The sequence below is a fragment of the Streptomyces sp. NPDC005898 genome, assembly GCF_040629635.1.
Taxonomy (GTDB): Bacteria; Actinomycetota; Actinomycetes; order Streptomycetales; family Streptomycetaceae; genus Streptomyces.
This window is the reverse complement of the sequence record NZ_JBEXWC010000012.1, coordinates 1-57671: the sequence shown is the minus strand read 5'-3', so window position 1 is coordinate 57671 and position 57671 is coordinate 1. Positions and strand designations below refer to the sequence as shown.

Annotated in this window: 45 protein-coding genes and 1 tRNA gene (1 of these 46 running past the window's edge); 25 read left to right on the top strand and 21 right to left on the bottom strand. The window is 72.6% G+C overall.

Translation table 11 applies throughout. The annotated features are described in order from the left end of the window. The 5 genes from ABZ385_RS18145 to ABZ385_RS18125 all read right to left on the bottom strand — a co-directional run. A protein-coding gene (locus ABZ385_RS18145; protein ID WP_358579610.1) for a DMT family transporter crosses the window boundary here: on the bottom strand, positions 1 to 135 show its beginning. Its footprint begins 717 nt before the window's first position; only the first 135 of its 852 coding nucleotides appear in the window; the start codon lies at positions 133 to 135; its stop codon lies beyond the left edge, outside the window. Beyond that, entirely contained in the window at positions 132 to 698 is a 567-nt protein-coding gene (locus tag ABZ385_RS18140; protein WP_358912147.1) for a YbaK/EbsC family protein, read from the bottom strand. The genes ABZ385_RS18145 and ABZ385_RS18140 overlap by 4 nt, the downstream gene beginning before the upstream one ends. Positions 699 to 854: 156 nt before the next feature. Then, positions 855 to 2615, bottom strand: a complete 1761-nt coding sequence (locus tag ABZ385_RS18135) for a penicillin-binding transpeptidase domain-containing protein (RefSeq protein WP_358912145.1) — start codon at positions 2613 to 2615, stop codon at positions 855 to 857. A 212-nt stretch (positions 2616 to 2827) separates the two neighbouring features. Next, complete coding sequence (locus ABZ385_RS18130; protein WP_358912143.1) at positions 2828 to 4459, bottom strand: penicillin-binding transpeptidase domain-containing protein; 1632 nt, start codon at positions 4457 to 4459, stop codon at positions 2828 to 2830. 120 nt (positions 4460 to 4579) lie between these two features. Then, on the bottom strand, positions 4580 to 6319 hold the full coding sequence (locus ABZ385_RS18125) for a phospholipid carrier-dependent glycosyltransferase (protein ID WP_358912141.1): 1740 nt from the start codon (positions 6317 to 6319) through the stop codon (positions 4580 to 4582). 62 nt (positions 6320 to 6381) lie between these two features. Here ABZ385_RS18125 and rsmI point away from each other — a divergent pair, with 62 nt between their 5' ends. The 7 genes from rsmI (at position 6382) to ABZ385_RS18090 (ending at position 13503) form a co-directional block, all read left to right on the top strand. Further along, positions 6382 to 7278: a 16S rRNA (cytidine(1402)-2'-O)-methyltransferase gene (gene rsmI / locus ABZ385_RS18120; protein ID WP_358579601.1), complete on the top strand. Its 897-nt coding sequence runs from the start codon at positions 6382 to 6384 to the stop codon at positions 7276 to 7278. A gap of 171 nt (positions 7279 to 7449) precedes the next feature. Beyond that, positions 7450 to 7857, top strand: coding sequence for a hypothetical protein (locus ABZ385_RS18115; RefSeq protein ID WP_358912139.1), 408 nt, complete (start codon positions 7450 to 7452; stop codon positions 7855 to 7857). Between the two features lie 38 nt (positions 7858 to 7895). Next, complete coding sequence (locus ABZ385_RS18110) at positions 7896 to 8771, top strand: TatD family hydrolase (protein ID WP_358579596.1); 876 nt, start codon at positions 7896 to 7898, stop codon at positions 8769 to 8771. A gap of 98 nt (positions 8772 to 8869) precedes the next feature. Beyond that, the gene (locus tag ABZ385_RS18105) at positions 8870 to 10207 is read left to right on the top strand and encodes a ubiquitin-like domain-containing protein (RefSeq protein WP_358912137.1); all 1338 of its coding nucleotides are present in this window, start codon (positions 8870 to 8872) and stop codon (positions 10205 to 10207) included. Between the two features lie 74 nt (positions 10208 to 10281). Next, positions 10282 to 11148 (top strand): 16S rRNA (adenine(1518)-N(6)/adenine(1519)-N(6))-dimethyltransferase RsmA, encoded by an 867-nt coding sequence (rsmA, locus tag ABZ385_RS18100; protein ID WP_358579590.1) that lies wholly within the window; start codon positions 10282 to 10284, stop codon positions 11146 to 11148. Continuing rightward, the gene (locus tag ABZ385_RS18095) at positions 11145 to 12038 is read left to right on the top strand and encodes a 4-(cytidine 5'-diphospho)-2-C-methyl-D-erythritol kinase (protein WP_358912135.1); all 894 of its coding nucleotides are present in this window, start codon (positions 11145 to 11147) and stop codon (positions 12036 to 12038) included. Before rsmA ends, ABZ385_RS18095 begins: the two co-directional genes overlap by 4 nt. A 109-nt stretch (positions 12039 to 12147) precedes the next feature. Continuing rightward, on the top strand, positions 12148 to 13503 hold the full coding sequence (locus tag ABZ385_RS18090; RefSeq protein ID WP_358912133.1) for an acyltransferase: 1356 nt from the start codon (positions 12148 to 12150) through the stop codon (positions 13501 to 13503). Here ABZ385_RS18090 and ABZ385_RS18085 read toward each other — a convergent pair. Further along, positions 13481 to 14074, bottom strand: a complete 594-nt coding sequence (locus ABZ385_RS18085) for a Uma2 family endonuclease (RefSeq protein WP_358912131.1) — start codon at positions 14072 to 14074, stop codon at positions 13481 to 13483. The genes ABZ385_RS18090 and ABZ385_RS18085 overlap by 23 nt on opposite strands. A gap of 169 nt (positions 14075 to 14243) precedes the next feature. On the opposite strand from ABZ385_RS18085, the gene ABZ385_RS18080 reads away from it, so the two are divergent. The 4 genes from ABZ385_RS18080 to ABZ385_RS18065 all read left to right on the top strand — a co-directional run bounded on the left by ABZ385_RS18080 (position 14244) and on the right by ABZ385_RS18065 (position 20859). Beyond that, positions 14244 to 16055, top strand: coding sequence for an ABC-F family ATP-binding cassette domain-containing protein (locus ABZ385_RS18080; RefSeq protein ID WP_358579581.1), 1812 nt, complete (start codon positions 14244 to 14246; stop codon positions 16053 to 16055). Between the two features lie 156 nt (positions 16056 to 16211). Beyond that, entirely contained in the window at positions 16212 to 17957 is a 1746-nt protein-coding gene (locus ABZ385_RS18075) for a PQQ-binding-like beta-propeller repeat protein (RefSeq protein WP_358912129.1), read from the top strand. 61 nt (positions 17958 to 18018) lie between these two features. Continuing rightward, the gene (locus tag ABZ385_RS18070) at positions 18019 to 19905 is read left to right on the top strand and encodes a PQQ-binding-like beta-propeller repeat protein (protein ID WP_358579577.1); all 1887 of its coding nucleotides are present in this window, start codon (positions 18019 to 18021) and stop codon (positions 19903 to 19905) included. Positions 19906 to 20127: 222 nt separating this feature from the next. Further along, on the top strand, positions 20128 to 20859 hold the full coding sequence (locus ABZ385_RS18065; RefSeq protein ID WP_358912127.1) for a LuxR C-terminal-related transcriptional regulator: 732 nt from the start codon (positions 20128 to 20130) through the stop codon (positions 20857 to 20859). 22 nt (positions 20860 to 20881) lie between these two features. Here ABZ385_RS18065 and ABZ385_RS18060 read toward each other — a convergent pair whose 3' ends face one another. Beyond that, the gene (locus tag ABZ385_RS18060; RefSeq protein ID WP_358579572.1) at positions 20882 to 21166 is read right to left on the bottom strand and encodes a hypothetical protein; all 285 of its coding nucleotides are present in this window, start codon (positions 21164 to 21166) and stop codon (positions 20882 to 20884) included. A gap of 12 nt (positions 21167 to 21178) precedes the next feature. Beyond that, positions 21179 to 22864 (bottom strand): sodium:solute symporter family protein, encoded by a 1686-nt coding sequence (locus ABZ385_RS18055; RefSeq protein ID WP_358579569.1) that lies wholly within the window; start codon positions 22862 to 22864, stop codon positions 21179 to 21181. Between the two features lie 228 nt (positions 22865 to 23092). Between ABZ385_RS18055 and galT the strand changes: the two genes are divergently transcribed. The 4 genes from galT to ABZ385_RS18035 all read left to right on the top strand — a co-directional run bounded on the left by galT (position 23093) and on the right by ABZ385_RS18035 (position 26770). Next, positions 23093 to 24184, top strand: coding sequence for a galactose-1-phosphate uridylyltransferase (galT, locus tag ABZ385_RS18050; RefSeq protein ID WP_358579567.1), 1092 nt, complete (start codon positions 23093 to 23095; stop codon positions 24182 to 24184). Continuing rightward, the gene (galE, locus tag ABZ385_RS18045; protein ID WP_358912125.1) at positions 24181 to 25140 is read left to right on the top strand and encodes a UDP-glucose 4-epimerase GalE; all 960 of its coding nucleotides are present in this window, start codon (positions 24181 to 24183) and stop codon (positions 25138 to 25140) included. The genes galT and galE overlap by 4 nt, the downstream gene beginning before the upstream one ends. Before the next feature lie 3 nt (positions 25141 to 25143). After that, positions 25144 to 26298 carry a galactokinase gene (galK, locus tag ABZ385_RS18040; protein ID WP_358912123.1) on the top strand — a complete coding sequence of 385 codons (1155 nt, stop codon included), beginning with the start codon at positions 25144 to 25146 and terminating at the stop codon, positions 26296 to 26298. Positions 26299 to 26419: 121 nt separating this feature from the next. Next, positions 26420 to 26770: a DoxX family protein gene (locus ABZ385_RS18035; protein ID WP_358579560.1), complete on the top strand. Its 351-nt coding sequence runs from the start codon at positions 26420 to 26422 to the stop codon at positions 26768 to 26770. Here ABZ385_RS18035 and ABZ385_RS18030 read toward each other — a convergent pair. Next, positions 26751 to 27206, bottom strand: a complete 456-nt coding sequence (locus tag ABZ385_RS18030; protein ID WP_358579558.1) for a GNAT family N-acetyltransferase — start codon at positions 27204 to 27206, stop codon at positions 26751 to 26753. The two genes, ABZ385_RS18035 and ABZ385_RS18030, sit on opposite strands and share 20 nt — an antisense overlap. Before the next feature lie 270 nt (positions 27207 to 27476). Between ABZ385_RS18030 and ABZ385_RS18025 the strand changes: the two genes are divergently transcribed. Further along, positions 27477 to 28253, top strand: coding sequence for a response regulator transcription factor (locus ABZ385_RS18025; protein ID WP_358579556.1), 777 nt, complete (start codon positions 27477 to 27479; stop codon positions 28251 to 28253). On the opposite strand, the gene tamR is transcribed toward ABZ385_RS18025, so the two are convergent. Continuing rightward, positions 28212 to 28709 carry a MarR family transcriptional regulator TamR gene (gene tamR / locus ABZ385_RS18020; RefSeq protein ID WP_358579554.1) on the bottom strand — a complete coding sequence of 166 codons (498 nt, stop codon included), beginning with the start codon at positions 28707 to 28709 and terminating at the stop codon, positions 28212 to 28214. The two genes, ABZ385_RS18025 and tamR, sit on opposite strands and share 42 nt — an antisense overlap. A 118-nt stretch (positions 28710 to 28827) precedes the next feature. Between tamR and ABZ385_RS18015 the strand changes: the two genes are divergently transcribed. After that, on the top strand, positions 28828 to 29664 hold the full coding sequence (locus tag ABZ385_RS18015) for a trans-aconitate 2-methyltransferase (RefSeq protein WP_358912122.1): 837 nt from the start codon (positions 28828 to 28830) through the stop codon (positions 29662 to 29664). Positions 29665 to 29683: 19 nt separating this feature from the next. Here ABZ385_RS18015 and ABZ385_RS18010 read toward each other — a convergent pair whose 3' ends face one another. Both ABZ385_RS18010 and ABZ385_RS18005 read right to left on the bottom strand, forming a co-directional pair. After that, positions 29684 to 30370, bottom strand: a complete 687-nt coding sequence (locus ABZ385_RS18010) for a TetR/AcrR family transcriptional regulator (RefSeq protein WP_358912120.1) — start codon at positions 30368 to 30370, stop codon at positions 29684 to 29686. Next, positions 30367 to 31377, bottom strand: coding sequence for a fatty acid desaturase (locus tag ABZ385_RS18005; protein WP_358912118.1), 1011 nt, complete (start codon positions 31375 to 31377; stop codon positions 30367 to 30369). The genes ABZ385_RS18010 and ABZ385_RS18005 overlap by 4 nt, the downstream gene beginning before the upstream one ends. A gap of 251 nt (positions 31378 to 31628) precedes the next feature. Here ABZ385_RS18005 and ppc point away from each other — a divergent pair, with 251 nt between their 5' ends. Beyond that, on the top strand, positions 31629 to 34373 hold the full coding sequence (ppc, locus tag ABZ385_RS18000) for a phosphoenolpyruvate carboxylase (protein ID WP_358697382.1): 2745 nt from the start codon (positions 31629 to 31631) through the stop codon (positions 34371 to 34373). Positions 34374 to 34419: 46 nt separating this feature from the next. On the opposite strand, the gene pth is transcribed toward ppc, so the two are convergent. From pth to ABZ385_RS17975, 5 genes are all read right to left on the bottom strand, one after another. Continuing rightward, complete coding sequence (pth, locus tag ABZ385_RS17995; protein ID WP_358579542.1) at positions 34420 to 35016, bottom strand: aminoacyl-tRNA hydrolase; 597 nt, start codon at positions 35014 to 35016, stop codon at positions 34420 to 34422. Between the two features lie 91 nt (positions 35017 to 35107). Next, on the bottom strand, positions 35108 to 35701 hold the full coding sequence (locus ABZ385_RS17990) for a 50S ribosomal protein L25/general stress protein Ctc (protein ID WP_358697380.1): 594 nt from the start codon (positions 35699 to 35701) through the stop codon (positions 35108 to 35110). A 164-nt stretch (positions 35702 to 35865) separates the two neighbouring features. Further along, positions 35866 to 36840, bottom strand: coding sequence for a ribose-phosphate diphosphokinase (locus ABZ385_RS17985; RefSeq protein ID WP_127909859.1), 975 nt, complete (start codon positions 36838 to 36840; stop codon positions 35866 to 35868). 116 nt (positions 36841 to 36956) lie between these two features. Then, a complete protein-coding gene (gene glmU, locus ABZ385_RS17980) occupies positions 36957 to 38399 on the bottom strand; it encodes a bifunctional UDP-N-acetylglucosamine diphosphorylase/glucosamine-1-phosphate N-acetyltransferase GlmU (protein WP_358579537.1) in 1443 nt (480 codons plus the stop codon). Between the two features lie 126 nt (positions 38400 to 38525). Beyond that, positions 38526 to 38597, bottom strand: a tRNA-Gln gene (locus tag ABZ385_RS17975). 142 nt (positions 38598 to 38739) lie between these two features. Between ABZ385_RS17975 and ABZ385_RS17970 the strand changes: the two genes are divergently transcribed. Continuing rightward, on the top strand, positions 38740 to 40062 hold the full coding sequence (locus tag ABZ385_RS17970) for a histidine kinase (RefSeq protein WP_358912116.1): 1323 nt from the start codon (positions 38740 to 38742) through the stop codon (positions 40060 to 40062). Between the two features lie 74 nt (positions 40063 to 40136). On the opposite strand, the gene ABZ385_RS17965 is transcribed toward ABZ385_RS17970, so the two are convergent. Next, entirely contained in the window at positions 40137 to 40649 is a 513-nt protein-coding gene (locus ABZ385_RS17965; protein WP_358579532.1) for an SUKH-3 domain-containing protein, read from the bottom strand. Between the two features lie 70 nt (positions 40650 to 40719). Continuing rightward, complete coding sequence (locus ABZ385_RS17960; RefSeq protein ID WP_358579670.1) at positions 40720 to 41283, bottom strand: YwqJ-related putative deaminase; 564 nt, start codon at positions 41281 to 41283, stop codon at positions 40720 to 40722. Positions 41284 to 41599: 316 nt separating this feature from the next. Here ABZ385_RS17960 and ABZ385_RS17955 point away from each other — a divergent pair, with 316 nt between their 5' ends. The 3 genes from ABZ385_RS17955 to ABZ385_RS17945 all read left to right on the top strand — a co-directional run bounded on the left by ABZ385_RS17955 (position 41600) and on the right by ABZ385_RS17945 (position 46795). Then, a complete protein-coding gene (locus ABZ385_RS17955) occupies positions 41600 to 42595 on the top strand; it encodes an SMI1/KNR4 family protein (RefSeq protein ID WP_358912114.1) in 996 nt (331 codons plus the stop codon). A 7-nt stretch (positions 42596 to 42602) separates the two neighbouring features. Next, on the top strand, positions 42603 to 45677 hold the full coding sequence (locus ABZ385_RS17950) for an SUKH-4 family immunity protein (protein WP_358912112.1): 3075 nt from the start codon (positions 42603 to 42605) through the stop codon (positions 45675 to 45677). Positions 45678 to 45892: 215 nt separating this feature from the next. Next, on the top strand, positions 45893 to 46795 hold the full coding sequence (locus ABZ385_RS17945) for a cellulose-binding protein (RefSeq protein ID WP_358912111.1): 903 nt from the start codon (positions 45893 to 45895) through the stop codon (positions 46793 to 46795). A gap of 276 nt (positions 46796 to 47071) precedes the next feature. Here ABZ385_RS17945 and ABZ385_RS17940 read toward each other — a convergent pair whose 3' ends face one another. Continuing rightward, the gene (locus ABZ385_RS17940) at positions 47072 to 48607 is read right to left on the bottom strand and encodes an MDR family MFS transporter (RefSeq protein WP_358586865.1); all 1536 of its coding nucleotides are present in this window, start codon (positions 48605 to 48607) and stop codon (positions 47072 to 47074) included. Between the two features lie 330 nt (positions 48608 to 48937). Between ABZ385_RS17940 and ABZ385_RS17935 the strand changes: the two genes are divergently transcribed. After that, positions 48938 to 49726 (top strand): ABC transporter ATP-binding protein, encoded by a 789-nt coding sequence (locus tag ABZ385_RS17935; protein ID WP_358586852.1) that lies wholly within the window; start codon positions 48938 to 48940, stop codon positions 49724 to 49726. Further along, the gene (locus tag ABZ385_RS17930; protein WP_358912109.1) at positions 49723 to 52305 is read left to right on the top strand and encodes an FtsX-like permease family protein; all 2583 of its coding nucleotides are present in this window, start codon (positions 49723 to 49725) and stop codon (positions 52303 to 52305) included. Before ABZ385_RS17935 ends, ABZ385_RS17930 begins: the two co-directional genes overlap by 4 nt. A 111-nt stretch (positions 52306 to 52416) precedes the next feature. Here ABZ385_RS17930 and ABZ385_RS17925 read toward each other — a convergent pair whose 3' ends face one another. Then, positions 52417 to 53691: a DUF2079 domain-containing protein gene (locus ABZ385_RS17925; protein WP_358912256.1), complete on the bottom strand. Its 1275-nt coding sequence runs from the start codon at positions 53689 to 53691 to the stop codon at positions 52417 to 52419. Positions 53692 to 54084: 393 nt separating this feature from the next. Here ABZ385_RS17925 and mfd point away from each other — a divergent pair, with 393 nt between their 5' ends. Further along, positions 54085 to 57621, top strand: a complete 3537-nt coding sequence (mfd, locus tag ABZ385_RS17920; protein ID WP_358912107.1) for a transcription-repair coupling factor — start codon at positions 54085 to 54087, stop codon at positions 57619 to 57621. The last annotated feature ends 50 nt before the right edge of the window (positions 57622 to 57671 follow it).

Below are 57671 nucleotides of genomic sequence, written 5' to 3'. Positions count from 1 at the left end.
CAGGCCGATCAGCGTGCCGCCGCCGGCGATGAGCGTGAAGCCGACCAGCTTGTCCGTGATGTGGTGGGCGATCGCGTTCCAGGCGGCGTGCGTGACGGCGGCGAGCAGGACCGCCGCCGCGACCAGCGGGGTCACCGCGCGGTCTCGCGCACGTCCACCGGGGTGCCGCCCGCGTGGGCGATCAGCGACTCGGGGTCCATGGGGAAGACGGCGTAGGGGGTGCCCGCCGCCGCCCACACCACGTCGTGGGCGAGGAGCGAGCGGTCGGCGAGGACGCGGGTCCTGGTGGCGTGGCCGAAGGGCGGCACCCCGCCGATCGCGTAACCGGTGGTCTCCCGGACCACGTCCGCCTTGGCCCGCGTGACCTTCTCCGCGCCCAACTCCCGCCGCACCAGCTCCACGTCGACCCGGGACGCGCCGTCCATCAGGACCAGGACCGGCACGCCGTCCGCCGCGAAGATCAGCGACTTGCAGATCTGGCTCAGTTCGCAGCCGATCGCGTCCGCCGCCTCCTGCGCGGTACGGGTCTGCTCCGGGAAGCGGCGGGCCCGGCCGACCACCTCGGCCAGGCCCAGCTCACGCAGGGCGGCGGCGAAACGGGGGTGGGCGGCGGACTCGGCCGGCTCCACGGACCCGGCCGGGGCGGCGCCCCCGGTGCCGTCGGGCTCTGCGGACGCGGCGCGTTCAGAAGTGCTCATGCGCGGCACGCTAGCGGTCCGTGTACGGGACATGCGACCGCGTATCCGCATGGCGGACACCGGACAGGGGCCCGGTACGGCACCCGGCGGAGCTTCCCCTGGGACCCGCCGCTCCGGTACGGCAGCCCCCGGGGCCCTGGGGCCTCGGCCCCCGGCTCAGCCCCCGGCCAGCAGCATCGCCCGAACCAGCGGGCCCGCCGAATCCCCGCCGTGGCCGCCCTGTTGCACGACCGCCGCCGAGGCCAGGTCGCCCCGGTACGCCGTGAACCAGCCGTTCGGCTTCTTCTGGCCGTCGACCTCCGCCGAGCCCGTCTTCGCGCCGGCGTCGGAGCCAAGGCCCCGCATCGGCTCCGCCGCGGTGCCGGCCACCGCCGTGTAGCGCATGAGGTCCCGCAGCGCCGAGGCCGTCGCCCCCGACATCCTGCGCGGCGCCGTCGCGAGCGTGCGGTCGTCGAGGTCGGGCGAGACCAGGTAGGGCTGGCGGAACCTGCCGGACTTCACCGTCGCCGCGACCGACGCCATGTTCAGGGGGTTCATCCGCACCCCGCCCTGCCCGATCAGCGAGGCCGCCATCTGGGCGTCCGACTGGACCGGGACCGCGCCGTCGAAGGACGGCACGCCGATCGACCAGTCGTCGCGGCCGAGGCCGAAGACGTCCTGCGCCTGCCGGGTCAGCGAGTCGTTCTCCAGCTTCTTGGCGCGGCTGATGAAGGCCGTGTTGCAGGAGCGCGCGAAACTCGCCCGGAACGTGCCGTTCTTGATCTGGAACTTGTCGTCGTTCTGGAACTTCCAGCCGCCGTACGTCACGTACTTGGGGCACGGATGCTTCTTGTCCACCCCGGCCAGCTTCTTCTCCAGGAGCATGGAGGAGCTGATGACCTTCATCGTGGAGCCGGGCGCCAGGGAGCCCTGGAAGGCCATGTTGAAGCCGGTGGGGTTGGAGTTGGCGGCGGCCAGGATCTCACCGGTGCTCGGCTTGACGACGACCACGGAGGCCCGCTGCCGCTTGGCGGTCTCCCGTTCCGCCGCGGCCTGCAACCGACCGCTGAACGTCGTCCGCAGCGTCCCCGGGGTGCCCGACGAGAGCGTCAGGAGCGTCTTGTCGGGCGTCGAGTCCGCGTCGTCCTTCTTCGGCCTCGCGCCGTCCTTCTTGGCCGGGGCCCCGTTCGCGGCAGCGCCCTTGCGCGCGGAGCCGGCCGGTCCGTCGTCCGCCCGCACCACCCGAAGTTCCACGCCCGCCCGGCCGCCGGCCTTCTTGCCGTACTTCTCGCGCAGGCTGTCCAGCACCGTCCCGAGCGAGGGGTACTTCGCCGCCGTCAGCTCCTTGCCGTCCCGGTCCACCGCCTTGATCGGCGGGTCGCCCGCCTCCCCGGTGACCAGCCGGTCGCCCGCCCGCAGTTCGGGGTGCGGGACCGAGGGGCGCCAGGCGACCAGCGTCCTGCCGTCGCTCTTCCGGCGCACCACCGTCAGCTCGGACGCGTAGGCGAAGGGCTTGCTCTGCCCCTTGTACGCCACCACGGTGGCCGCCTTGAAGGGCACATCTGTACCGGAGCGCCTGCCCGGCGTCAGTCGTATCTCCCGGAAGCGGCCCTCCTCGCGGTAGGACGTGAGGGCCTCGCGCGCCGCGTCTCGGTCGTCCGTCAGCGCGGCGGCCCGGGACACGTCGCCCTTGGACCACGCCGTGAGGAACGCCCGCGCGGTGTCCCGCACCTCGGCCGGCGTCGGCGGCCCCGAGGCCACCCGCTTCCCGTCGGCCGAGTCGCCCGACCCGGAACCGGGGCCACCGGAGAGCGCGTACGCGGCGGCCCCCACCCCGCACAGGACGACGGCCGCCGCCCCCACGAGCACTCCCGGACGCATCCGCGTGTCCCGTGATCCGCCGTCCTTGCGCCCGGCGGCGCGCCTTCGCTTGCCCACAAAACCTCCGCAGTCTCCCCGGGGAGCCCCCAAGCTCCGCACCGGAAGGCCACCTTAGAGGCGTACGGCGAGGCCCTTGACCACTTTTTCGTCCGGCCGTACGACGTTCGGGGCCGCCCTCTGCCCTGCGCGTGCCCCGCCGGCCGGGCCCACCGGGGCGCCGGACCCGCACCGCGTCAACCGCGCCCCCCTGCACCCGGACCGCACCACCCTCACCCCACCCGCAGCACCTCCGCGACGATCGGCCCCGCCGCGTCGCCGCCGTGCCCGCCCCGCTGCACCATCGCGGCGGCCGCCACATCGCCCCGGTAGCCGGTGAACCAGCTGTCGGACGTCGCCTGCCCCCCGACCTCCGCCGACCCGGTCTTCGCGCCGATGTCGCCCGGCAGGCCCGCCATCACCCGGGCCCCGGTGCCGCTGACCGCCGTGCGGCGCATCATCCGGCGCAGCTGGGCCACGGTCGAGGCGGGCAGGCCGCGCGCGGTGGCCAGTTCGCGGTCGTCGAGGGACCTCGGCACGATCACCGGCTGCCGGAAGGCGCCCGTCATCGCGGTCGCCGTGACCGAGGCCATGGTCAGCGGGTTCAGCTGGACCGTGCCCTGGCCGATGGCGTTGGCGGCGCGCTCGGGGCCGGGGGAGGGCGGGACGGAGCCGTCGAAGGAGGGGACGCCCACCTTCCAGTCGCCGAGGCCGAGGCCGAAGCCGTCGCGGGCCTCCTCGGTCAGGGAGGCGTCGGTGAGCCCGCCCTCGTCCACGAGCTTCACGAACGCGGTGTTGCAGGAGCGCGCGAAGCTCTCCGCGAACGTCGCGGACTCGTCGGGCGCGAGGCCCGTGAGGTTGTGGAAGGTCTGGCTCTGCCAGGTGGCGGTGGCCGGGCAGGGCGCGGGCCCGTCCGCCTTGGCCACGCCCTTGTCGAGGAACATCGCCGCCGAGACGATCTTCATCGTGGAGCCGGGTGCCACCTTGCCGAGGAACGCGGCGTTCCAGCCGTCCTCGCGGTGGTTGGCGACCGCGAGGACCTCGCCCGTGCTCGGCTCGACCGCGACCACCGACGCGTCGTCGTTGCGCAGCACCGCTTGCTCCGCCGCCTTCTGCACGGGCGCGCTGAGCGTCGTGCGCAGCTTGCCGGGCCTGCCCTTGGCGAGGGTGAGCAGCGTGCGGGTCCCGGCGTCCTCGTCGGCATGTCGCACGTACAGCTCCACGCCCGGGCTGCCGCCCGCCGTCCTGGCGTACTTCGTGCGCAGGTCGGCCAGGAGCGGGCCGAGTGAGGGGTACTGCTTCGCGTGCAGGACGGTGCCCGCGCGGTCCACCGCCTGGAGGGCCGGCGCCTTGGCCTCGCCCGTCACCAGCGTGTCGCCCTTCTTCAGGGCGGGGTGCAGGACGGCCGCCGACCAGTCGACGAGCGGGCGGCCGGTCGTCTCGCCCCGTACGACGGTCAGCTCGGAGTCGTAGGCGAGAGGTTTGCTCCGGCCCTTGTACGACACCGTGGCCGACACGGAGAACGGCACGCGCGCGCCGGACGCCCGCTTCGGGGTGAGCCGCACCTTCGTCAGCCGCGCGTCCTCGCGGTAGCCGGTCAGGGCGCTCAGGGCGGCCTCGGCGTGGTTCGTGTACGCGGCGGCCCGCCCGGCGTCGCCCTTCGCCCAGGCCGTGAGGAACTGCCGGGCGGTGTCGCGCACCTCGCCGCCGGTGGGCGGCCCCGTCCGCACCTGCTCGGGGCCGGGCCCCGCGGAACCGCCGCCACCGCTGACCCCGCTCACCAGGTTGTACGCGCCGTACCCGGCGCCTCCCACCATGACGGCGAAGACCCCGCCGACCAGAGCGGCCTTTGCTCCGTTGCGCACGATGCGCCCCCTCCCCAGGAGAGCCTTCCCCAAGGAGTCGCCCGGGAAGGCCTTTCCTCCGGCACTTTATGGGCAGGAAGGGAATTGCGTGACGGCTGTTATCGGAAGGTGTCCCGCCTCTCAGACCCAGGTGTCCAGCCACATTCGGGACCGCCAGGAATCGATGGGAATGGCGGTGCCGGTATAGATGGGCCAGAAGTAGATGAAATTCCACAGGATGAGCAGGACGACGACGCCGGACGCGGCGGCACCGGCGACGCGGCGCCGCTCACCGGAGCCGGCCGGCCCCAGCATCGCGCCGATGAGCATCGCCACCGCCAGGCACAGGAACGGCACGAAGACGACCGCGTAGAAATAGAAGATCGTCCGCTCCTGGTAGAAGAACCAGGGCAGATAGCCGGCCAGGACCCCGCAGAGGATCGCGCCCGCCCGCCAGTCGCGGCGGAACGCCCACCGCCACAGGACGTAGACGAGCGCGCACCCCGCCACCCACCACAGCAGGGGGGTGCCGAGCGCGAGGACCTCGCGGGCGCACTTCTCGGTGGTGCCGGCCGGGCAGCCGTCCTTGCCGGGCAGCGGCGACTCGTAGAAGTAGGAGACGGGCCGGCCGTCGACGAGCCAGCTCCAGGGGTTGGACTGGTAGGTGTGCGGCGAGGACAGGCCCACGTGGAACTCGTAGACCGCGTGCTCGTAGTGCCACAGGCTGCGCACCCAGTCCGGCAGCCACGTCCAGCCGCCGCCCCGGCCCTGGGTCGCCGCCCAGTCGCGGTAGTAGCCGCCCGTGCCGTCCGCCGGGGAGAGGATCCAGCCGAGCCAGGACAGCACGTACGTGACGACCGCCACCGGCACCGTGGAGACGAAGGCGGGCAGCACGTCCCGCAGCAGCACCGCCCGGTAGGGCCGCACCGCGCCGGCGACGCGGCGCGCCCCGACGTCCCACAGGACGGTCATCAGGCAGAAGAAGACCAGCACGTACAGCCCGCTCCACTTCGTGCCGAAGGCGAGCCCGAGGCAGAGACCGGCCGCCCACCGCCACGGCCGCCATCCCAGGCGCACCGTTTCGGCGACGCGGGCGTCGGGCCGCACGATCCCGTCCTCGTCGACGGGCAGCGCCGCCGCGAGTCTTTCGCGCGCCTTGTCCCGGTCGATCAAGAGGCACCCGAAGGCGGCCAGCACGAAGAACATCAGGACCTGGTCGAGCAGCGCGGTACGGCTCATCACGAAGTGCAGGCCGTCCACCGCGAGCAGCGCGCCCGCCAGGCACCCGAGGAACGTGGAGCGCAGCAGCCGCCGCCCGATCCGGCACAGCATCAGGACCGACAGCGTGCCGAGCACCGCCGTCATGAACCGCCACCCGAACGGATCGAAGCCGAACAGCCATTCGCCGATCCCGATGACGTACTTGCCGACCGGCGGATGCACCACGTACGAGGCGTCGTGCGGGATCGCGATGTCGCCGCCCTGCCGCAGCACGTCGTCGTTGATCTTCTCCGGCCAGTTGACCTCGTAGCCGCGGTGGATGAGCCCCCAGGCGTCCTTCGCGTAGTACGTCTCGTCGAATATCACGGCCTTCGGGTTGCCGAGGTCCCAGAACCGGCTCACCCCGGCGACCAGGGTGACCAGCAGCGGACCGAGCCAGGCCGCCCGGCGCACCACCCGGTCCGCGGCGGCCGCCGACAGGCCGAGCGTCGTCCACAGCCGGGGGCCGGGCCGGGTGTACGGGGGGACCAGCCGCGCCCCGACGTCGTCCGCGGGCCGCGCCACATGGCCGAATCGGCGCAGCCGCCGCTGCCACGAGGGCCGCCGCTCCTGCGCTGCCTGGCCCTCGCGGGTGTCCGGGGAAGACGCGGTACTGGTCACCGCGCCATCGTAGGGAACGAGACTGTACGAGTCCCGTCCGTGGGCCCTGGGAGGATGGATCCGTGACAGGAAGCGCAGATTCCCCCGGAACCCTCGTGTTGGCAGGCACTCCCATCGGCGATGTCGCCGACGCGCCGCCGCGCCTCGCCGCCGAGCTGGCGTCGGCGGACGTCGTCGCCGCCGAGGACACGCGGCGCCTTCGCCGGCTCACCCAGGCGCTCGGGGTGCAGGTCGGCGGCCGTGTCGTCTCGTACTTCGAGGGCAACGAGAGCGCGCGGACCCCCGAGCTCGTCGAGGCCCTCGTGGGCGGCGCCCGCGTGCTCCTGGTGACGGACGCGGGCATGCCCTCCGTCTCCGACCCCGGCTACCGCCTGGTCGCCGCCGCCGTGGAGCGGGACATCAGGGTGACCGCCGTGCCGGGCCCCTCCGCCGTGCTCACCGCGCTCGCCCTGTCCGGCCTGCCGGTGGACCGCTTCTGCTTCGAGGGCTTCCTGCCCCGCAAGGCCGGCGAGCGGCTCTCGCGGCTGAAGGAGGTCGCCGGGGACCGCAGGACGCTCGTCTACTTCGAGGCCCCGCACCGCATCGCCGACACGCTCGCCGCGATGGCCGAGGCGTTCGGCGACGAGCGGCGCGCCGCGGTCTGCCGCGAGCTGACCAAGACGTACGAGGAGGTCAGGCGCGGTCCGCTGAAGGACCTCGCCGCGTGGGCGGCGGACGGCGTGCGCGGCGAGATCACCGTCGTCGTGGAGGGCGCCCCCGAGAAGGACGCCGGCGAGATCGGGCCCGACGAGCTGGTGCGCAGGGTGCGCGTGCGCGAGGAGGCGGGGGAGCGGCGCAAGGAGGCGATCGCCGCGGTCGCCGCCGAGGCGGGCCTGCCCAAGCGGGAGGTCTTCGATGCCGTCGTGGCGGCAAAGAACGCGGATCGGGGCGGCCCATCGAAGGGCAAAGGACTATCGTGAAAAGCAAAGCGCGAACCGCGCACCAGGCCCTTTTCCTAAGGAAAGGCCAAATCGGCTCCAACGCTCGACAGGTCTGATGCGCTCGCCGCCCCAAAGGCGTCCACTGGTCAGGGGACGACGGCGCTTGCCCTGTGGACAAGTGCCCGTCCCTCGGACAAGAGGAGCAGCGGCATGAGTGAGATCGCAGACACCGGTCACCCCCGCACGGCACTGAATGTCGGTCACGAGTCGTACGCCTTCGCCTGCATGCGCTGCGGGCACGGCTGGGAGCAGTCGTACGAGATAGAGCACCACGTGGACGCCGCCGGCCAGGAATTCGTGATGTACCGGGCGGACGGCCTGCACGTGCCGTCGCCCCTGTCCCGCCCGACCTGCCTGAACTGCGGCGGCCACGTCGTGCGCATCATGCGGGCCGGCCAGGTGTCCTCCATCCTGGACACGATGCGGCGCCGGCACGAGGGCGGCCGCGTCGGCAAGCCCGCCGGGCCCGTGGAGCCGGTCGCCGAACCGGCCGAGGGGGAGCACCACTGGCACCTGTCCGACCTGCTGCACCCCTTCCAGCACCGCAAGGGCCGCTAGGCCGACAGGCCGACGGGGCGGCTTCGTAGGATCGGGGCATGCCTTCGAAGAACGCCGACGCGCCGCCGCCCCTGCCCGAACCGCTGCGGGTGGCGGTCGCCGACTCCCACACCCACCTCGACATGCAGACGGGCACGGTGGCGGAAGCCCTCGCCAAGGCCGCGTCGGTGGGCGTCACCACGCTCGTCCAGGTCGGCTGCGACGTGCGGGGGTCCCAGTGGGCGGCCCGTACCGCGGCCGAGCACGAGCGGGTGCACGCCACCGTCGCCCTGCACCCGAACGAAGCGCCCCGCATCGTCCTCGGCGACCCCGACGGCTGGTCCCGGCAGGGGGAGCGCGCGGCGGGCGGTGACGGCGCGCTGGACGAGGCGCTCGCCGAGATCGACCGGCTCGCCGCGCTGGAGCACGTCAAGGGGGTCGGCGAGACCGGCCTGGACCGCTTCCGCACCGGGCCCGAGGGCATGGCCGCCCAGGAGCGGTCCTTCCGCGCCCACATCGAGATCGCCAAGCGGCACGGCAAGGCCCTCGTCATCCACGACCGCGAGGCCCACGAGGACGTGCTGCGCGTCCTGAAGGAGGAGGGCGCCCCCGAGCGCACCGTCTTCCACTGCTACTCCGGTGACGCGGCGATGGCCCGGATCTGCGCGGAGAACGGCTACTTCATGTCGTTCGCCGGCAACGTCACCTTCAAGAACGCGCAGGGGCTGCGGGACGCCCTGGCCGTCGCGCCGCTCGACCTCGTCCTCGTGGAGACGGACGCGCCGTTCCTGACGCCCGCCCCCTATCGCGGACGGCCCAACGCGCCCTATCTCATTCCGGTCACGGTGCGCGCCATGGCCGAGGTCCGCGGCATCGGCGAGGACGCCCTGGCCGAGGCACTCGCCGCGAACACCGCGCGCGCCTTCGACTACTGACCGACAAAGTCGCGACACAGGGTAGCCGTCCCGCTTTGGAGAGTGACGGCCGCTCCGCTAGGTTCTGACCGCCCGGTCCGGACCTCTGGAGCGTCATCGTGAGCACATCGCAGTTCGGGACGTACGAGACGTACGAAGCGCCCCATGACCCTTCGTACGAGCCGACCGTGCCGGACGGCCGGGCCCACGTCCCCGACGGCGCGGGGAGCGGCGACCTCCCGCTACAGGCCACGGTCGTCTCCGTCGGCGGCCGGGCCGAGGCGCGCCGCGCCGCCCGCCGCCGCAAGGCGCCCCGGGCCTCCGACGGCCCCCAGGGCCCCGAGCGCCGCCAGGTCTCCGAGCGGGGCGAGGCGCTGCGGCGCCTGGTGCCGCAGGCGCTCGTCGTGGCGTTCCTCGCGGGCGGCACCTCCGCGTTCGTCGCCGACGACAAGGCCGTGCGGCTCAGCGTCGACGGCGAGCCGCGCACCCTGCACACCTTCGCCGACGACGTCGGTGAGCTCCTCGCCGACGAAGGCGTCGCCGTCGGCGCCCACGACCTCGTCGCACCCGCCGTGGACACCGCCCTGACCAGCGGCGACGAGATCGCCGTACGCTACGGCAGACCCGTCAGACTCCTCCTCGACGGCGAGCGCCGCGAGGTGTGGACCACGGCCCGCACCGTCGAGGGAGCCCTGCGCCAGCTCGGCGTCCGCGCGCAGGGCGCGCACCTGTCGGCCTCGCGGAGCCGGCGCATCGGCCGCGCCGGACTCGACCTCGCCGTCCGCACGGAACGCACCGTCACGATCATGGCGGACGGGCGGGAGCGGACCATCCGTACGAACGCGGCCACCGTGCGGGACGCCGTCGCGGAGGCCGGGATCACGCTGCGCGGGCAGGACACCACCTCGGTGGCGCCCGGCAGCTTCCCGCGCGACGGGATGACCGTCACCGTCATGCGGATCAGGGGGTCCAAGGAGGTGCGCGAGGAGGTGATCCCCTTCGCCGTGGAGAGGACGCGGGACGCGACGCTCTTCCGGGGCACGGAGGTCGTCGCCCGGGCGGGCCGGACCGGCGCCCGGCGCGTCACCTACGCGCTGCGCTCCGTCAACGGCGTCAAGCAGCGACCGCGCCGGATCAGCTCCGAGGTGGTGCGCGAACCCCTGAACCGGATCGTGCGGGTCGGCACCAAGCCGCGGCCGTCCTCCGTCGCCGGGGCGGACCACCTCGACTGGGACGCCCTCGCGCGCTGCGAGTCGGGCGGGCGTCCGGGGGCGGTCGACCCCTCGGGGACCTACGGCGGGCTCTACCAGTTCGACACCAGGACCTGGCAGGCCCTCGGCGGCTCGGGCCGCCCCCAGAACGCCCCCGCCGCGGAACAGACCTTCCGCGCGAAGAAGCTCTACATCCAGCGGGGCGCGAGCCCCTGGCCCCACTGCGGCCGCCGCCTGCACGGCTGAGGCCCTTCGTCGCTTCCGGACGCGGGACAGGGCGCCGCGGGAGGCCCGGAGGCCGGGCCCCGTAACCTGGTGCGGTGAGCACTGAGCACGGCACCCTCCTCGGCCCCGCCGACATCCGCGAACTGGCCGCCGCCCTGGGCGTACGCCCCACCAAGCAGCGCGGCCAGAACTTCGTCATCGACGCCAACACCGTCCGGCGCATCGTCCGCACCGCGGAGGTCGGCCCGGACGACGTCGTCGTCGAGGTCGGCCCGGGCCTCGGATCGCTGACCCTGGCGCTCCTGGAGAGCGCGGCCCACGTCACCGCGGTCGAGATCGACGACGTGCTCGCCGGGGCCCTGCCCGCGACCATCGGGGCCCGCCTCCCGCACAAGGCCGACTCCTTCGCGCTGGTGCACAGCGACGCGATGCTGGTGCGCGAGCTGCCGGGCCCGGCGCCGACCGCGCTCGTCGCGAACCTCCCGTACAACGTCGCGGTGCCCGTCCTGCTGCACATGCTCGAATGCTTCCCGACCATTGAGCGCACGCTGGTGATGGTGCAGGCGGAGGTCGCCGACCGGCTCGCCGCCGCCCCCGGCTCGAAGGTGTACGGCGTGCCGTCCGTGAAGGCCAACTGGTACGCGGACGTCAAGCGCGCCGGGTCCATCGGGCGCAACGTCTTCTGGCCCGCCCCGAACGTCGACTCCGGCCTCGTCTCGCTGGTGCGCCGCGCCGAACCGGTGAAGACCACCGCTTCCCGGCGCGAGGTGTTCGCGGTCGTGGACGCCGCCTTCGCCCAGCGCAGGAAGACCCTGCGGGCCGCCCTGGCCGGCTGGGCCGGTTCCGCGGCCGCCGCGGAGGCCGCGCTGGTCGCCGCCGGCATCTCCCCGCAGGCCCGCGGCGAGGCCCTGACCGTCGAGGAGTTCGCCCGCGTCGCCGAGCACAAGGGGGCGGGCGCGTGAGCGCGGCGGTGACCGTGCGGGTCCCCGCGAAGGTCAACGTCCAGCTCGCGGTGGGCCCCGCCCGCCCCGACGGCTTCCACGACCTCGCCAACGTCTTCCTCGCCGTCGGCCTCTATGACGAGGTCACGGCGGCGCCCGCCGACGAGCTGCGGGTGACCTGCGAGGGCCCCGGGTCCGACCAGGTGCCCCTGGACCGCACGAACCTCGCCGCCCGCGCCGCCGAACTGCTCGCCGCCCGGCACGGCATCGCGCCCGACGTCCACCTGCACATCGCCAAGGACATCCCCGTGGCCGGTGGCATGGCGGGCGGCAGCGCGGACGGCGCCGCCGCGCTCGTGGCGTGCGACGCGCTGTGGGGCACGCACGCCACCCGCGCCGAACTGCTCGACCTGTGCGCCGAGTTGGGCAGCGACGTGCCGTTCAGCCTGGTGGGCGGGGCCGCGCTCGGCACCGGGCGGGGCGAGCGGCTCGCGCCGCTGGAGGTCGGCGGCACCTTCCACTGGGTCTTCGCCGTCGCCGACGGCGGGCTCTCCACGCCCGCCGTCTACCGCGAGTTCGACCGGCTCACCCCCGACGCGCCCGCCCCGAAGGCGTCCCCCGCGCTCCTGGACGCCCTGCGCGAGGGCGACGCCGAGGCCCTCGCCGCCACCGTCACCAACGACCTCCAGCCCGCGGCGCTCTCCCTCTTCCCCCGGCTGCGCGACACCCTCGCGGCCGGCACGGCGGCGGGCGCCCTGGCCGCGCTGGTCTCCGGTTCCGGCCCGACGACGGCGTTCCTCACGGCCGACGCCGCCGCCGCACGCACGGTGGCCGACGCGCTGACGGCCTCCGGGACCTGCCGCACGGCCCGCGTCGCCACCTCCCCGGCCCAGGGAGCCCGCACGATCTGACGGGCGCCCACCGCCCGCGTGCCCAGGTACTCACCCGCGGATCTGAGTACGGGCACCCTGATGCCGGGGGCCGCTCGCGCGCGACCGTACGTCCATGGCATCAAGCTCCATGGGAACAAGCGTGCGCGAACTGGCCGCCGGGACGCCCGCCGGGCGCGACCGGTACATCGACCTGCTGCGGGTCGCCTCGCTCGGCACGGTCGTCGCCGGGCACTGGCTGATGGCGGCCGTGACCGTCGGCGCCGACGGCCGCGCCGAGGTCGGCAACCTCCTGGCCGTCGTACCCCGGCTGCAACTGCTCACCTGGGCGCTGCAGATCATGCCGGTGTTCTTCTTCGTCGGCGGCTTCTCGCACGCGCTGTCGTACCGCTCCCTGCGCCGCAAGGCCGAGGCGTCCGGGGGCGGCTCCGTCTACTCGGCCTTCCTGCGGGCCCGGCTCCAGCGGCTGCTGCGGCCCACCATGGTCTTCATAGGCGTATGGGGCGCCCTCGCGTTGGCCCTGCAACTGGGCGGCCAAGGCGGCGGACTGCTCGACGTCGCCCTGCGCCTCGTCGCCCAGCCGCTGTGGTTCATCGGCGTCTACCTGGCGATGGTCGCCTGCACCCCGCCCCTGCTGCGGCTGCACGAGCGGTGGGGCTGGGGCGCGTTCGGCGCGCTCGTGGCGGCGGCGGGCGCGGTGGACGTGGCGCGGTTCGCGTTCGGCGTCCCCTACGTCGCGTTCCTGAACTTCGCCTTCGTCTGGCTCGCCGTGCACCAGCTCGGTTTCCTGCGCGCGGACGGCAGGCTGCGGATGCCGTACGTCCTCGCGGGCGCCGGCCTGGTGGGCGCCGCCCTGCTGGTGGCCCTCGGCCCGTATCCGCTCTCCATGGTCGGCATGCCCGGCGAGCGCGTCTCCAACATGGCACCGCCCACCTTCGCCCTGCTCTGCCACGGCCTGTGGCTGGTCGGCGCGGTCGAACTGCTGCGCGCCCCGGCGACGCGGTGGCTGACCCGGCCCCGCGTGTGGCGCGGCGTGGTGGCGGCCAACGGCGTCTCCATGACGGCGTTCCTGTGGCACCTCACGGCGATGCTCGGGGTCTACGGCCTGCTGCTCGCCCTCGACGTCCCGCTCCCGGAGCCCGCGAGCGCCGCGTGGTGGGCGCAGGTGCCGCTGCGGCTCGCGGCGGCGGCGGCCCTGACGGCGGCGCTGGTGGCGGCCTTCCGCCGCTTCGAACGCCCGGCGCCGGCGCGGCAACAGGCCCTGCCGCGAGCGGCCTCGGGCCCGACGGCGGCCCTCGGCGTCACGCTCTGCCTGTTCGGGGTGCTCGGCCTGTCGATGGTCGGCTTCGGGGGCCTGCTGGAGGGACGTACGGCGATGCTGATCGCCGTCCACGTCACGGCACCGGCGGCGGTGGCGATGGCCCTGGCGGGGTGGCTGCTGGTGGAGCGGGCGGGAGGCCCGGTCAGAGCACGTCGATGGCGGTGAGGTCGATGTCGATGTCGTAGGGCTCGCTGACCTTGATCTGGTCGCGGTGGATGCCCACGTGGACGTACGCGTTGGTCACCTGGTCGAGTTCGTAGACGTGGATGACGGGCCTACGGCCGGTCCCGCTCTGTTCGACGCGCCAGAAGTTCGGGATCCCGGCCGTGGCGTACTTCTGGGGCTTGGTCGTGCGGTCGCGGGACTCCGATTCCGGGGAGACGACCTCGACGGCCAAGAGCACGTCCCGCACCGGGAAGCGGCTCAGACGGTCATCGGTGATGGCGCAGGCACGGACCACGATGAGGTCGGGTTCAGGGGCGTTGTGCTGGTCGATCACTACGTTCATCTCGCGTACGACCTTCAACTCCGTCGGCAGGGTCTGCTCGAGACCGCGCTCCAGGAGCTTGATCGACAAGAGATGGAGGTAGCTCTGCGGACTCACGAAGATCAGGCTCCCGTCGATGAGCTCAGTGTGCGGCGGGAGATCGGGCAGCGTGAACAGGTCGTCCACGGAGTAGCCGGTCGGCGGCGGCACCGGCCAGCGCCCGCGCTGCTCAACGGACTCGGCGGTCATGGTTCCTCCCATGGACGGGATTCTTCGGCCTGCCCTCCCACCGTAGCCGCCGCATTCCGCATCCGTCATCACAAAGAGTGAGCGAGTCGGTACCCGTATGTGCCCGGCGGTCCGACCTCAGGAGGCGACTACGCTGGAGAGTCGATCGATCCCCCCTGTCAGGAGAGAAATGGCCGTCAATCTGGTCAATGTCGAGGCAGTCAGCAAGGTGTACGGCACCCGTGCCCTGCTCGACGGCGTCTCACTCGGCGTGTCCGAGGGGGACCGGATCGGCGTCGTCGGGCGCAACGGCGACGGGAAGACCACCCTGATCCGGATGCTCGCCAAGCTGGAGGACGCCGACACCGGCCGCGTCACGCACAACGGCGGGCTGCGGCTCGGCGTGCTGACCCAGCACGACTCGCTGGACCCGGCCGCCACCGTCCGGCACGAGGTCATCGGCGATCTCGCCGACCACGAGTGGGCGGGCAGCGCCAAGATCAGGGACGTGCTGACCGGCCTGTTCGGCGGGCTCGACCTGGCCGGCTTCCCGCAGGGCCTGGACACCGTCATCGGCCCGCTCTCCGGCGGCGAGCGGCGCCGCATCGCGCTGGCCAAGCTGCTCATCGCCGAGCAGGACCTGATCGTCCTCGACGAGCCGACCAACCACCTCGACGTGGAGGGCATCTCGTGGCTGGCCGAGCACCTGCGCACCCGCCGCTCGGCGCTGGTCTGCGTCACGCACGACCGGTGGTTCCTGGACCAGGTGTGCACCCGCATGTGGGACGTGCAGAAGGGCTCCGTCTTCGAGTACGAGGGCGGCTACTCCGACTACGTCTTCGCCCGCGCGGAGCGTGAGCGCATCGCCGCCACCGAGGAGAGCAAGCGGCAGAACCTGATGCGCAAGGAGCTGGCCTGGCTGCGCCGCGGCGCCCCGGCCCGCACCAGCAAGCCCAAGTTCCGCATCGAGGCCGCCAATGAACTGATCGCGGACGTACCGCCGCCGCGCGACACCAGCGAGCTGATGAAGTTCGCGACGACGCGGCTCGGCAAGACCGTCTTCGACCTGGAGGACGTCTCCGTCCAGGCCGGACCGAAGCTGCTGCTCAAGCACCTGACCTGGCAGCTCGGCCCCGGCGACCGCATCGGCCTGGTCGGGGTGAACGGCGCGGGCAAGACCTCCCTGCTGCGGGCCATGGCCGACGCCGCCCGCAGCCAGGGCGACGTCCAGCCCGTGGCCGGGAAGATCGTCGTGGGCAGGACGGTGAAGCTGGCCTACCTCTCGCAGGAGGTCGCCGAGCTGAAGCCGACCCTGCGGGTCCTCGAAGCGGTGCAGCAGGTGCGCGAGCGCGTCGACCTCGGCAAGGGCCGGGAGATGACCGCCGGGCAGCTCTGCGAGACGTTCGGGTTCAACAAGGAGAAGCAGTGGACGCCGGTCGGCGACCTCTCCGGCGGCGAGCGGCGCAGGCTGCAACTGCTGCGGCTGCTGATGGACGAGCCGAACGTCCTCTTCCTGGACGAGCCGACCAACGACCTCGACATCGAGACGCTGACGCAGCTCGAGGACGTGCTCGACGGATGGCCGGGCTCCATGGTCGTCATCTCCCACGACCGGTTCTTCGTGGAGCGGACGACGGACAAGGTGTTCGCGCTCCTCGGCGACGCGAGCATGCGGATGCTGCCGCGCGGCATCGAGGAGTACCTGGAGCGGCGCCGGCGGATGACCGAGGCCGCCCCCGCCCCGGTGCCGGCGCCCGCCTCCGCGCAGAGCGCGCCGAAGGGTGTCTCCGCCGCCGACGCCCGCGCGGCGAAGAAGGAACTGCAGAAGATCGAGCGGCAGCTGGACAAGCTCTCCGAGAAGGAGACCAAGCTGCACACGCAAATCGCCGATAACGCCACGGACTTCGAGAAGGTGGCCAAATTGGACGGCGAACTGCGCGAACTCGCGGGCGAGCGCGAGGCGTTGGAGATGCGCTGGTTGGAGCTGGCGGAGGATGCGTAGAGCTTCCGTGCGGCTCGCGTAACGGACGCATCACGGGCCGGTCCTCCCTTGGGAACAGGGGCTGGACCGGCCCCGTCTCGAACGGGTTCAGGGTGATAGAAAGGCTGACCTGAGCACCATTTGGCGTGCCGAAAATCAGTGAAGGGGGAAGCGCTGATGACTCAGCCGCCCAACCAGCCGCCGCACGGCGGTTTCGGAGCTCCGCAGGATCCGCCACCGGGGCAGCCGCCCGCGCAGCCGGGGTACGGCTATCCGCAGACCCCGCCGCCCGCGGCCGACAACCCGTACGCGCAGCCGACCCAGCCCGCCGGGCCCGGCCCGTACAGCCCGCCGCCGCAGCCCGGCCCCTACGGCCAGCCGCAGCAGCCCGGCCCCTACGGCGCCCCGCCCTCGTACGGCTACCCCCAGCAGCCGCCCACGCAGCCGCAGTTCCCGGCCGGACCGGGCGGCCCCGGGCCCGGCCCCGGCGGCGGCAACGGCAAGCGCAACAAGCTCCTGGTGATCGCCGCCGCGGCCGTGGCCGCGCTGCTCGTCGCCGGCGGTGTCACCTGGGCCGTCGTCGGCGGTGACGACGACGGCGGGAAGAAGAAGTCCGAGGCGAAGAACAAGGACCCGAAGCCGACCACCTCCGCGCCCGTCAACCCCGGTACCGGCGACGGCGACGGCGACGAGGGCAAGGAAGACCTCAACGAAGGCCGCAAGCCGGGCGAGGCGAAGGTCCTCTGGTACAAGGAGGCGCCCAAGGTGCCCGGCTCCGGAGCCGACGGCCCGGGCATGTGGATCCAGGGCGACACCGCGGTCAAGGCCGCCTACAAGCAGCTCTTCGCCTACGACGCGCAGACCGGCAAAACGGCGTGGCCGGCCATCGAGTTCCCGCAGAAGATCTGCGCGGCGACCCGGGCGGCCACCGACGACGGCAAGATCGTCATCGCCTACAAGGACAGCGCCAAGAGCAACGCCAAGTGCAACCAGCTCCAGGTCATCGACCTGAAGACCGGGGACAAGGGCTGGGGCAGGTCGGTCAAGGAGGAGGGCCTGTTCGACTTCTCCATGCAGAGCAACCTCGTCCTCGTCGGCGACGTGCTGATGGTCGGCCGCGACCAGTCCGGCACGGCCCTGCGCATGAGCGACGGCAAGAAGCTCTACGTCGTGGACAAGAAGGAAGAGGGCACCTGCTTCCCCAGCGGGTTCACCGGCGGGGACGGCAAGATCTTCACGGCGCTGTCCTGCGGCGCGAGCACCCCCCAGGAGCACGACGAGCTCCAGCAGCTCGACCCGAAGACCGGCAAGGCCCTGTGGACCAAGAAGTTCCCCAAGGGCTGGCGCGTCCGCAAGCTCTACGGGACGAGCCCGACGATCGTCTACCTCCGCAACGAGGAGAAGAAGAAGTGGAACATCTCGGTGCTGAAGGAGAACAGCTCCGAGACGCGTTCCGAGGTCGACGTGGCCGACAACTTCGCGCCCGACTGCGGCACTTCGATCCTCGACCGTGAACTGGGCGGCTGCCTGGGCGTGGCGAACGACGACAAGAACCTCTATCTGCCGACCGACGACAAGGGCGCCAACGAGATCGTCGCCGTCAGCCTGGCCACCGGCAAGGAGGCCTGGCGCGTCAAGTCGCCGCTGGACGACCGGATGTACCCGCTGAAGCTGTCGGACGGCGAGCTGATCGCCTACGTCGAGCCGTCGTACAGCGCCGGCGGCCGGGTCGTCTCCATCGCCACCTCGGGCTCGCACAAGCCGAGCACCCTGCTGCGGCATCCGCAGGGCACCGCGCAGATCGAGAGCGGCTTCTACTCGAAGGACGTCGACTACGTGGACGGGCGGTTCTACATCTCCACCACCAGTCTCACGGGCAGCATCTCGGGCCCGGCGAAGCTGATGCTCGCCTACGGCAAGTGAGCGCGTCCCCAGCCCGGTTCACCCTCTCCTCCCTCCGCGTCCCCAAGGAATACACCACGTCATGACCCAGCCGCCCCAGCCCCCGCAGCAGCCGCCGAACGAGCCCCCGCAGGGCGGCTTCGGCCCGCCCCAGGAACCGCCGGCCGGTGGTTTCGGAGCCCCGCAGGACCCTCCGCCCGTCGGCTTCGGCAAGGCCCCGGAGCCCTCGTACGGCTACCCGCAGCAGCCGCCGGCCCCCCAGACGCCGCCGCCCGCCGCGCCCCCGGCGCCCGCCGGACCGCCGCCGCAGGCACCCCCGGCCGGCGGGCCCACCTACGGCTACCCGCAAGCGCCTCAGGCACCGCAGCCGCCTCAGGCGCCGCAGGGTTACGGCTACCCGACCCAGCCCGCCCAGCCGCAGTACCAGCAGGCCGCGTACCAGCAGTACCAGCAGGGCTACCAGCAGCCGCCCACCATGCCGATGCAGCCGCAGCCCGGCGGCTCCGGTCCCGGCGGCGGCAAGAAGTTCAGCGGGCAGATGGCGATCATCGTCGCGGCGGTCGTCGCGATCGCGCTGATCGTCGGCGGCGGCGTGCTGTACGCCGCGGGCAAGGACGACGACTCCAAGAACACCGCGCAGGAGTCCGACGGCAAGGGCGGCAAGAAGGGCAAGGGCGGCAAGGGCGGCACCGACGTCCCGCAGGGCGGCCCGGCCAAGGAGAAGGCCCCGGCCGATCCCACCGCCAAGGTCGCCCTGCAGCTGCCCCAGCCGGAGGTCCCCAAGGACCAGATCTGGCAGGCCCCCGGCTCGCTGCTGACCGACGACACCTACGTCAAGGCGGGCGTCAACGAGCTGAACGGCTACGACCCGGACACCGGCAAGGAGAAGTGGTCGATCCCGCTCTCCGGCCAGACCTGCGCCATGTCGAAGGAGATGACCGAGGACGGCATCGCCGCGGTCGTCACCGAGGAGGCCAAGCGGAACAAGAAGGGTGACTACCAGAGCTGCACCAACGTCTCCGCGGTCGACCTGAAGTCCGGCAAGAAGCTCTGGACGGAGACCGTCGAGACCAGCGGCATGAAGGCGACCTTCAAGGAGGTCACCATCTCCGGCACCACGATCGCCGCCGGCGCGGGCACCAGCAACGGCGGCGCCGCCTGGGACGTGAGCGGCAAGTCCCTGTGGAAGCCGAAGGTCGGCAAGTGCGAGGACGTCGGCTACGCCGGCGGCGACCAGCTGGTCGCGGTCCGCAAGTGCGGCACGTACGGCGACGAGAAGCTGAAGATCCAGCTCCTGGACGCGAAGACCGGCAACGCCAAGTGGACGTACCCGCTGGCCGACGGCATCGACAACGCCAAGATCATCTCGACGAACCCGGTCGTCTTCGGCCAGGACACCACCGAGATCACGGCGAGCGGTGCCACCGACGTCTTCTCCCTCGGCGGCAACGGCAAGCTGCGGGCGAAGATCTCGCTGGAGGAGGGCAAGTACGATCACGACTGCGGCGTCAACGTGGTCAACGACTGCACGTCGATCACCGTCGGCAACGACCGGCTGTACGTCCCGACCCGCCAGCACGACGGCAGCGGCGAGAGCTACAACCGCACCAACGAGATCGTCTCCTTCTCGCTGGCCACCGGGAAGCCCACCAGTGACCGCGCCGTCGCCGGCGACAACGGCGAGATCTTCCCGATCCGCATGGACGGCGGCAACGTCCTCGCGTACAAGGCACACGGCTACCAGAAGGGCGCCCAGGTCGTCTCGCTCGACGGCAAGACCATGAAGGAGACCAAGCTCCTGGAGACCCCCTCCTCCGAGGCGGTCACCGACGCGATCAGCGGCATGGTGCCCAAGTCGAACGAACTGCTGTACGCCGAAGGCCGCCTGTTCATCGGCAAGAAGCTGCTGAGCAGGCCCTACACCAAGGGCGAGAAGCAGTACGTCGCGCTCGGCTTCGTCGCCAAGTAGCCCCCGCCGCACCCGCGCGACCGCACGGCGGCCGTCTCCTCGACGCACGAGGGGGCGGTCGCCGTCGTCGTCGCGCCGCCCCGTACTCCCCCTCGCCCCCCAAGGGCACGGCTTTCGGCATTCCGGGCCGCATCTGGCGGGTAGGGGGCGCGCAACGTCGAACAAGCGTGTAGCTTCCGGGGCATGAAAGGCCGGGGGGCCTGCGGGAACTGGGGGGTTTCTATGGGTGTGCGGCTCATGGTGGTCGACGATCACCGGCTGCTCGCCGAGGCGCTCGCCTCGGCGCTGAAATTGCGCGGGCACCGGGTGCTCGCCGCCGCCGCGCCCCCGGCGGGCGCGGCCGAGCTGGTCATCAGCAGGGCGCCGGAGGTCTGTCTCCTCGGCACGGCCACGCCCGCGGAGCCGGGCATGTTCGATCCCGTGGTCAAGATCAAGCGGGAGCGCCCGCAGGTGGCGGTCCTGGTGCTCGGACCGGTGCCCAGTCCGCGCGGGATTGCGGCCGCCTTCGCCGCCGGCGCCTCCGGCTACGTACGCCACGACGAGCGCATCGAAGGAGTGGAGCGCGCCATCATGAAGGCGCGCGCCGGGGAGGCCGCCGTCGCGCCGCCGCTGCTGCAAGGGGCCTTCGGCGAGCTGCTGAACCCGGCCGCGCAGCCCGACGACGAGGGGCAGCGCCTGCTGCAGATGCTTACGCCCCGCGAGGTCGAGGTCCTGGTGCGGGTGGCGGACGGCGAGGACACCCGGCTGATCGCGGCCGGGATGGGCATAGCGCCGAGCACGGCGCGCACCCATGTGCAGCGGGTGCTGATGAAGCTGGGGGTCGGCTCGCGTCTGGAGGCCGCCGCGCTCGCGGCGCGCACGGGCCTGCTGGACCGCGCCGAGCGCCCCGCCTCGGCGCACACGGAGAGCGCCGAGAGCACGGACACGCGGCTGGGGCCCGGGCCACCGCGGTGAACCCGGGCCCCTCGGGCGGCGGTTACGCGTCGTCGGCCGGTGTCCCGGCGGGCGCCGCCAGGGGGCGCAGCCACAGCCAGCCGAGGAAGAAGAGCCCGAGGGCGAGCATGCCGAGGCCCGTCCACAGGTTGATGTTGATGTGCTCGGCCTTCTCCAGGTCGGCGTCGGACGCGGTGATCCCGGCGATCGTCACGATGATCCCGTAGACGACGAACAGGCCGCCGATGATGCGCCGGATGTCGAAGAGGCGGGCGGCTGTCGCGGACTTGCGCTCGAGGTCGGAGACTTCGTTGTGCAGCTCTGACATGGTGTGTGGTCCTTAGAGCGAGTACGGCAGGTAGCAGGCGGCGGCGAGGACGACGGCGCCCCAGCCGAGCAGCGCCGGCTTGCGGTACCAGGCGTCGTCACCGGCCTCGGCACCCTCGTCCTCCAGGCCCGGGGAGGCCGTTCCGTAGACCAGACCGGCCAGTTCGGCCTCCGGCCTGGGCGCGGTGAACAGGGTGACGACGACCATGACGAGCGCACCGGCGACGAAGCCGACGATGGCCGAGACGAAGTTGGCGCCCTGGTCGGTCGGGATGTCGACGACGCCCTGCTTGTAGATCCAGAAGTAGTTGACCATCGCGGCGGTGGTGCCCGCGACCAGCCCCCACACGCCGGACTTCATCGAGGCCCGCTTCCAGAACATGCCGATGATGAAGACGACGAACATCGGGACGTTGAAGAAGGAGAAGAGGGTCTGGAGGTAGCCCATGATGTTGGAGAACGAGGAGGCGATGAACGCCGTGCCGATCGAGGCGAGCACCCCGATGGCCGTGATGAGCCGGCCGAACTTCAGGTAGTAGCCGTCCTCGCGGCCCTTGATCACGTACTTCGCCCAGATGTCGTAGGTGAAGACGGTGTTGAAGGAGGAGACGTTCGCCGCCATGCCCGCCATGAACGCGGCGAGCAGACCGGTGACCGCGATGCCGAGGACGCCGTTGGGCAGCAGTTCCTGCATCAGGTACGGGATCGCGTCGTTGTACGTCAGGTCGGAGCCCGGCGTGCCGATCTTCGGGACGAGGACGGCGGCGATCAGGCCCGGGATCATCACCAGGAAGACGATGAAGATCTTCGGGAAGGCGGCGATCAGCGGGGTGCGCTGGGCGGCGGAGAGGTTCTTCGCGGACAGGGCGCGCTGCACCTCGGCGAAGTTGGTCGTCCAGTAGCCGAAGGAGAGCACGAAGCCGAGGCCGAGGATGATGGTCAGCCAGTTGGCGCCGAGCGGGTTGGCGTCGCCGATGCCGGTGCCGCCCCAGGCGGTGAGGAAGTCGCCGCCGTGCTGCTTCTCGATGGAGCCGCTCAGGCCGTCCCAGCCGCCGACCTTCTTCAGGCCGATGACGCAGATCGGGATGAGCGCGGCGAGGATCACGAAGAACTGGAGCACCTCGTTGTAGATCGCCGAGGAGAGGCCGCCGATGGTGATGTACGCGAGCACGAACAGGCCGGCGACGACGATCGCCACCCACTGCGGCCAGCCCAGCAGCGCCTCGACCACGATCGACAGGGCGTAGAGGTTGACGCCCGCGATGAGTATCGCCGCGAAGGCGAAGAGCGCCGAGCTGAGCAGGTGCGCCGACCTGTCGAAGCGCTGGAGCAGGAACTCCGGGACGGAGCGGACCTTGCTGCGGTAGTAGAACGGCATCATGACCAGGCCGAGGAAGACCATGGCCGGGATGGCGCCGATCCAGTACCAGTGGACGACGGCGACGCCGTACTGGGCGCCGGTGGCGGCCATGCCGAGGATCTCGGTGGCGCCGAGGTTCGCGGCGACGAAGGCGAGACCGGTGACCCAGGCGGGCAGGGAGCGGCCCGAGAGGAAGAAGTCGAGGCTGGTCTTCACGGAGCGCCGGGCGGCGAAGCCGATGCCGAGGACCACGGCGAAGTAGATCGCGAGGATCGCGTAGTCGAGGCCGTTGGTGGGCAGCCGAAGTCCCTCGGCCAGGGTTTGTGTGGGGGACTGCATGGGTGAACTCGCTTCGTTGCGCGAACGGATCAGACGGAACCTACGCCCCTTGCCTCGATAACTGAACAGTTCTGTTGGTGTTCTTTGTTTGATTGTGATCGACAGCGCTTTCGGTGCCGCACGGGAGCACGGGGTGGGCACAGGGGGTGACCGGCGTTGACGTAGCTGTTGCCTTGTGGTTTGTTATGTTCGGTTCTGTTGGGTAGGTGGTGGTGAGGAGCCCCGGACGTGAAGAAGACCTCGACCCGTCTCGCCGACGGTCGTGAGCTCATCTACTACGACGTGCGCGACGACACGGTCCGCGAGGCCGTCGACCGGCGCCCGCTCGGGCCCGTCTCCACCACGTCGGAGGTCCGCGCGGACCGCCTGCTGGGCGACGCGGTGGCCATCGCCTCCCACCGTCAGGGCCGCACCTACCACCCGCCGGCCGACGAGTGCCCCCTGTGCCCCAGCGCCGGGGACCGGCTCAGCGAGATCCCCGACTCCTCCTACGACGTGGCGGTCTTCGAGAACCGCTTCCCCTCGCTCGCGGGCGACGCGGGCCGCTGCGAGGTGGTCTGCTTCACCTCCGACCACGACGCGTCCTTCGCCGACCTCACGCCCGAGCAGGCCGCCCTCGTCCTGGAGGCCTGGGTCGACCGGACCGCCGAACTGTCCCGGCTGCCCTCCGTGGCGCAGGTGTTCTGCTTCGAGAACCGCGGCGCCGAGATCGGCGTGACCCTCGGCCACCCGCACGGCCAGATCTACGCCTATCCGTTCGTCACGCCCCGCACCGACCTGATGCTGCGCTCGCTCGCCGCCTTCAAGGAGGCGTCCGGCGGCCGCAACCTCTTCGACGACATCCTCGCCGAGGAGAGCGCGGGCGAGCGGGTCGTCCTGGCGGGCGAGCACTGGGTGGCGTTCGTGCCGTACGCCGCGCACTGGCCCTACGAGGTGCACCTCTACCCCAGGCGCCGGGTGCCCGACCTGCTCGCGCTCGGCGAGGAGGCGCGCGCGGAGTTCCCGCGGATCTATCTGGAGCTGCTGCGCCGCTTCGACCGGATCTTCGAGGGTCCGGGCGGCGGGGGCGGGAGAGAAGGCGAGGGGCAGCCGCCCACCCCGTACATCTCGGCCTGGCACCAGGCGCCCTTCACCGGCCTGGCGGGACATGACGGCATCAACCGGGACGACTTCGCCCTCCACCTCGAACTTTTCACGATCCGCCGCACTTCGGGCAAGCTGAAGTTCCTCGCGGGTTCCGAATCCGGCATGAGCGTGTTCATCAACGACGTGCCGCCGGAAACCGCGGCCGAGCGACTGCGAGAGGTAGCGACTTCATGAGCGGTAAGTACCTGGTCACCGGCGGAGCGGGCTATGTCGGAAGCGTGGTGGCCCAGCACCTGGTCGAGGCCGGCCACGAGGTGAGCGTCCTCGACAACCTCTCGACGGGCTTCCGCGAGGGCGTCCCCGCGGGCGCCGCCTTCATCGAGGGCGACATCCGCGACGCCGCCAAATGGCTGGACCCCTCCTTCGACGCCGTCCTGCACTTCGCCGCCTTCTCGCAGGTCGGCGAGTCCGTCGCCAAGCCCGAGAAGTACTGGGACAACAACGTCGGCGGCACCATGGCCCTGCTCGCCGCCATGCGCGACGCGGACGTGCGCAGGCTCGTCTTCTCCTCCACCGCCGCGACCTACGGCGAACCGGTGAGCACCCCCATCACGGAGAGCGACCCGACCGCCCCCACCTCGCCCTACGGCGCCTCGAAGCTCGCCGTCGACCACATGATCACCGGCGAGGCCACCGCCCACGGGCTGGCCGCCGTCTCGCTGCGCTACTTCAACGTCGCGGGCGCCTACGGGCAGTACGGCGAGCGCCACGACCCCGAGTCGCACCTCATCCCGCTGGTCCTCCAGGTGGCCCAGGGCAGGCGCGAGGCGATCAGCGTCTACGGCGACGACTACCCCACCGACGACGGCACCTGCGTACGCGACTACATCCACGTCGCCGACCTCGCCGAGGCCCACCTCCTCGCCCTCGGGGCCGCCACCCCCGGCGAGCACCTGATCTGCAACCTCGGCAACGGCAACGGCTTCTCCGTGCGCCAGGTCATCGAGACCGTCCGCCAGGTCACCGGGCACCCCATCCCCGAGGTGATGGCCCCGCGCCGCGACGGCGACCCGGCGGTGCTCGTCGCCTCCGCCGCCACCGCGCGCGAGAAGCTCGGCTGGCACCCGTCCCGCCCGGACCTCGCGGGCATCGTCGCCGACGCCTGGGCGTTCGCCCGGCGAAAGGGGTAACTGATGACCACGGCAGCCGAAGTCGGCGCGCAGTTCGAGAAGTTGTACGGGTACGCGCCGGACGGCGTCTGGTCGGCCCCCGGCCGCGTCAACCTCATCGGCGAGTACACGGACTTCAACGAGGGCTTCGTGCTGCCGCTCGCCCTCCCGCACACCGCCGTCGCCGCCGTCTCCCCGCGCACCGACGGCGTCCTGCGGCTGCACTCCGCGGACATCGACGCCCCGCTCGCCGAACTGCGCGTCGACGAGCTGACCCCGCTGTCCGACGGAGGCTGGGCCGCCTACCCCGCCGGGGTCGTCTGGGCCCTGCGGGAGGCCGGGCACGCCGTCACGGGCGCGGACCTGCACCTGGCCTCCACGGTCCCGACCGGCGCCGGCCTCTCCTCGTCGGCCGCCCTGGAGGTCGTCACCGCGCTCGCCCTCGACGAACTGTTCGGGCTCGGGCTCACCCGGCCCGAACTGGCCGTCCTCGCCCAGCGCGCCGAGAACGCCTTCGTCGGCGTGCCCTGCGGCGTCATGGACCAGATGGCCTCGGCGTGCGGCGCCGAGGGCCACGCCCTGCACCTGGACTGCCGCGACCTGACCCTGCGCCAGGTCTCCTTCGACCTCGCGGCCGAGGGGCTGCGGCTGCTCGTCGTGGACACCCGCGTCAAGCACGCCCTCGGCGACGGCGCCTACGCGGAGCGCCGCGCCGGGTGCGAGGCGGGCGCCGCCGCCCTCGGCGTCGGCCACCTGCGCGACATCGCGTACGAGGACCTGCCCGCCGCCCTGGAGCGGCTCACGGACGAGAAGGTCCGCCGCTACGTCCGCCACGTCGTCCGCGACAACCACCGCGTCGAGCGGGTCATCGGCCTCCTGGACGCCGGTGACGTGCGCGCGATCGGCCCCGTCCTCACCGAGGGACACGCCTCGCTCCGCGACGACCTGCGCATCTCCTGCCCGGAGCTGGACCTGGTGGTGAGCACCGCGAACACGGCGGGCGCGCACGGCGCCCGGATGACCGGCGGCGGCTTCGGCGGCTCCGCGATCGTCCTGGTGGAGAGCGCCGACACCGACGCGGTGACCGAGGCGATCCGCACGGCCTTCACCGCGGCCGGCCGCACGGCGCCGCGCGTCTTCCCGGCGGTCGCGTCGGCGGGGGCGCGCCGGGAGAAGTAGGCGGCCGCGAACAGGTCCCGCCGTGCGGTCACACTTTCGCGAAGCGGTTCGTCATGGCAGTGAACGACCCCGGCCGGGGCGCGAGGGCGCACCGGCGACTGCCCGACGAGGAGCCCCTTCGATGTCCACCGCACACGTCGTCATCACCCTGCTGGCCGCCGCGACGACCGGTTTCTCGGCCTCCTCGGTCTTCCTGCGCTCGAAGTGGGTCGTCGGCCCCATGGCCGACTACGGCATCCCCATGGCGTGGCTGCCCTGGCTCGGCACCGCCAAGGCCGCGGGCGCCGCGGGCCTGGTGGTCGGCCTGTTCGTGCCGTTCGTCGGGGTCGCCGCCGCGATCGGCCTGGTGCTGTACTTCACCGGGGCCGTGATCGCCGTGGTGCGGGCCCGCTGGTACGCGCACATCCCCTTCCCCCTGATCTACGCGGCGCCGGTCGTCGGCGCCCTGGTGCTCACCCCAGCCGCTTGGTGAGCGTGAACTCCTTGACGCCCTCGGGGTAGTCGGGGATCACGCACACCAGGTCGTATCCCTGGTTGCGGTAGAAGCCCGGTGCCTGGAAGTCCCAGGTCTCCACGCGGGAGTTGAGGCAGCCCCGCTCCTGGTGGGCCACGCGCTCCGCCTCGGCGAGCAGCCGGGAGCCGAGGCCCGCCCCGCGGTGGCGGTCGTCGACCCACAGGAGGTCGACGTGGAGCCAGCGGGCCCAGGTGTACGCGGCCAGACCGGCCGCGAGGCCGCCCGACGCGTCCAACGCCCACAGAGCCAGGGGGACTTCCTCGTCGTCGACCGTGCCGCGCAGGGCGCGGATCGCCGGGGACGCCGCCGTGTTCGTCGCGGCGAGCCGCGAACGAAGCAGAGCAAGCCGCTCTTTGTCGACTCCTGTCTCCATACGAAACATACGGCTCACCATAAACGCGCCGGGCAATCAGTTCTGCAAATCACCTTCCGCTCCAGGCGTGCGGCCCTACTCTGAAGGACAGTGCCGGTGGGGGCCGGCGCCGATCAGGGGGCGTGACAGTCGGGTACGACGCCCGGCATGGGGGAGGCGGTGACCGCGCGGCGGCGGCCGTGCCACTGCGCCGACCCCTGTTCCGGGCGCCGTACCCGCTCCGATCGTTTCCCGACGTATTCGACGGGGGTATCCCCTGCTCCTTGCGGGAGCGCGGGGAAGGGGGTTTTCGTGGTTCGCATCCGAGTACTGGTCGTGGACGACCATCGCATCTTCGCCGAGTCGCTGGCCGCCGCGCTGGCGGCCGAGGCCGACGTGGAGGTGTCCGCCGCCGGGAGCGGGCCCGCCGCGCTGCGCTGCCTGGAGCGGGCGGTCGCCGAAGGCCGGCGGTACGACGTGCTGCTCGTCGACGCCGACCTCGGGGCCACCGCGAGCGCCCTCCAGGGCGCCAGGCCGGCGGTCCCCGTCCAGGACGGCAACGCCGAGGGGCTCGTCGACGGGATCTCCCTGGTCGCGGGCGTCCGGTCCGGCCAGCCCGCCGTGCGGACCGTGGTGCTCGCCGAGAAGGACGATCCGCGCCGCGCCGCCCTCGCGCTGCAGGCGGGTGCCTGCGGCTGGGTCGCCAAGGACTGTTCGCTCTCCCGGCTCCTGACGGTCATCCGGGGCGTGCTGCGGGACGAGACGCATCTGCCGCCCGCCCTGCTCACCGGCGTCCTGCGCGAGCTGACCGCCGCCCGCAAGCACCGCACCGAGTCCGAGCGCCTGGTGGAGTCGCTGACCCCGCGCGAGCGCGAGGTGCTGCGCTGCATGGTGGCGGGCCTGGGCAGGAAGGCCGTCGCCGAGCGCCTCTTCCTCTCCCCGCACACCGTGCGCACCCACATGCAGAACGTGCTGGGAAAGCTCGGCGTGCACTCCACGCTCGCGGCCGTCGCGCTCGCCCGGCGCGCGGGCGTCGGGCCGGTCGACCTAGCCGGGGATGTTGTCGAACGGGGCGGTCAACTGGCGTAGCAGTCCCGCTAGTTCGCCCCGCTGGGCGCGGGACAGCTCCGCGAGGATCGCCCGCTCCTGCGCCAGCAGGCCGGCCAGGGCCTGGTCCGCGCGGTCCCTGCCCTCGGCGGTGAGCCGCACGAGCACGCCGCGCCGGTCGCTCGGGTCGGGCAGCCGCTCGACGAGGCCCTTCTTCGCGAGGCGGTCGATGCGGTTGGTCATCGTGCCGGACGTCACCAGGGTCTGCGTCAGGAGCTGGCCGGGGGAGAGCTGGTAGGGCGCGCCCGCGCGCCGCAGCGACGTCAGGACGTCGAACTCCCACGGCTCCAGATTGTGCTCGGCGAACGCCAGCCGGCGGGCCCGGTCGAGGTGCCGCGCCAGCCTGCTCACGCGGCTGAGCACCTCAAGTGGTTCCACGTCGAGGTCCGGGCGCTCTCTGCGCCACGCCGCGACCAGCCGATCGACCTCGTCCTCCATGACGATCAGTGTAGGGGGTCTGTCGATGTGAAGTCTCTTGACGTCAAGATTCTCAAGGGTGAGGATGATGCGGGAAGGGCGTGCACCCGTACGTCCCCGCCTTTGGAGGAGGTCCGCCATGCCGGCCGCCACACCCGCCGCCACCTGGGATCCGCGCCAGTACCTGCGCCACGGCGACCATCGGGCCCGGCCCTTCCTCGACCTGCTGGAGCGCGTGCCCGAGCTGCCCGCCGCCGGGGGCCGCCCGCCCCGCGTCGCCGACCTCGGCTGTGGGCCCGGCACCCTCACCCGGCTGCTCGCGCGGCGGTGGCCCGACGCGCACCTCACCGGCCTGGACAACTCCCCGCAGATGCTGGCCGAGGCCGAGCGGTTCGCGGGCCCCACGGACGGCGGCGGACGCCTGGACTTCGCCGCCGCCGACGCGGCGCGGTGGGCCCCGGCCCCGGGGACGTACGACCTGATCCTGTCCAACGCCACCCTCCAGTGGGTGCCGGGCCACCCGGACTCCTTCCCCGCCTGGATCGCCGCGCTCACCCCCGGCGGCACGTTCGCCTTCCAGGTGCCCGGCAACTTCGACGCCCCGAGCCACGTCCTGATGCGGGAGCTGGCCGAGTCCGGGAGCTGGCGGAAGCGGCTCGGCGGCCGGCTGCGGCACGCGGACGCCGTCCTGACGCCCGCGGCCTACCTGGAGCGGCTCACGGGGCTCGGCTGCGAGGTCGACGCCTGGGAGACGACGTACCTGCACGTCCTGAAGGGCCCGGACCCCGTCCTGGACTGGGTCAAGGGCACGGGCCTCGTCCCCGTCCTCACCGCGCTCGGGGACGACGCCGAGGCGCGGGAGGCGTTCCTCGCGGAGTACGGGGCGCTCCTGCGGGAGGCGTACCCCGCCGGGGACCACGGCACCGTCTTCCCCTTCCGGCGGGTGTTCGCGGTGGCGCGCAGGGGGGACGCCTGACGCCCGTTCCCGGGGGCCGTCAGCTCTTGCGGTGGCCTATCAGGCGCGGCTTCGGTTCCAGGCCGTCCAGGCCGTGCCAGGCGAGGTTGACCAGGTGCGCCGCCACCTCGGCCTTCTTCGGTCTGCGGACGTCCAGCCACCACTGGCCCGTCAGCGCCACCATGCCGACCAGCGCCTGCGCGTACAGCGGCGCCAGCTTGTGGTCGAAGCCGCGGCCCTTGAACTCCTGGCCCAGGATGTCCTCGACCTGCGTGGCGATGTCGGAGATGAGCGAGGCGAAGGTGCCCGTCGACTGGGCGACGGGGGAGTCGCGGACCAGGATGCGGAAGCCGTCCGTGTACGTCTCGATGTAGTCGAGGAGGGCGAAGGCGGCCTGCTCGAGGAGTTCGCGGGGGTGCCCGGCGGTGAGCGCGCTCGTCACCATGTCCAGGAGCTGGCGCATCTCGCGGTCCACGACCACCGCGTACAGCCCCTCCTTGCCGCCGAAGTGCTCGTACACCACCGGCTTGGAGACCCCGGCCTTCGCCGCGATCTCCTCCACCGACGTCCCCTCGAATCCCTTCGAGGCGAACAGCGTGCGGCCGATGTCCAGCAACTGCTCCCGGCGCTCGGCACCCGTCATCCGGGTCCGGCGGGTGCGCCGGGGCTGCTTGTCTTTGCCGGCAGGGCTGGAATTGCTGGAATCGGTCGCCACGTCGTCCATCATGCCGCGTCAGCGCCCGGTGACTGTCGGCGGGCGTCGATGCGGGACTTGGAGGGCCAGCGCACGTCCGACGCCCAGCCGAGCTGCTCGCACCAGCGGATGATCCGCGCGGAGGAGTCGAGCTGGCCCTTCATCACACCGTGCCGCGCGGACGTCGGGTCGGCGTGGTGGAGGTTGTGCCAGGACTCGCCGCAGGACAGCACCGCGAGCCACCACACGTTGCCGGAGCGGTCCCGGGACTTGAAGGGGCGCTTGCCGACCGCGTGGCAGATGGAGTTGATCGACCAGGTGACGTGGTGCAGCAGGGCGACGCGCACCAGCGAACCCCAGAAGAACGCCGTGAAGGCGCCCCACCAGGACATCGTCACCAGACCGCCGACCACCGGCGGGATCGCGAGCGAGACGACCGTCCAGAACAGGAACATCCGGGAGATGCGGCGGATCGCCGGGTCCCTGAGCAGATCCGGCGCGTACTTCTCCTGCGACGTCCGCTCCTCGTCGAACATCCATCCGATGTGGGCCCACCACAGGCCCTTCATCAGGGCCGGGACCGTCTCGCCGAACCGCCAGGGCGAGTGCGGGTCGCCCTCGGCGTCGGAGAACTTGTGGTGCTTGCGGTGGTCGGCCACCCAGCGGACGAGCGGCCCTTCCACGGCCATCGAACCGGCGACCGCGAGGGCGATCCGCAGCGGGCGCTTCGCCTTGAAGGAGCCGTGCGTGAAGTAGCGGTGGAAGCCGATGGTGATGCCGTGGCACCCCAGGAAGTACATGAACACGAGCAGGCCGAGATCCAGCCAGCTCACTCCCCACCCCCAGGCCAGCGGCACCGCCGCGAGCAGGGCGAGGAAGGGGAAGACGATGAACAGGAGCAGGCTCACCTGCTCGACGGACCGCTTCTGCTCACCGCCCAGCGTGGCCGGGGCAAGCGGCGCGGCGGTGGCCGGGGCGCCGGGCGCGCGAGCGTCGTCGATCACATCGGTCTCGGCGGGCGCATCGGAAGCTGTGGTCATGGGCAAGTCCCCTAAGGGTCGAGGGTCGAGGTCAAAGAGCGTCCACGGGTACGGGTACCGCTTCCTACGGTTCCGTAACCTACGGCGACGTAAGTATGGCAGCGCGGGGCGTCTCGGCAAGTGGCCGAAACTTCCCCGCCGCGCGGTGACATCTATCCTTGGAACCGGTCGGACAGCGCGGTCCGCTCTGAACCTCCCCCGAATCCTTGACCGGGACCCCAGACGTGCTTTCACTGCAAGGAGCCGCACCTGTGAGCAGTGCCGACGACCAGGGCCGCCAGGCCACCCGTACAGCCAGCACCGAGCTGCGCGCCGACATCCGCCGCCTGGGCGACCTGCTGGGCGAGACCCTCGTACGCCAGGAGGGCCCCGAACTCCTCGAACTGGTCGAGAAGGTCCGCCACCTCACGCGCGAGGACGGCGAGGCCGCCGCCAAGCTGCTGGGCGGCACCGAGCTGGAGACCGCGGCGAAGCTGGTCCGCGCCTTCTCCACCTACTTCCACCTCGCCAACGTCACCGAGCAGGTCCACCGCGGCCGCGAGCTGCGCGCCCGGCGCGCCGCCGAGGGCGGGCTGCTCGCCCGCACCGCGGACCGCCTGAAGGACGCCGACCCCGAGCACCTGCGCCAGACCGTGCAGAACCTGAACGTGCGGCCCGTCTTCACCGCGCACCCCACCGAGGCCGCGCGCCGCTCGGTGCTCAACAAGCTCCGCCGCGTCGCCGAGCTTTTGGAGACCCCGGTCATCGACTCCGACCGGCGCCGCCACGACACCCGACTGGCCGAGAACATCGACCTCGTCTGGCAGACCGACGAGCTGCGCGTGGTGCGCCCGGAGCCCGCCGACGAGGCCCGCAACGCCATCTACTACCTCGACGAGCTGCACGCCGGCGCCGTCGGTGACGTCCTGGAGGACCTCACCGCCGAGCTGGAGCGCGTCGGCGTCCAGCTGCCCGAGGGCACCCGCCCCCTCAGCTTCGGCACCTGGATCGGCGGCGACCGCGACGGCAACCCCAATGTGACGCCCGCCGTCACCTGGGACGTCCTGATCCTCCAGCACGAGCACGGCATCAACGACGCGCTCGACATGATCGACGAGCTGCGCGGCTTCCTGTCCAACTCCATCCGCTACACCGGAGCCACCGACGAGCTGAAGGCCTCCCTCCAGGGCGACCTGGAGCGGCTGCCCGAGATCAGCCCCCGCTACAAGCGGCTCAACGCCGAGGAGCCCTACCGGCTCAAGGCGACCTGCATCCGGCAGAAGCTGGAGAACACCAAGCAGCGCCTGGCCAAGGGCACCCCGCACGTGCCCGGCCGCGACTACCTCGGCACGAGCGAGCTGCTGGAAGACCTCACGCTCATCCAGACCTCCCTGCGCGAGCACAAGGGCGCCCTGTTCGCCGACGGCCGGATGAACCGCACCATCCGCACCCTGGCCGCCTTCGGCCTCCAGCTCGCCACCATGGACGTACGCGAGCACGCCGACGCCCACCACCACGCGCTCGGCCAGCTCTTCGACCGCCTCGGCGAGGAGTCCTGGCGGTACGCGGACATGCCGCGCGAGTACCGGCAGAAGCTGCTCGCCAAGGAGCTGCGCTCGCGCCGCCCGCTCGCGCCGTCCCCGGCGCCGCTGGACGCCGCCGGCGAGAAGACCCTCGGTGTCTTCCTCACCGTCAAGAAGGCCCTGGAGGTCTTCGGACCCGAGGTCGTCGAGTCGTACATCATCTCCATGTGCCAGGGCGCCGACGACGTGTTCGCCGCCGCCGTCCTCGCCCGCGAGGCCGGCCTGATCGACCTGCACGCCGGCTGGGCCAAGATCGGCATCGTGCCGCTCCTGGAGACCACCGACGAGCTGCGCGCCGCCGACGTCATCCTGGACGAGATGCTCGCCGACCCGTCCTACCGGCGGCTGGTGGCGCTCCGCGGCGACGTGCAGGAGGTCATGCTCGGCTACTCCGACTCCTCCAAGTTCGGCGGCATCACCACCTCCCAGTGGGAGATCCACCGCGCCCAGCGCCGGCTGCGCGACGTCGCCCACCGCTACGGCGTGCGCCTGCGCCTCTTCCACGGCCGCGGCGGCACCGTCGGCCGCGGCGGCGGCCCCTCGCACGACGCGATCCTCGCCCAGCCCTGGGGCACCCTGGAGGGCGAGATCAAGGTGACCGAACAGGGCGAGGTCATCTCCGACAAGTACCTCGTGCCGTCGCTGGCCCGCGAGAACCTCGAACTGACCGTCGCGGCCACGCTCCAGGCGTCCGCCCTGCACACCGCCCCGCGCCAGTCCGACGAGGCCCTCGCCCGCTGGGACGCCGCGATGGACATCGTCTCCGACGCCGCGCACTCGGCCTACCGGCGCCTCGTCGAGGACCCCGACCTGCCGACGTACTTCCTCGCGTCGACGCCGGTCGACCAGCTCGCCGACCTGCACCTGGGCTCGCGGCCCTCGCGCCGCCCCGGCTCGGGCGTCTCGCTCGACGGTCTGCGCGCCATCCCGTGGGTCTTCGGCTGGACCCAGTCGCGGCAGATCGTGCCCGGCTGGTTCGGCGTCGGCTCCGGGCTGAAGGCGCTGCGGGAGGCCGGCCTGGACACCGTGCTCGACGAGATGCACGAGCACTGGCACTTCTTCCGCAACTTCCTCTCCAACGTCGAGATGACGCTGGCCAAGACGGATCTGCGGATCGCCCGGCACTACGTCGACACGCTCGTCCCGGACGAGTTGAAGCACGTCTTCGCGACGATCGAGGAGGAGCACGAGCTGACCGTCCGTGAAGTCCTGCGGATCACCGGCGGCAAGGAGCTGCTCGACTCCCAGCCGGCGCTCCAGCAGACCTTCGCGATCCGCGACGCCTATCTCGACCCGATCTCGTATCTCCAGGTCGCCCTGCTCAAGCGGCAGCGGGACGCGGCGGAGGCGGGCCAGGAGCCCGACCCGTTGCTCGGGCGGGCGCTGCTTCTCACCGTCAACGGTGTCGCGGCCGGGCTGCGGAACACCGGCTGACGTTTCGGGGGCGCTCCTGACGGGGCGCCCCCTTCGTCGTTCCGCTCTAGGAGTTGTACGTGCTCTGGGCCCGCTCCAGGCCCTCCAGGATCAGGGCCTCCGCCGCGTCCGCCGCCCGGTCCACCAGGTAGTCGAGTTCCTTGCGTTCCGTCGAGGAGAAGTCCTTCAGGACGAAGTCCGCCACCTGCATCCGGCCCGGCGGGCGGCCGATGCCGAACCGCACCCGGTGGTAGTCGGGGCCCATCGCCTTCGTCATCGACTTCAGGCCGTTGTGGCCGTTGTCGCCGCCGCCCAGCTTCAGCCGCAGCGTGCCGTAGTCGATGTCCAGCTCGTCGTGGACCGCGACGATGTGCTCGGTGGGCACCTTGTAGAAGTCGCGCAGCGCCGTGACGGGGCCACCCGACACGTTCATGTACGACATGGGCTTGACCAGGATCACCCGGCGGCCCGCCGGACCCGGCGCCCCGATCCGGCCCTCGACCACCTGGGCCTGCGCCTTCGCGGCCCGCTTGAACTTCGCGCCCATGCGCCGCGCGAGCAGGTCGGCCACCATGAAGCCCACGTTGTGCCGGTTCATGGCGTACTCGGGGCCCGGATTGCCGAGGCCCGCGATCAGCCAGGGCGCGTTGGCGTCGGTCGTCACGTGCGTGTCTCCTTCATACGCGGGTTCATACGCGGGCAGCCGCCGCCCCCGAGGGAGCGGCGGCTGCCGTGCCGAATGTGCGTCGCGAGGATCAGGCCTCGGCGGACGCGTCGCCCTCGGCGGACTCGGCCGGGGCCTCCTCGGCCTGCGCGGCCAGGACCTGGAGGACGACCGCGTCCTCGTCGATGGCCAGCTTGGAGCCCGACGGCAGCGGGATGTCCTTGGCGAGGATGGACGCGCCGGCCTCCAGGCCCGCGATGGAGACGGTGACCTCGGTGGGGATGTGCGTGGCCTCGGCCTCGACCGGCAGCGTGCTGAGCACGTGCTCCAGGAGGTTGCTGCCCGGGGCCAGCTCGCCCTCGGTGTGGACCGGGATCTCGACCGTGACCTTCTCGCCGCTGCGCACGAGCAGCAGGTCGACGTGCTTCAGGATGCCCTGACGGAGGGCGTCGCGCTGCACGGCCTTCGGGATGGCCAGCTGGGTCTTGCCGTCCACGTTCAGGGAGAGCAGGACGTTCGGGGTGCGCAGGGCGAGCAGCAGCTCGTGGCCCGGCAGGGTCAGGTGGACCGGGTCGGCACCGTGGCCGTAGAGCACGCCGGGAACCTTGTTCTCGCGGCGGATGCGGCGCGAGGCGCCCTTGCCGAACTCGTTGCGGGTCTCGGCGGAGATCTTGACCTCGGACATGTGCACTCCTCGTACAACAGGTGTCGGATGGGGTTACCCGGCCATACGACTGGCCTGCTACGAAGAGCGCGTCGATAACGGACCGCCACACACAAAAGTGTGGCCTCCCTCGCCGAGCAACTTCAGCAGTCTACTCGGCCGGGAGGCCACACCCAAAAGGATCTTTACTGCTCCTCGAAGAGGCTCGTCACCGAGCCGTCCTCGAAGACCTCGCGCACCGCGTTGGCGATGGTCGGCGCGATCGAGAGGACCGTGATCTTGTCCAGCTCCAGCTCGCCCGGCGTCGGCAGCGTGTCCGTGAAGACGAACTCGCTCACCTTCGAGTTCTTCAGGCGGTCCGCGGCCGGGCCGGACAGCACGCCGTGCGTCGCCGTGACGATGACGTCCTCCGCGCCGTGCGCGAACAGCGCGTCGGCGGCGGCGCAGATCGTGCCGCCCGTGTCGATCATGTCGTCGACCAGGACGCACACGCGGCCCTGCACCTCACCGACGACCTCGTGCACGGTCACCTGGTTGGCGACGTCCTTGTCGCGGCGCTTGTGGACGATCGCCAGCGGCGCGCCGAGCCGGTCGCACCAGCGGTCGGCGACGCGCACGCGGCCGGCGTCCGGCGAGACGACCGTGAGCTTGGAGCGGTCCACCTTCGCGCCCACGTAGTCCGCGAGGATCGGCAGCGCGAACAGATGGTCCACCGGGCCGTCGAAGAAGCCCTGGATCTGGTCGGTGTGCAGGTCGACCGTGAGGATGCGGTCGGCGCCCGCGGTCTTCATCAGGTCGGCGATCAGCCGCGCCGAGATGGGTTCACGGCCGCGGTGCTTCTTGTCCTGGCGCGCGTAACCGTAGAACGGCACGATGACGGTGATGGAGCGGGCCGACGCGCGCTTCAGCGCGTCGATCATGATGAGCTGCTCCATGATCCACTTGTTGATCGGAGCGGTGTGGCTCTGGATCAAGAAGCAGTCGGCGCCACGCGCCGACTCCTGGTAGCGGACGTAGATCTCGCCGTTGGCGAAATCGAAGGCCTTCGTCGGCACGATGCCGACACCCAGCTTGTGTGCGACCTCCTCGGCCAACTCGGGGTGGGCGCGGCCGGAGAAGAGCATCAACTTCTTCTCGCCGGTCGTCTTGATCCCGGTCACAGCACTGTCTCCTCAGAGAGTTCTTCCCGCTGCCGTACTCACGCGTCCCGGTGCGTCGAGTCGGCCGAATGTGTGCACCTATCACGGTACGCCGTGTCAGACGCACCTGTTTCCGGTCAGCTTGCGCCGTCCGCCTCCCGGGAAGCCGCCTCGGCCGCCTTCGCGGCCGCGCTCCCCGGACGCTTCCGGGCCACCCAACCCTCGATATTCCGCTGCTGGCCCCGGGCGACGGCCAGCGAACCCGCCGGCACGTCCTTGGTGATCACGGAGCCGGCGGCGGTGTAGGCGCCGTCCCCCACCGTGACAGGAGCCACAAACATGTTGTCCGAGCCGGTGCGGCAGTGGGAGCCCACCGTCGTGTGGTGCTTCGCCTCGCCGTCGTAGTTCACGAAGACGCTGGCCGCGCCGATGTTGGAGAACTCGCCGATCGTCGCGTCGCCCACGTACGACAGGTGCGGCACCTTCGAACCGGCGCCGATCGTGGCGTTCTTCATCTCCACATACGTACCCGCCTTGGAACCGGTCCCAAGCCGCGTTCCCGGGCGCAGATACGCGAACGGGCCGACGCTCGCGCGCTCCCCGATCTCCGCGCGGTCGGCCACGCTGTTGTCGACGCGCGCCCCGGGGCCCACCGTCGTGTCCCGCAGCCGGGTGTTGGGGCCCACCTCGGCGCCCTTGGCGACGTGCGTGGCGCCATGGAGCTGCGTGCCCGGGTGGAGCACCGCGTCCCGCTCGAAGGTCACCGTGGCGTCGATCCAGGTGGCGGCGGGGTCGACGACGGTCACCCCGTCGAGCATGGCCGCCGTCAGCAGCCGGTCGTTCAACGTCTTGCGGGCCTGCGCCAGTTGGACGCGGTTGTTGATGCCCGCGATCTCCTCGTGGTCCCCGGCGACGGAGGCGCCCACGCGGTGGCCGGCCTCGCGCAGGATGCCCAGCACGTCCGTCAGGTACTCCTCGCCCTGGCTGTTGTCCGTGCGCAGCTTGCCGAGCGCCTCGGCCAGCAGCCGGCCGTCGAAGGCGAACACCCCGGAGTTGATCTCGCGGATCGCGCGCTGCGCCTCGGTGGCGTCCTTGTGCTCGACGATCGCGGTGACCGCGCCGCTCTCGCCGTCGCGCACGATGCGGCCGTAGCCGGTCGCGTCCGGCACCTCGGCGGTCAGCACCGTCACGGCGTTGCCGTCGGCGGTGTGGGTGGCGGCGAGCTGCTGGAGCGTGGCGCCGGTGAGCAGCGGCGTGTCGCCGCAGACGACGACGACGGTGCCCTCGACCGCGCCCAGCTCCTCCAGGCCGATGCGCACGGCGTGGCCGGTGCCGTTCTGCTCGGCCTGGTAGGCGGTGCGGACCTGCGGCGCGACGGCGCCGAGGTGCTCGCGGACCTGCTCGCTCTGGAAGCCGACGACGGTGACGAGCCGCTCGGGGGAGAGCGCGGAGGCGGCGTGGAGCACGTGCCCGATGAGGGACCGGCCGCAGATCTCGTGCAGGACCTTCGGGAGGTCCGACTTCATACGGGTGCCCTCACCCGCTGCGAGGACGATGACGGCCGGGCGGGTTGCGCTCACGGGGATGCCCTTCGGCTTCGGATGGCTGGTGCCTCTGTGGGGTGGACATCCGCAGGATACCGGGGCGTAGGGGGGTGGAAACGGCGGCGGGTCCCGACCTCGGAGGTCGGGACCCGTACGGTGCGGCTCCCCCGCCAGGACTCGAACCCGGACAGATGGCACCAAAAGCCACAGTGCTGCCAATTACACCACGGGGGAACAATCCGTCTGGACCGGACATCTGCCCGGTCCGCCGGATCGGCACCCAACACTATGCCGCACCGAGGGCCTCGCGTGCGACGCCAGGGGGCACCGGAAACTCACCGGAAAACCGGGGAGGAACGCCCGTACGCTGAGACACATGACCATGACGGGGGACGACCACACCGCGGCCATGACCGGGCCGTGGTGGTGGGAGAGGCGGCGCGGGGCCGCGTTGGACGTGGGGCTCGCGGTGGTGTCCGCGGCGGAGTGCGGCGCGGAGGGGGTGGCCTTCGCCCGGGACGCGGGCCTGCCGACGGCGGTGGGGATCTGCTTCGGCTCCCTCGCGGGGGCGTCGCTGCTGTTCCGGCGGCGCTGGCCGGTCGCCGTGGTGCTCGTCTCCATCGCCATCACGCCCGCCCAGATGGGCTTCTTGCTGACGATCGTCGGCCTCTACACGCTGGCGGCCTCGGAGCTGCCGCGCCGCGTCACCGGCGCGCTCGCGGGCATGTCGATGGCGGGGACGCTCATCGTCGCGCTGGTGCGGGCGAGCCGGGACCTGGCGGAGGAGGGCACGCACCCGCCCATAGGCAGCGAGTTCGTGCCGTTCTTCGCCGTCGCCGCGGCGATCGGCGTGACGGCGCCGCCGGTGCTGCTCGGGCTGTACGTGGGGGCGCGGCGGCGGCTGATGGAGAGCCTGCGGGAGCGCGCGGACGACCTGGAGCGCGAACTCCAGCTGCTCGCCGAGCGCGCGGAGGAGCGCGCGGAGTGGGCGCGGGGCGAGGAGCGCACGCGGATCGCCCGCGAGATGCACGACGTGGTGGCGCACCGGGTGAGCCTGATGGTGGTGCACGCGGCGGCGTTGCAGGCGGTGGCGCGCAAGGACCCGGAGAAGGCCGTGAAGAACGCGGCGCTGGTCGGCGACATGGGCCGCCAGGCGCTGACCGAGCTGCGGGAGATGCTCGGCGTGCTGCGCACCGGCGACGGGACGAGGGGCGCGCGGCCGGCGGAGCCGGTGCCGCTGGCCGCCGTGGGGTACGCGGCGGCCGTGGCCGCCTCGCGCGCGGTGGACGAGGACGGGCCCTGCCTCGCGGAGCTGGAGGAGCTGGTGGGCCAGTCGCGGGCCGCCGGCATGGCGGTGGACCTGACGGTGGAGGGGGAGCCGCGGGACTACGCCGCCGACGTGGAGCAGACCGCCTACCGCGTGGTCCAGGAGGCGCTGACGAACGTGCACAAGCACGCGGCGGGCGCCAAGACGTACGTACGGCTCGCGCACCGCGGGGCGGAGATCGCGATGCAGGTGGAGAACGAGCCGCCGCCGAAGGCCGGTTCGGCGGACGCGCGACTGCCCAGCGGCGGCAACGGCCTGGTGGGCATGGAGGAGCGGGTCACGGGACTCGGCGGCGTCTTCGTGTCGGGGCCGACGGACGGCGGCGGCTTCCGCGTCTCGGCGGTCCTGCCCGCCGCCGTCCCGGCCGGCTGACCTCGCGCGTGCCGGCCTGGCGCGCGTACTGGCCTCGTCGCGCGCGTACCGGCCTGGCCACGCGCGTACGCCGGTCAGCTCGCCGTCAGCCGGGTCGGCCGGACGCCGGTGACGAGCGTGGCGAGGGCCTGGTCGACGCGGGCGCCGAGGAACCAGTCACCGCTGTGGTCCAGGCTGTAGACCCGGCCCTGGGCGTCGATGGCGAGCAGCGCCTGGGTGTCCGTCTCCTCGCCGATGGGGCACACCTGGGTGCCGAGGGCCCGGCCGAGGTCGCCGAGGGTGCGGGCCAGGTGCAGGCCGTACATCGGGTCGAGGTGCACGGTGGCGGGCGCGATCTGCCGGCCGGGGCCCTGCGGGGTGATGTGCAGCCCGCCGAACTCGGCCCAGGCCTCCACGGCGGCCGGGAAGACGGAGTGCCGGTGCCCGGCCGGCGAGGTGTGCCGGCGCAGCGCGTCGGCCCAGATCTCGGCCTGCTTGATGTCCCAGCGCCCGGGGCGCCAGCCGGCCGCGCGCAGGGCGGCGTCGACGGGGACGGGCAGCGGGGCGGCGCCCGCGCGGGCGGCGGGGGCGGTGTGGTCGGCGTGCATGGGGCCCTTGTTCGGTCGGCGGCGGGCAGAGGTGCGGGCGCAAGGACGGGCGGCGGTCGGTGGTCGGCGGTCAGTGGTCGGCGGTCGTCGGGTCCACGACGCGTACGCCGAAGTGCGCCGTGAGGGCGGTACAGGACCGGCACAGCTCGGCGAAGGAGCCGTGCAGGGGGTCGCCGTCCTCGCGGATGCGGCGGGTGGTGAGCTTCGCGTGCTTGAGGGCCTTGCGGGCCTCGCCGTTGGTCATGGCTCTGCGCGAGGCCCGCTTGGAGCGGCTCGCGTCAGCCGCCGTGAGATGCCGGGAGATGAGGATGGTCTCCGCGCAGCGGCCGGTGAAGCGTTCGCGCTGACCGCTGGTGAGGGTGTCGAGGAAGTCCTGGACGAGCGGGTGCAGCGCGGGCGGCTCCTCGCCGCGTCCCGGGGTGCAGGTGAGGGTGGTCTGGCCGCGTACGGAGAGCGCGGCGGCCACCGTCGGCAGGATGCCGTCGCGGCGCTGGCGCAGGATCGGGGCGTGCGCGGCGGTGCTGCTCCAGCCCACGCGCGGGTCGCCAAAGACGGCGCCGGGCACCGCCTCCGCCGTGGCCTGTCCGGTCGTGGCCGGCGTGCGGCCGGTCGTCTCGCTCTGTGCCGTGTGCATCATGCTGTGCCCCTCCCCCTTGCTCGCGGTCGTCCCCGCGGGTGTGCCACGCCCCCGCGCCGCGGGGGACAGCCTGTCAAATGGGGCGGGTGGTGCGGAAGCTGGGGCTCTGCGACACGCCTGCCCCGCCCCCGGTTTCGTCGCACGGTGACGGCCTGGTGGCTGCTGGTCATGGAAGCGGAGGCCCGGTGACCGGTGCGGCCCTTGCGCATAGGCTGTGTCGACATCCGCAGTACCAGGGGCCGAGGGAACCAGGATCCACGGCTCGAAACCGGCAGAATCAGAACTTTTCACCGTGCCGCAGGGGGCAACCGCCATGACGACAGGTCGGCTGGGGCAGCAGTCCGCGCCGCCGAACGCGGCCTACGCCGGGCAGGTCGTGCACTTCCCGGACCCGGTCCGTGCCGTCCGCCACCCCAGAGGGGTGCGCGTGGACGAGCGGGGCCATCCGGACTTCTCGCCCTACGCCCGGGCCGCCGCCGAGATCGCGGAGCCCCCCGAGGGCTTCGGCGTGGACGAACTGCGCCTGACGGACTACGTGTCGGCGAACGCGGCGCTCGCGGCGGAGGGCCACGAGCTGTGGGACACGATCCCCCCGGTGGCGACCCCGCACGGCTGGACCTGGCACCACGTGCCGGGCGGCCGCCGCCTGGAACTGGTCCCGGTCGAGGTGAAGGCGCTGCTGCGGCACCACGGCGGGATCGCGACGACGGCCGTGGACCACGACAAGCGGGGCACGCGCCCGCTCCAGGAGACCCGGCCCGCGCACTTCGGCCTGCCGAAGGCGGCGGTCGCGGTGAGCGAACAGCAGGTGCAGGGCGTGGAGGAGGACCTCGGCCTCCGGCTGCCGGGCGCCTACCGCTCCTTTCTCAAGGCGGCGGGCGGCTGCGCGCCGGTGGGCGCGGCGCTCGACGCCGAGCTGGGACTGCTGGTGGACCAGCCGTTCTTCACGGTGCGGGACGTGGCCGCGGTCAACGACCTGGTGTACGTCAACAAGTGCCTGCGCGACCATCTCACCAAGGACTACCTGGGGGTCGGCTTCGTGCAGGGCGGGCTGCTCGCCGTCAAGGTGAAGGGCGACCGGGTCGGTTCCGTGTGGTTTTGCGCGTACGACGACGCGCGGGACGTATCGGAAGCGGCCGGGTGGCCGCCCGCCGAGCGGGTGCGGCGGCTGCTGCTGCCGTGCGGCGACGACTTCGACGCGTTCCTGTCACGGCTCGCGGGCAATCCGCCGGAGCTGGAGACCGTGGCGAACCTGATGGTGGACGGCGGCTTCGCGCGCGCCGTTCCCGTGTCCTCGGCTGGGGAGTGACTAGGCGATGGTGACCTTCGCGCAGGCGCAGGAGCGCGCCGAAGAGTGGATCAACGGCGATGTGCCGGCCCATCGGCACCGGGAGGTGCGGGTCCGGGAGTTCGACCTCGGGTTCGTGGTGTGGGCGCAGGACCGGGAGAACGGTCCGGTGTCCGACGGCGGCGACCAGCGGCTCGTCATCGCCCGCGACAGCGGCGAGGCCACGCTGTGGCCGGCGCTTCCCGTGGGCGAGGTGATCCGCAGGTACGAGGAGGAGTACGGCCTGCCGGACGTGGCACCGCAGGACGCGGTCGCACCGCCGCCGGCGCGGGTCGACCTCAATCAGACGTCGTTCCTGCTGACTCCGCCGGAGTGGCTCCAGGAGGCGGCGGACAAGATGGGCATCCCCGACCGGCGCTCGGGCGGCTCGGACACGGGGGCGTCGTCCTCGGACCCCGGGTCCGAGAAGGTGCCGCCGGGCGACTCCGCGCCGGGTGGCTCTGCGCCGGGTGACTCTGCGGCTGCCGACTCTGCGGCTGCCGACTCCGCGCCGGGCGACTCTGCGCCGGGCGACTCTGCGCCGGGTGACGTCGAGTCCGGCGTCTCCCTGTCCGCCGACGCCGGGCATCCGGCTCCCGAGGCGGCGCCCGCCGCTTCCTCCGTGCCGGAGGGCGGCACGCCGTGGCCCGCGGCGGCCGCACCGGACGAGGACGGCGAACCGGCCCGCCAGGACGACCTGCCCGTGACGTCGCCGGGCGTGCCCATGGGGGCGACCCCGTGGGCCGGTACGGACACCAACGCCGATTCCGGCGACGACTTCTCGGTACCGGCGCCCGCGACGGTGTTCGCGCCGCCGCTGGTCGCCGAGGACGAGGACGAGGCCAGGCCGCGGGGCGTGGCACCGGACGCCAAGACGGCCCTGATGCACGGCGGCAGCCACCTCCCGCCGACGGCGATCGCCCCGGCGCTGGACGCCTCGTCCCCGGGGGAGGCGTCCGCGTACGGATACCCGCAGGGCCGGGGCCAGAACCAGGGCCCGACCACGGGCGACACCGACGCGCCGCGGCAGCCGACGGACGCTTCGGCGTACGGGTATCCGCAGGGCCCGGTCGCGGGTGGGCCGGGTTCGTCGGCGGCGCAGGGCGCGGGTGCCGGTTCGTCCGGTGGGCCGCAGGGGCCCGTCGGTCCGTCTCTTCCGCCTCCGCCCGGGGTGCCGGATGCTTCGGCGTACGGCTATCCGCAGGGGCCGGTCGCGGGTGGGCCGGGTTCGTCGGCGGCGCAGGGTTCGGGTGGGTCCGCCGGTCCGTCTCTTCCGCCTCCGCCGCCCGGCATCCCGGATGCTTCCGCGTACGGCTACCCGCAGGGGCCGGTCGCGGGTGGGGGCAAGGGGCCGCAGGCGTCGTCGGGTTCGCCCGTGCCGTCCGCGCCGGATGCTTCCGCGTACGGGTATCCGCAGGGGGGCGACGGTGCCGGTCCCGGCGCGGCGCAGGAGGAGCCCCGGCCCGCTGGAGCGACGCCGCCGCCTTCGGGGCCCGGCGCTCCCGGTACGCCCGCCGGCGGTTACGTCCCGACGCAGCTCGTCTCCTCGCTCGGCCCCGAGGGGCCCAAGCCGCCCGCCGCCCCGCAGCCCCCCGGGGCCCCCGGTACGCCTCCGGGCGGGGTGCACCATGCCGCGACGATGTTCGCGGACCCGAGCCTCGGCGGGCCCGGCGGGATCAAGCCGCCCGGCGCCCCGCAGCCGCCCGGGCCCCCCGGACCGCCCGGCGCACCCCAGCCTCCGGGACCGCCCGGGCCGCCCGGTACGCCTCCGGGCGGGGTGCATCACGCCGCGACCATGTTCGCGGACCCGAGCCTCGGCGGGCCCGGCGGGATCAAGCCGCCCGGTGCCCCGCAGCCGCCCGGGCCCCCAGGGGTTCCTGGCGCGCCCCAGCCCCCCGGGCCCCCCGGCGCTCCTGGCGCCCCCGGCACTCCGCCGCCCCCCGGCGGCGGTGGCGTCCACCACGCGGCGACGATGCTCGCCGGGCCCGCCGTCGGCGGCTCGGGCGGGCCCGGGATGCCGCCTCCGCCGGCGCCGGTACCGCCCGGGCCGCCCGGACAGCCGTACGGCTATCCGCAGCCGCCCGTCGGCCGGCCCACCGTGGGCCCCGGCTACCAGGCCGTGCTGCGCTACCGCGCGGCCGACGGCTCCGAGCAGCAGCTCATCCGCCGCTCGGCGCCCGGCACCCCGCACCCGGAGTGGCAGATCCTGCACGAGCTGCGCGGCATGAACGTGCCGCCGCAGCAGGTGCTGGAACTCCACACCGAACTGGAGTCCTGCGAGCTGCCGGGCGCGTACTGCGCCCGCATGATCCGGGAGACGTGGCCGCAGGCGCGGATCACCTCCATCGCCCCGTACGGCAGGGACCACGCGTCCCGCCAGCAGGGCATGCGGGAACTCCTCGCGCACCAGGGCGAGTTGCACCAGGTGGCGGACGGCCCGGCCCGCCCGGCGCCGGTGCGCGCGCCGGTGCGGCAGCTGCCGCACGTCCCGGCGATCCCGCCGGAGGGCGTCGCGCAGGAGCTGGCCGCGGCCTTCGGCCCGGGCATCTTCCGCTTCGACCAGCGGGCGGTGTCCCGGCAGGGCGTGCCGGACATCGTGGCGCACACCCTCGTGGTGGCGGGGCTGCCCGTCGACTTCGGGCCGTTCTTCTGGGCGCAGGCCCAGCCGGGCCGGCCGGTGCCGACGCTGGCGGAGCTGGCGCAGGAGCGGGGCGTGCGGCCGGCGTCGGACGCGGGCTCGTACCTGGTGATGGGCAGCGACTTCGGGCGCGCGCTCTGCGTCCAGTACGGCACGGCGAACATCGTGGCCGTGCCGGTGGAGGCCGGTCCCGGCGGCGCGCCCGTCCCGCCGCAGTTCGTGAACACGGGGCTGCCCGAGTTCGCGCGCTGCATGGCGCTGCTCGGCCGGATGTGGCGGCTGCGCTTCGGTCTCAACCAGGAGCAGGCGGGCCGCTGGACCGTCGACTTCCAGGACCAGCTGGCCGCCCTGGACCCGGCGGCGCTCGCGTCACCGGAGAGCTGGTGGTCGGTGCTCCTGGAACAGATGTGGGACGGGCTGCTCTAGACCGGCGGCGCACGAAGACCGCGGAAGGCGCTCGGCCCGTACGACGGGCCGGGCGCCTTCGCGTGCCGGGGGCTTTCGGGTTTCCGGGGCGATTACCGCATCCTTGACCGGGTGGAGCGGGCGGAGTGTCGCGTTATGAGCGCTTCCGCTTGATCCATCAAGATGTGCGCCAATCGCGCTGTACGCGTGAGGTACGTCGGAGAGGGGTTCCCAGGATGAGCAGCAGCGGTGCATCGCCGTCGCCGCACGGCTTCACCACCGTGCGTGGGCGCGGCTACCGGCCCCGGCAGGTGGAGGCGTACGCGGCCGGTCTTTCCCGGGAGCGGGACGATGCGTGGGAGCGCGCCGCCCGGCTGACCGTACTGGCCAAGGACATGGAGGCCCGGGCCGAGCAGCTGCGGGACGCGGTCTCACGGCTCGCCCCGCAGACGTACGAGACGCTCGGCGAACGGGCCCGGCAGATCCTGGCGCTCGCGGAGGCGGAGGCGGCCGCCGTGGGGGAGGCGGCGCGGGCGCAGGCGCGGGCCGAGACGGAGGAGGCGGACGCCGAGGGGCGCGAGGCGCGGGAGGCGGCCCGCGCGTACGCCGACGAGGTGACCGCCGAAGCCGACGAGTGGGTCAGGCGGCGGCTCCTGGAGGACCGGGCCACGGCCGACGACGCCCGCATCTCCGCCCGGCGGGACGTCAAGGAGTGGCGCGGCGAGGCGCTGGCCGCGCTGCGGGAGACGCGGCAGCGGTGCGAGGGGCTGCTCGCCGAGCGGGAGAAGGAGCAGGCCGAGCGGTGGGAGGCGGCCGAGCGGGAGATCGCCGAGCGGGAGACGGCGGCGGACGCGCGCGACACGGAGCGGATCGCCGCCGCCGAGGCGCGGCTGGCCGCGGCCAAGCGGGCCTTCGCCGAGACGGAGGAGGCCGCGCGGCACGGGGAGGAGGACGCGCAGGCGCGGGGCGCGGAGATCGTCGCCCAGGCGCGGCTGCGGGAGGAGCGGATCATCCGGGAGACGGAGCGGGTGCTGCGGGAGCACGGGGAGCGCTGGGACGAGGTGCGGGCACACATGGATCACGTACGGAGCAGCCTCGCGGCCCTCACGGGCCGGGCCCCGGCGGAGGAGACGCCGTAGCCCCTCCGGCGCGGGGCCGCCCCGGCGCCACACGGCGGATCTCTCCGCCGCCCGGCCCGTTCCCCGTGCCCGGCCCCTCCACCCCGTCCACACCATGCGGGCCAGTCCACCCCGTGGCGGCCCGTCACCCGTGCCCGTCCGCTCACCCATGCCCGCCCGTGCACCGCGGCGCCGCGTGCACTCGGGCCGGCCCGTCCACCGCGGCGGCCCGGCACCCGTGCCCGCCCGTCCACCCCGCGCCCGCCCGTGCGCCCCGGTCAACCCCCGCCCGCCCCGTCACCCCGTGCTGCTTCGGTGCTGGAGGTCCTTTTGTGGGCGAGGGTCCTTGAGGACCGGGAAGCGGCGCGGGGCGACGAGGAGCAGGGCGAGCAGGGCGAGGGCGGCCGCGCAGGCCGCGCCGATGTAGACGGCGTCGACCGCCGCGTCCACCGCCCGGCGCAGCCGCTCCGGGTCGGCGACGGAGCCGGGGTCCTCCAGGGCGCGGGCCACGGAGTCGAGTGAGCCGGAGCCGCCCAGCCGTGCGCTCAGTACGCCGTTGGCCACCGCGCCGAAGAGGGCGGCGCCGAGGGTCTGGCCGATCTGGCGGCAGAACAGGACGGACGCGGTGGCGGTGCCGCGCTCGGCCCAGCCGACGGTGGACTGCACGCCGACGATCAGCGGCAGCTGGACGAGGCCGAGCGCCGCGCCGAGGAGCAGCATGACCAGCGCGGGCTGCCAGGCGCTGCCGGGGTAGGGGAGCAGGGGGAAGGCGCACAGGATCAGGGCGGCCGCGAGGATGCCGGCGACCGCGGTGTCCCGAAAGCCGATCCTGCGGTACACGTGCTGGCTGAACGCGGCGGAGACCGGCCAGCTCAGGGTCATCACGGAGAGCACGAACCCGGCGGCGACCGGGGCGAGTCCGAGCACGGACTGGGCGTAGGCGGGCAGGAAGACCGTGGGGGCGACCATCAGCAGGCCGAGCGCGCCGAGCGCGAGGTTCACCGCGGCGATGGTGCGCCGCCGCCACACCCAGCCGGGGATGATCGGCTCCGCGGCCCGCCGCTCGACGAGGACGACGACGGCCACCAGCGCGAGCCCGGCGGCGAACAGCGCGAGCGAGGGCGCCGAGAGCCACGGCCAGGCGACGCCGCCCTGTACGAGCGCGGTCAGCAGTACGCCGCCGCAGGCGAAGACGGCGAGCGCGCCGGGCCAGTCGACGCGGCCCCGCGCCACCGCCTCCCGGGCCGGCTCGTGCAGGTGACGCGCGATCAGCCAGAGGGCGAGCGCCCCGATCGGCAGATTGACGAGGAAGATCCAGCGCCAGTGGGCCGAGGAGGCGATGAGGCCGCCGAGGGCCGGGCCCGCGACCGACGAGGCGGCCCACACGGTCGACAACCGCGCCTGGATCCTGGGGCGTTCCTTCAGCGGGTACAGGTCCGCGGCGAGCGTCTGGACGGTGCCCTGGATGGCGCCGCCGCCGAGGCCCTGCACGACGCGGAAGGCGATGAGCGACTCCATGTTCCAGGCGAGCGCGCACAGGGCCGAGCCGAGCAGGAACAGCACGCAGCCCGTGAGGAGCACGGGCTTGCGGCCGAAGGTGTCGGAGAGCTTGCCGTAGACGGGCAGGGTGACCGTGGCGGCCAGGAGGTACCCGGAGAAGAGCCAGGAGAAGATCGGGAAGCCGCCGAGCGAGCCCACGATCTGGGGGACGGCGGTCGACACGATCGTGGCGTCCACCGCGGTCAGCGCCATGGCCAGCATCAGCGCGGCGACGACCGCGCCCCGGTTGCGTATCGCGTGCTGCGCGTCCACGGCGATCCCTTCCCCCTGCACCCAGTTGCTGCGGGCCACTTTCTCACCCGTAGGGGGTGGAGGGCAGGGTGGAGCGAACCCTGAGGCGACCTCCACCAGCGGGTGGAGATCCCCTAGGGGAACCTCCGTACTACGGACCGGGGAGGGCTCGTACTGCCGGAGGATGAGCGGGCCCCGGCCGGTCCTTAGATTGGCTTTATGGCGCACCGCACCCGTGGGGGTGGGGTTTTCCCCCGCAAAAGACTGGGCCGAGCACCAGGGCGCCGGGCCACTCGGGGGCACCAGACTTCTTCGTACGGCGAAGACTTCACGACATCCGCTTCACCGCATGACCGACATAGGAGACGTACCGTGACATCGGCTGTGACCACACCCAGGCACGGGGGCACTGGAGGGCGTACGGCCGTGGCGGCACGGGCACGCCAGGTCGTGAAGGCGTACGGCTCGGGGGAGACCCGGGTCGTCGCGCTCGACCACATCGACGTGGACATCGCCCGCGGGCAGTTCACCGCGATCATGGGTCCCTCCGGCTCCGGCAAGTCCACCCTGATGCACTGCCTCGCCGGTCTCGACACCGTCACCTCCGGGCAGATCCACCTGGACGAGACCGAGATCACCGGCCTGAAGGACAAGAAGCTCACGCAGCTGCGCCGGGACCGGATCGGCTTCATCTTCCAGGCGTTCAACCTCCTCCCGACGCTCAACGCGCTGGAGAACATCACGCTCCCCATGGACATAGCCGGCCGCAGGCCCGACCGTGCCTGGCTCGACCAGGTCGTGGAGACCGTGGGCCTCGCCGGGCGCCTCAAGCACCGCCCGACCGAGCTGTCCGGCGGCCAGCAGCAGCGCGTCGCCGTGGCCCGCGCGCTCGCCTCCCAGCCGGAGATCATCTTCGGTGACGAGCCGACCGGGAACCTCGACTCCCGTGCCGGGGCCGAGGTGTTGGGCTTCCTGCGCCGCTCGGTGACCGACCTGGGCCAGACCATCGTGATGGTCACGCACGACCCGGTCGCCGCCTCGTACGCGGACCGGGTGCTGTACCTCGCCGACGGCCGGATCGTGGACGAGATGCACCACCCGACCGCCGACCAGGTCCTGGACCGCATGAAGTCCTTCGACGCCCGGGGGCGCACGTCATGACCGTCCTCAAGACCTCGATGCGCAACTTCTTCGCGCACAAGGGCCGGATGGCGCTCTCCGCGGTGGCCGTGGTCCTGTCGGTGGCGTTCGTGTGCGGCACGCTCGTCTTCTCCGACACGATGGGCACCACCTTCGACAAGCTCTTCGCGGCGACGTCCGCCGATGTCACGGTCTCCCCCAAGTCCGCCGAGGACCCGAACGAGGCACCGCGCAGCGGCAGACCGGAGTCGCTGCCCGCCTCCGTCCTCACCGAGGTGAAGAAGGCCGACGGCGTCCGGGCCGCCGAGGGCGCGGTCGCCAGCCAGAGCGTGACCGTCGTCGACTCCGACAACAAGAACCTGGGCCCGAGCAACGGCGGCCCGACCATCGCCGGCAACTGGACGCGCAACGAACTGCGTTCGATGGACATCACCTCGGGCCACGCCCCGCGCGGACCCACCGAGATGATGGTCGACGCCGACACGGCCGACAAGCACGACCTGAGGATCGGCGACAGGCTGCGCACCATCGCCGCCACCGGCGAGCACACCGCGAAGATCTCCGGCATCGCCACCTTCAAGGTCACCAACCCGGGCGCCGCGATCGTCTACTTCGACACCGCCACCGCCCAGCGCGAACTGCTCGGCGCCACCGGCCGGTTCACCCACCTCAACCTCACCGCCGCCGCGGGCGTCAGCGACACCCGGCTGAAGGCGAACGTGGCGGCCGCCCTGGACAAGAGCGCCTACGACATCAAGACGCAGAAGGAGACCGCCGACGACAACCGCAAGTCCGTCAGCAGCTTCCTGGACGTCATGAAGTACGCGATGCTCGGCTTCGCCGGGATCGCCTTCCTCGTCGGCATCTTCCTGATCATCAACACGTTCTCGATGCTGGTCGCCCAGCGCACCCGCGAGATCGGCCTGATGCGCGCCATCGGCTCCAGCCGCAAGCAGGTCAACCGCTCCGTGCTCGTCGAGGCCCTGCTGCTCGGCGTGTTCGGCTCCCTCCTCGGTGTCGGCGCGGGCATCGGCCTCGCCGTCGGACTGATGAAGCTCATGTCGGGCATCGGCATGGAACTGTCCACCGGCGACCTCACCGTCAACTGGACGACCCCCGTGGTCGGCATGGTTCTCGGCGTCGTCGTCACCGTCCTCGCCGCCTACCTGCCCGCGCGCCGGGCCGGCAAGGTCTCCCCGATGGCCGCCCTGCGCGACGCGGGCACCCCGGCCGACGGCAGGGCGGGCGCGCTGCGCGCCGTCATCGGCCTGGTCCTCACCGGCGTCGGCGTCCTCGGCCTCTACACCGCCGCGCGGGCCGACGAGGCCAAGGAGGGCTCGCTCTTCCTCGGCGGCGGGATCGTCCTGACCCTCATCGGCTTCGTCGTCATCGGCCCGGTGCTCGCCTCCGGTGTCGTCCGGGTCCTCAGCGCGGTCCTGCTGCGGGTCTTCGGCCCGGTCGGCCGGATGGCCGAGCGCAACGCCCTGCGCAACCCGCGCCGTACCGGCGCCACCGGCGCGGCCCTGATGATCGGCCTCGCGCTGGTCGCCTGCCTCTCGGTGGTCGGCTCCTCGATGGTCGCCTCCGCCACGGACGAGCTGGACAAGTCCGTCGGCGCCGACTTCATCGTGCGGCCCACCCAGCCCGGCGGCTTCATCACGGAGAAGGCCGCCGCGGCCCTGGGGAAGGCAGACCACATCGGCCACATCACCCGCTACAAGGAGGTCGAGGCGGACCTGACCACGCCCGGCGGCAGGACGGCGGACGGCATCGGCCTCAGCGCCGCCGACCCGACGTACGCCGAGGACCTGCGCCGCGAGACGGTCGCCGGCGAACTGTCCGCCGCCTACGGCGAGAACGCCATGTCGGTCGGTGACGACTTCGCGAAGAAGTACAGGCTGAAGGTCGGCGACAAGGTGAAGCTCGCCTTCGAGCACGGCAGGACGGCCGAGCTGAGGCTCGCGGCGATCACCTCGGACGAAAGCTCCGTCGACAAGGGCGCGATGTACACGAACATCACGACCGTGGCGAAGTACCTCCCGGCGGACCGGATGCCGCAGAACTCGATCATGTTCGCCACGGCCGACAAGGGCCAACAGGACGCCGCCTACAAGTCCCTGAAGGACTCCCTGGCCACCTACCCCCAGTACAAGGTCATGGACCAGACGGACTTCAAGGAGGACCTGAAGAACCAGGTCGGCCAGATGCTGAACATGGTCTACGGCCTGCTCGGCCTCGCGATCATCGTCGCCATCCTCGGCGTGGTGAACACCCTGGCCCTCTCGGTGGTCGAGCGCACCCGTGAGATAGGCCTGATGCGGGCCATCGGCCTCTCGCGCCGCCAGCTGCGCCGCATGATCCGCCTGGAGTCGGTGGTCATCGCCCTCTTCGGGGCGCTGCTCGGCCTCGGGCTCGGCATGGGCTGGGGGGCGACGGCCCAGAAGCTCCTCGCCCTGGAGGGACTGAAGGTCCTGGAGATCCCGTGGCCGACGATCATCGCGGTCTTCATCGGGTCGGCGTTCGTGGGCCTGTTCGCCGCGCTGGTCCCCGCCTTCCGGGCCGGCCGGATGAACGTCCTGAACGCGATCGCCACCGAATAGCCTCCGCCACGGGGGTGCGGGGGAGACCGGCCCCGGCGAACGCGCGACGCGCGTCCGCCGGGGCCGTCTGCCGTCCGTGCCCCCGCCCGTGCCCCGCGCGGCGGCCTTGCCTCAGACCCTGCGCAGCAGGACGTAGCCGTACGCGGCGTCCTCCGCCACGTAATGGGTGCCGGGATGCAGCTTCTCGGCGTACGCGACCGGGTCCTTCGTCCAGCCCGAGCGGATGTCGAGGGCCACGTACCGGGGGACGACCGGGCGGGCCGCGCCCACCCAGAAGACGCGGGCGCGGGAGGTGAGCCGGCTGATGGGCCCGATGTTCGCCTCCACGGTGGCGTCGTCCGGCACCCGCTCCAGCATCCGCTCCACCGCCACCACCTGCCCGCTCTTGCGGTAGGTGCCGGCCTCGGTGAGACCCGCGAGCGGCAGGGACGTGGTCAGGGCGAGCGCGGCGGCCGCGACACAGGCCGGCAGCCGGTCGGCGTACTGGCGCAGCCACGGCCGCCCGCTGCGGCGGGAGACGTCCACGGCGTCGACGAGGGCGAGCAGCAGCACCGGCATCAGGACGGCGCTGTAGTGCCAGTCGGTGCCCCAGTAGTGGTCGTCGCCGGACAGGAAGCGCCAGCCGAGCGTGGGCAGCGCGACCAGCAGCAGCGGCGAGCGCAGGGCGAGCAGCCCGGTGGTCGGGATCAGCAGCCAGGCGAGGGTGCGCAGCTTCGTGCCGAGCCCGTCGAACGCCCCGGAGGCCGCGCCGCCCTCCCCGACCTTGTCCCAGTAGTCGTACGCGCCGCCCGAGTTGAACGCGGGAATGACCAGGGTGAGCGTGACCAGGGCGGCGACCGCGCCGAAGGCGGCGACGGCGAGGGCCTCGGGCACCGCCTTCGCGTGGCCGCGCCGGTGCGCGCGGAACGCCACGACGAGCGCGATCGCGGCGAGCGTGAGCCCGAGGTCCTCCTTGACGAGGACCAGCGGCAGCGCCCACAGCAGCGCGGCCCGCCACCGCTGCCGCAGCAGGGCCTCCAGGGAGAACGCGATCAGCGGTACGGCGAAGCAGATCTCGTGGAAGTCGAAGTCGACGGCACGCTGGATGCCCCAGGACAGGCCGTAGGCGACCCCGACGGCGAGCCCCGACACCCGCCCGAGCAGCCGGGTCGCGGCCCGCGTGACGGGGATCGCGGAGAGGGCGAGGAGCAGCGCCTGCGCGACGAGCAGGGTGACGGGCGAGGGGAAGAGCCGGTAGGCGGGCGCGAGGAGCGCGGTGACGGGGCTGAAGTGGTCGCCGAGGATGTTGGCGCCGGGCCCCTTGAGGTCGGCGACCGGCGCCCGGAGGTGCGCGTAGGCCCGCACGGCCTGCTCGAAGATCCCGAGGTCCCAGGAGCGGGTCTCCATGCGCCGGTGGCGCCCGACGGACACGACGGCGTACGCGAGGAACAGCGCGCCGGCGAGGAGAGGCGGGACGCGGTCCCAGACGCCGCGGGTCCCTGGGCGGGGGCCGGGACGGGCCTGGTCCCGCGACGGTATGAGCTCGTCGCCGCGCTCCTGCGCGGGGGCGTCGGGCTGTGCTCCGGGCATGGGGGTGACTTCCTGGTCGGATTCGGCTCCTCCGGCGTCCGAGGAGCGGGTCCGGGGCGGAGCCCCCGTGGCGGGGGCCTTCCCATCCCGTTGTCGCAACATTGTGCGCCAGACACGGCCCCGCCCCACCGGGCACCCCGGGCCAAGGGCCCGCGCCGGCCGACCCGGAGTCGTAGGCTGGAGGCCCCCCGGCCCGAGAGAAAGCCTTCCATGAGCCTGCACGGTCTGCTCGACGCTGTCGTCAAGGACGCGGCACTCGCCGAGGCGGTCAAGGCCGCCACCGACGGCCACCGCTCGCACGTCGACCTGGTCGGGCCGCCCGCGGCGCGCCCCTTCGCCGTGGCGGCACTGGCCCGCGAGAGCGGCCGCCCCGTCCTCGCCGTGACGGCCACGGGCCGCGAGGCGGAGGACCTGGCCGCCGCGCTGCGCACGATCCTGCCGCCGGACGGCGTCGTGGACTACCCCTCCTGGGAGACGCTGCCGCACGAGCGTCTCTCGCCCCGCTCCGACACGGTCGGCCGCCGCCTCGCGGTCCTGCGGCGCCTGGCCCACCCCCGCCCGGACGACCCCGAGACCGGCCCGGTCTCCGTCATCGTCGCGCCCGTCCGCTCGGTGCTCCAGCCGCAGGTCAAGGGCCTGGGCGACCTGGAGCCCGTGGCCCTGCGCGCCGGGCAGAGCGCTGACCTGGGCGAGGTCGTCGGCGCGCTCGCGGCGGCCGCGTACGCGCGGGTCGAGCTGGTCGAGAAGCGCGGGGAGTTCGCCGTGCGCGGCGGCATCCTCGACGTCTTCCCGCCGACCGAGGAACACCCGCTGCGCGTGGAGTTCTGGGGCGACGACGTCGAGGAGATCCGCTACTTCAAGGTCGCCGACCAGCGCTCCCTGGAGGTCGCCGAGCACGGCCTGTGGGCGCCGCCCTGCCGTGAACTGCTGCTCACCGATGACGTACGGCAGCGGGCCGCGGCTCTCGCCGAGCGCCACCCGGAGCTGGGCGAGCTGCTCGGCAAGATCGCCGAGGGCATCGCCGTCGAGGGCATGGAGTCCCTCGCCCCGGTCCTGGTGGACGAGATGGAGCTGCTGCTCGACGTCATGCCGAAGAACAGCATGGCGGTGGTCTGCGACCCGGAGCGGGTGCGCACGCGCGCGGCGGACCTGGTGGCGACCTCGCAGGAGTTCCTCCAGGCCAGCTGGGCGGCGACGGCCGGCGGCGGGGAGGCGCCGATCGACGTGGGCGCGGCCTCCCTGTGGGGCATCGCGGACGTCCGGGACCACGCGCGCGACCTCGGCATGATGTGGTGGTCGGTGAGCCCCTTCGCCGCCGACGAGGAGCTGGACGCGGACACCCTCAAGCTCGGCATGCACGCCCCGGAGTCCTACCGCGGCGACACCGCGAAGGCGCTGGCCGACACCAAGGGCTGGCTCGCCGACGGCTGGCGCACCGTCTACGTCACCGAGGGGCACGGCCCCGCCGCCCGCACCGTGGAGGTCCTCGGCGGCGAGGGCATCGCGGCCCGCCTGGACGGCGACCTCACCGAGCTGACGCCGTCGCTGGTGCACGTCTCCTGCGGCTCGATCGACTTCGGCTTCGTCGACCCCGCGCTGAAGCTCGCCGTCCTCACCGAGACCGACCTGTCGGGCCAGAAGGCGGCCGGCAAGGACGGCCGGCGCATGCCCGCGCGCCGCCGCAAGACGATCGACCCGCTGACCCTGGAGGCCGGCGACTACATCGTCCACGAGCAGCACGGCGTCGGCCGCTACATCGAGATGGTGCAGCGCACCGTCCAGGGTGCGACCCGCGAGTACCTCGTCGTGGAGTACGCCCCCGCCAAGCGCGGCCAGCCCGGCGACCGGCTGTACATCCCCACCGACCAGCTGGAGCAGATCACCAAGTACGTCGGCGGTGAGGCGCCGACCCTGCACCGCCTCGGCGGCGCCGACTGGACCAAGACCAAGGCGCGCGCGAAGAAGGCCGTCAAGGAGATCGCCGCCGACCTCATCAAGCTGTACTCCGCCCGCATGGCCGCGCCCGGCCACGCCTTCGCCCCCGACACGCCCTGGCAGCGCGAGCTGGAGGACGCCTTCCCGTACGCGGAGACGCCCGACCAGCTGACCACGATCGCCGAGGTCAAGGAGGACATGGAGAAGACGGTCCCGATGGACCGCCTGATCTGCGGCGACGTCGGCTACGGCAAGACGGAGATCGCCGTGCGCGCGGCCTTCAAGGCGGTGCAGGACGGCAAGCAGGTCGCCGTCCTCGTGCCCACCACGCTCCTGGTGCAGCAGCACTTCGGCACCTTCTCCGAGCGCTACTCCCAGTTCCCCGTCAACGTGAAGGCGCTCAGCCGCTTCCAGACGGAGACCGAGTCCAAGGCGACCCTGGAGGGGCTGCGCGACGGCTCGGTGGACATCGTCATCGGCACGCACCGCCTGTTCTCCTCCGAGACCAAGTTCAAGGACCTCGGCCTGGTCATCGTCGACGAGGAGCAGCGCTTCGGCGTCGAGCACAAGGAGCAGCTGAAGAAGCTGCGGGCCAACGTCGACGTGCTCACCATGTCGGCCACCCCCATCCCCCGTACGCTCGAAATGGCGGTCACCGGCATCCGGGAGATGTCCACGATCACCACCCCGCCCGAGGAGCGCCACCCGGTCCTGACCTTCGTGGGCCCCTACGAGGAGAGGCAGATCGGCGCGGCCATCCGCCGTGAACTGCTGCGCGAGGGCCAGGTCTTCTACATCCACAACCGCGTCGAGTCCATCGACCGCGCGGCGGCCCGGCTGCGCGACATCGTGCCCGAGGCGCGGATCGCGATCGCCCACGGCCAGATGAGCGAACAGGCCCTGGAGCAGGTCGTCGTGGACTTCTGGGAGAAGAAGTTCGACGTGCTCGTCTCCACGACGATCGTCGAGTCCGGCATCGACATCTCCAACGCCAACACCCTGATCGTGGAGCGCGGCGACAACTTCGGCCTCTCCCAGCTCCACCAGCTGCGCGGCCGCGTCGGCCGGGGCCGCGACCGCGGCTACGCCTACTTCCTCTACCCGCCGGAGAAGCCCCTCACGGAGACCGCCCACGAGCGCCTGGCGACCATCGCCCAGCACACGGAGATGGGCGCGGGCATGTACGTGGCGATGAAGGACCTGGAGATCCGCGGCGCCGGCAATCTCCTCGGCGGCGAGCAGTCCGGGCACATCGCGGGCGTCGGCTTCGACCTGTACGTCCGCATGGTCGGCGAGGCGGTGGCCGACTACCGCGCCTCGCTGGAGGGCGGGGTGGAGGAGGAGCCGCCCCTGGAGGTCAAGATCGAGCTGCCGGTGGACGCGCACGTCCCGCACGACTACGCCCCCGGCGAGCGGCTGCGCCTCCAGGCTTACCGGGCGATCGCCTCCGCCACCACGGAGGAGGACGTCAAGGCGGTGCGCGAGGAGCTGACCGACCGCTACGGCAAGCTGCCGGAGCCGGTGGAGAACCTCCTGCTCGTCGCGGGCCTGCGGATGCTCGCGCGGGCCTGCGAGGTCGGCGAGATCGTCCTCCAGGGCAACAACATCCGCTTCGCGCCGGTGGAGTTGCGCGAGTCGCAGGAGCTGCGGCTCAAGCGCCTCTACCCGGGCACGGTCATCAGGGCGAACGCCCACCAGATCCTGGTGCCGCGCCCCAAGACCGCGAAGGTCGGCGGCAAGCCGCTGGTCGGCCGCGAACTCCTCGGATCCGCTGGAGGACCTTCAGGGTGTGGACGTAGTCCTCGTCCGTGACGCCCTCGCGGATCTCCGCGAGGATGTCCCGCTGGCGCGCGGCCACACCG

Excerpts from the sequence above, each read along its gene's own strand:
- mfd (WP_358912107.1), top strand. The coding sequence starts at position 54,085 with ATGAGCCTGCACGGTCTGCTCGACGCTGTCGTCAAGGACGCGGCACTC.
- ABZ385_RS18010 (WP_358912120.1), bottom strand. The coding sequence starts at position 30,370 with ATGATGGACGACGTGGCGACCGATTCCAGCAATTCCAGCCCTGCCGGC.
- ABZ385_RS18035 (WP_358579560.1), top strand. The coding sequence starts at position 26,420 with ATGTCCACCGCACACGTCGTCATCACCCTGCTGGCCGCCGCGACGACC.
- ABZ385_RS18015 (WP_358912122.1), top strand. The coding sequence starts at position 28,828 with ATGCCGGCCGCCACACCCGCCGCCACCTGGGATCCGCGCCAGTACCTG.
- ABZ385_RS17960 (WP_358579670.1), bottom strand. The coding sequence starts at position 41,283 with ATGCACACGGCACAGAGCGAGACGACCGGCCGCACGCCGGCCACGACC.
- ABZ385_RS17950 (WP_358912112.1), top strand. The coding sequence starts at position 42,603 with ATGGTGACCTTCGCGCAGGCGCAGGAGCGCGCCGAAGAGTGGATCAAC.
- ABZ385_RS18065 (WP_358912127.1), top strand. The coding sequence starts at position 20,128 with ATGGGTGTGCGGCTCATGGTGGTCGACGATCACCGGCTGCTCGCCGAG.
- ABZ385_RS17965 (WP_358579532.1), bottom strand. The coding sequence starts at position 40,649 with ATGCACGCCGACCACACCGCCCCCGCCGCCCGCGCGGGCGCCGCCCCG.
- ABZ385_RS18070 (WP_358579577.1), top strand. The coding sequence starts at position 18,019 with ATGACCCAGCCGCCCCAGCCCCCGCAGCAGCCGCCGAACGAGCCCCCG.
- ABZ385_RS18085 (WP_358912131.1), bottom strand. The coding sequence starts at position 14,074 with ATGACCGCCGAGTCCGTTGAGCAGCGCGGGCGCTGGCCGGTGCCGCCG.
- tamR (WP_358579554.1), bottom strand. The coding sequence starts at position 28,709 with ATGGAGGACGAGGTCGATCGGCTGGTCGCGGCGTGGCGCAGAGAGCGC.
- galK (WP_358912123.1), top strand. The coding sequence starts at position 25,144 with ATGACCACGGCAGCCGAAGTCGGCGCGCAGTTCGAGAAGTTGTACGGG.
- ABZ385_RS18140 (WP_358912147.1), bottom strand. The coding sequence starts at position 698 with ATGAGCACTTCTGAACGCGCCGCGTCCGCAGAGCCCGACGGCACCGGG.
- ABZ385_RS18090 (WP_358912133.1), top strand. The coding sequence starts at position 12,148 with ATGGGAACAAGCGTGCGCGAACTGGCCGCCGGGACGCCCGCCGGGCGC.
- ABZ385_RS18055 (WP_358579569.1), bottom strand. The coding sequence starts at position 22,864 with ATGCAGTCCCCCACACAAACCCTGGCCGAGGGACTTCGGCTGCCCACC.
- ABZ385_RS18075 (WP_358912129.1), top strand. The coding sequence starts at position 16,212 with ATGACTCAGCCGCCCAACCAGCCGCCGCACGGCGGTTTCGGAGCTCCG.
- ABZ385_RS17955 (WP_358912114.1), top strand. The coding sequence starts at position 41,600 with ATGACGACAGGTCGGCTGGGGCAGCAGTCCGCGCCGCCGAACGCGGCC.
- ABZ385_RS18060 (WP_358579572.1), bottom strand. The coding sequence starts at position 21,166 with ATGTCAGAGCTGCACAACGAAGTCTCCGACCTCGAGCGCAAGTCCGCG.
- ABZ385_RS18030 (WP_358579558.1), bottom strand. The coding sequence starts at position 27,206 with ATGGTGAGCCGTATGTTTCGTATGGAGACAGGAGTCGACAAAGAGCGG.
- ABZ385_RS17970 (WP_358912116.1), top strand. The coding sequence starts at position 38,740 with ATGACCATGACGGGGGACGACCACACCGCGGCCATGACCGGGCCGTGG.
- ABZ385_RS17930 (WP_358912109.1), top strand. The coding sequence starts at position 49,723 with ATGACCGTCCTCAAGACCTCGATGCGCAACTTCTTCGCGCACAAGGGC.
- ABZ385_RS18080 (WP_358579581.1), top strand. The coding sequence starts at position 14,244 with ATGGCCGTCAATCTGGTCAATGTCGAGGCAGTCAGCAAGGTGTACGGC.
- ABZ385_RS18005 (WP_358912118.1), bottom strand. The coding sequence starts at position 31,377 with ATGACCACAGCTTCCGATGCGCCCGCCGAGACCGATGTGATCGACGAC.
- galE (WP_358912125.1), top strand. The coding sequence starts at position 24,181 with ATGAGCGGTAAGTACCTGGTCACCGGCGGAGCGGGCTATGTCGGAAGC.
- ABZ385_RS17925 (WP_358912256.1), bottom strand. The coding sequence starts at position 53,691 with ATGGAGACCCGCTCCTGGGACCTCGGGATCTTCGAGCAGGCCGTGCGG.
- ABZ385_RS18115 (WP_358912139.1), top strand. The coding sequence starts at position 7,450 with ATGAGTGAGATCGCAGACACCGGTCACCCCCGCACGGCACTGAATGTC.
- ABZ385_RS18110 (WP_358579596.1), top strand. The coding sequence starts at position 7,896 with ATGCCTTCGAAGAACGCCGACGCGCCGCCGCCCCTGCCCGAACCGCTG.
- ABZ385_RS17945 (WP_358912111.1), top strand. The coding sequence starts at position 45,893 with ATGAGCAGCAGCGGTGCATCGCCGTCGCCGCACGGCTTCACCACCGTG.
- ABZ385_RS17990 (WP_358697380.1), bottom strand. The coding sequence starts at position 35,701 with ATGTCCGAGGTCAAGATCTCCGCCGAGACCCGCAACGAGTTCGGCAAG.